Below are 57671 nucleotides of genomic sequence, written 5' to 3' on the forward strand. Positions count from 1 at the left end.
AGCAAAAACTATAGACGCCGAACTTCGTGCTCTTTTAGATGCTGCTTATCAAAGGGCTTTAGGAGTCATTCAAGACCATCGTCAAGAAGTAGAACTTATGACGCAAATGCTTATCGAATTTGAAACTCTAGATGCTAAGGATGTGAAAGAAATCATGGACCATTCTTGGGATCCTGAAAAGAAAAGAGCCCGCCTTAAAGAAGAAGGTATGCTGTTTAAGAAGTCTTCTGATGATCTCCCTCCTCCACCCCCACCACAAGAAGACTCATTGAAGAATTCTGGATTGGGGCTTAACATGACACAACGTAGTTCGGATTGAACGATGTTATGCAAAAAAAAAAGCTAATTTCTACTGTTAGAAACTAGCTTTTATTCTTAAAAAGATAATTTTATTTAAAAATTATTTTTACTTTCTGTAAAAGTAGCTTTATGGCTTAACTTGAATTGACCTTTTTCATTGATGCTGAGTAGCTTCACATCAATCATAGTCCCCTCTTTGACGACATCATTGATGTCTTCTACTCGTTGTCTGGAGAATTCAGAGATATGGCAAAGCCCTTCTTTTCCGGGAAGGATTTCTACAAAAGCTCCAAACGGGACTACAGAGGTAACGCGACCACGGTAGATTTTACCAACTTCAACTTCCCCAACTAAACCTTCGATAATTTCTTTGGCTTTGTTGATGGCCGATGCTGAAGATGCTGAAATACTAACAACTCCTAAATCGTTAATATCGATTTGTACACCAGTCTCTTCAATGATCTGGCGTATCTGTTTCCCCCCAGGACCAATGACGGCAGCAATTTTTGTTGGTTTAATTTGCATAGTTTCAATACGGGGGGCATATTGTGAAAGATGGGGTTTGGGAATAGCAAGAGTCTTTCGCATTGCCTGTAAGATTTCTTGACGTCCTTGCTTTGCCTGAGCTAAAGCTATTTGCATAATGCTAGAAGTAATTCCTTCTACCTTGATATCCATTTGGAATGCTGTAATGCCTTCCATACTTCCTGCGATCTTAAAATCCATGTCTCCAAGGTAATCTTCTAGACCAGAAATATCGGAAAGAATAATCGCACCTTGATCGTCAAGAATTAATCCCATAGCGATTCCTGCAACAGGAGCTTTGATGGGAACACCTGCATCCATAAGAGCAAGGCAACCTCCACAAATCGAAGCCATAGAAGAAGAGCCATTGGATTCTATAATACTAGATTCTATGCGAATAGTATAGGGAAACGCTGTAATGTCAGGTAATACATAACTTAAAGCTTTTTCAGCAAGTTTTCCATGACCGATTTCTCGTCTTCCCGGAGAACCAATTCTCCCGACTTCTCCTACAGAAAAAGGAGGAAAGAAATACTGTAAATAAAATCTAGAAAGCCCTTCGCCATTCAAATCTTCATAACGCTGGGCCATAGCCTCACTGCCTAGAGTGCATACCGCTAAAGCTTGTGTTTCTCCTCGAGTAAAGAGACAACTTCCATGAGTGCGAGGTAGAAAAGCATCTTCAATAGTGATGGGACGAATTGTTCTTATTGAACGTCCATCTACACGCATCTGACGTTCGCGGATGAGCTTGCGCATCGCATTAGATTTTAAAGTCTTGTATGCGGATTTAATGTTGAACGATGAGAAAAGTTCATTGTCACTTTCTAATTTCTCTAAAACCTCTTTTTCAAGTTGTTGTGAAGCTACCTCATGACTTTTTTTCTCTGTAATATTAAAAAGTGTAGTAAATTTGTCTTGGACACATTCTTCTACGGCTGATAAAACTTCTTTGGGAAAGGGAGAAACAGAAGTGAAGTTTTTAGGTTTTCCTATTTCTCCTTGCCAACTCTTTAATTTTTGACAAATAGTGATAATGTATTGGTGACCGAATTCTATAGCTTCTAAAATTTGTTCTTCAGTAAAGAAGTTGCAATGACCTTCAATCATTAAAATGGCGGTCTCTGTTCCTGCGATTATAAGATCTAAGGTAGAAGCTGCGCTTTCTGTTTTTGTGGGATTAATGATCCAACGATTATTGATCCAACCAACGCGCACACCGGCAACAATATTATTTTGAGGTATATCAGAAATAGCAAAAGCCGCTGAAGCTCCACAAATTGCTAGGGGATCAGGTAAAGTTTGCCCATCATATGACCAGACATAAGATAATACTTGAATATCTTGCATAAGTCGAGGGGGCATAGAGGGGCGTAGAGAACGGTCAATAAAACGAGAAATTAAAATTTCTTTTTCAGTAGGACGTCCTTCTCGTTTTATAAATCCGCCTAAAGTTTTCCCTATAGAAGAAAATTTTTCTTGATAATCTACTCGAAAGGGAAGAAAATCCATGGCTTCATTCAAGTCTGCCGAGCAGACGCTTGTGAAGACACAAGTTTCCTCTGAACGAACAAGAACAGCACCATTCGTTTGACGGGCGATTTTCCCTGTTTCAAATACTAATGTTTTACCCTTTTCAAGAGTAATAGAGATAATTGCAAAGGTCATGAAGGGCTCCTACTCAGTAGTCTGGGGAAAAATAAAATTATTTACGTAAATTTAAGCGAGTGATTAAATTTTTATATCTTTCTGTGTCCGTAGAATTCAAATATTCTAGAAGTTTTCTTCTTTGGCCAACGAGCTTGAGAAGAGCCAAACGAGAATTTTGATCTTTAGGAGATCTTTTAAGATGTTCTTTTAATTCTGCGATATGTTCAGTTAGAATGGCGATTTGAACATCAGCTGATCCTGTATCTTTCTCATGAAGTTGAAACTTCTTAGTGATTTCTTCTTTAGTTCCTTTATCCAAAGACATTGGATGTCTCCTTAAAATAATTACCGCAAAGTTAATTATACTTGAGCACATGGTTAATGTACACCTTTTGGTAAAGGTAGGTTGTTTTTTTATCAGCAAGCAAAAATCCAAGGTTGTTTATCTGGTTCAGATGGCTTTATAAAAGGTTTTTATTGATTTCTTAGTTATTGTAATTTTTTTTATCCTCGAATGGAAAATGTTATTTAAGGCTGTTTAGTACAATGTGTGTAGATGAAAACAAAGATATATTTTTTATGAATCAAGCTTTGAAAGAGGCTCATAAGGCTTATAACGAAGGTGAAATTCCTGTGGGTTGTGTGATTGTTAAAGAAAATAAAATAATTGCTCGTGCGCATAATACTGTAGAGCGGTTAAAAGATCCAACAGCTCATGCTGAAATTTTATGTATAGGGATGGCTGCCGATGCTGTGGATAATTGGCGTTTGGCGCATACTGTTCTTTATTGTACTTTGGAACCGTGTTTAATGTGTGCAGGTGCAATTCAGTTAGCTCGTATTCCTAGGATAGTCTGGGGAGCTCCTGACTTGCGTCTAGGGGCAGGAGGGAGTTGGATGAATGTTTTTATTCAAAATCATCCTTTTCATACAGTCTTGTGTTCTCCTAGTGTATGTGTTGAGGAGGCCGAAGGGCTTATGAAGCAATTTTTTATAGAAAAGCGTAAAGAAAAAAGTGAAAAATAAAATTATAGAATTATTGAATCAGCTTTATGAAGATCAGAAAATCCGACTTCAAAAAATAGGGGAAGAGATTCTCCCTAATTTGACATCGGATGATTTATTACAACCTATGGATTTTTCTGAATTAGAAGAAAATTCTTTTTTTCGTTTTGAAGAGGGAGTCTTGTCTGGAATTGGTGAGGTTCGCGCAGCTATTTTAGCTTTGTTTAAACATCAGAATTAGCTTTACAGAGAAGTGATGTAGGGGTTAGGAATTTTTTCTTTTTTGCAGAAAAATATACTGAGCACAAGAGAAAGAATAGTTGCTAAGAATATGAAATAGGCACCAGAGAAGATAAGAATGCAGAAATAAAAACCTAGGATTAGAAGGAAACCCCATTTTTTTGCAAATGTTAAAGGAGTGGGGCCAAGTTGAATGCGCTTTTCTGCATCGAGAAAAACGTGGACAAGTACGAGAGCACAAATGAGACTTTCAGGACCAAAAAATACTTGTGTGCTATGAAATAATTTCATCAATCCCCATAGAACCGTCCCTATAATTAAGATTTGTCCTACGATGAGTGTGAGCAGACTAAATGCGCCAAGTTTGCGCATAACGTGATTTGTAGCTTTATAGAAAAAAAGAAAATCGAGTGTATTACGTATAAGTAATCTTTGGGTAATTTCCCAACTCTGCTCTTGATGCAAAGATAGGGAATCTGCAGTGATTAGAGGATACGTGATAAATTGCCAGAAATAGTGTTTTTGTATTCCCTTTACGGATAGAGCTAAGGTTTCTAATACGCCTGGAATACAAAAAAATTTATTCATCATGTAGGCAATAAAGGGAGCGCTGCAGGAAGTGACAAAGATTAAGAAAGGCAGTTGCTTCAGAACGCGTCTGAGAAAAGGCAATTTATTATGTTTATCAGGGAAAATCACTCGCATGGGAAAGGCTTTACCTACAATCTAGGAGTAAAACTCTTATAGTAGAGAACAGCTTGTTTTATTAGAAGTCCATTATCCAGAGGATGCCGAGGTGGTTAAGTTTGCTTTAATAGTGAGTTCTGCTAACCCGGAGAGTATGCTATTGGCTGCTTGTAAAAGTTGCATGGATTCTGTGGAGGTGGAGTTCGCGGATTTTTGGTTTGCCTGGGCTCTTTGTTGTGCGGAAGAAAGTTCTTGTTGGATCAATTGACGGTTAGCTGAGACTTGCTGGTTTGCACTTTGGTACGATTGGATTTCTGATTGGTTACTATATTCATCCTCTGTATCGGGTTTTTTTTTGAGGTCAGGGACTTTAAGTAGGGGCAAGTTGAGTAGTTCTTTAGTTTTTTGTTGTTGTACCGTGGTATTATCTTGTAAAACCGCCATGATAGATTTGCCAAACTCGGTTGTAGATATGGAGAGTTGAAGCATAACAGATATGCAGAAGTAGATTGCGGATAGTTTATTGATGTTAAGGGTATCAGAAACTACTTTTGTAGAGGCTGGGATGACTGGAGTCACTTTTTTTATTGTTGAACTAGGTATTGTTGGTAAAATCATAGATGTATTTCTAGTTAAATGTTAGCAATTAAACTGACAATTTGTGAGAAGGTTTGTATTAACGCCTGTCCTACTTGCAATGATTGTTGGATAATGTTGTTGTTGGTATTTAAATTACTGGAGATGACTTGTGCTCCGTTTCCTAATCCAGAAATTTGGTTTTGCAAAGCTTGTCGAGAAGCTCCTACAGCTTGGTTTTCAGACTGCACATTCTGCAAATAGGTAGAAGAGTTATCTCCTAGTTTGTCTTTAGGAATACTAATGTATTGGTATAAGGCCTCTTGGTTGTTCAGGTAAGTTTGAGCAGAGGAATTGGCTTGTAATTCTTGGGCAATGATGGCTAAGTTGTCTTGGGATATTAATACGGACTGATAAACATAATATACAGTGACCACCAGAGGATTGGAGTCTTTCGCAAATTTTGCGATGATTTCATCTGCTGTTGCTGTGTTCGGGCCTCCTGTAATTGGAGTTCCTGGTACGGTAATGGTACTATGTAAGGATTGTCTTTCAGATAGAGGATGAATCCACATAATTTTGACCTAGTGTATTTTTGTTTAAAGGTTTTTAGAGGTTTTTAGGTGATTTTTGTTATCCTAAGGGTTTATTCAATTGGTTTACGGTGCTTCCTATAGTGTTTGTTGTTTTTAGAAAGGCAGAATCTTGAGAGGACAATTGTTGAATAATATTAATGTTTGTAGAGGCGTGGGAAAGAATAATTTGTCCGTTTTGTCTTGTTGTAACCAATTCGTCTTGAATATTAGATCTTTGTGCTGAGTAGTTTTGGTTTTGGTTTTGTACGCGAGTAATTTCGTCTTCTTTTGCTCCAGCACTTACTACAGCAAACGTAATTCGATTAGTTTCTTGGTTTAATTGTTGTTGAATATTAGTATTGTCATTTAATTGTTGTGATTGAGTCAAAACTGTTTGTTGTCGAATTTCAATTGCTTGTAAAAGAAGTTCGTAAATGCTAAAGAGTAAGGCTCCGATAGGGGGTGTATTCAATGGATCCAAGGGAGGAAGAGTAGAATTTGTTACTGTAGTTGCTGGGAGAGGAGTAATTCCTGTTGTTGCTATCGACATAATAATTTTTTTAGTTTTGATTAGTTTTATTTTAACAGGAAAAAAATCGTTTTTAGAATAAAATTTTTTTGTATTTTTATATTAATAGTAATTAAGTGTTTTATTTTTAATAACGAGAAAAAGTAATAATTTGGAATTTCTTAAGGAATAAAAAGGGCTTGTTATCGATCACTAGCGGTAGCTTTTGCGACTTCTCTGGTGTTGTGTAATAAATCTTTGGGTTTAGTGAGGAGAAGAAAGTGTCTGAAAATGAGTGTGACGACCATGTAAAAGCTTTCGAAAATGAAATAAGTGCCTATGTATTGGTGACTTGCGGGAGAGCATCTTCTGATGGCAAAATGCAGGTAGAGATGACTTATGAAGGGGAACCCGCTGTGATCAGTTATTTGTTAACAAAAGCTCAAGACTTTTTAAACGAGCCTTAAAATATTCATTTACTAGAATTTGGGAAGTCAGATGTACGTGCTTAGCAAACGTCTTTATCAGTGGGTAAATCGGCCTACCCAGTTAGCATTTTTGATAAGAAGGTTGCAATCATTTTCTGCAGAGTGGGTAATTGTAGCAGCTTTGTTGTTGATGCTTGGAGGGTTAGGTTGTTCTGTTCTCTCTAATGTTCGGTTAATTCCTATTTTATTATTATTTTCGTCTTTAGCATTGCCTGCGATTTTGTCTTTTCAGCATAGGGGCTATATTGTTGTTTCTGGGATTTTTCTTTCTATTTACTGTCCCAAGTATGTGATTGGGTTATCTTTGTCTTCGGGATTTTGGTCTGCTGGTTTAGGTTCTGCGTTTCTTTTAGCTTGGGGTCTTTGTTTACAAGGAATATTACTGGTTCGGGAAGAAAATGTGGAGAAAGAACAGTTATATATTCGGGTTTGTCAAGAGCTTGATAAGCTGCGCGGTATATATGAACACACAGTGGAGGATAAAGATCATGAGAAGAAGATGTTAGAGACTAAGCTTCAGGAGTACCAAATGCAATTAAGAGAAGCTTGTAAGAAACAAGAACATATTACGATGGATCTAAAAATCTTATCCGATCAGAAGAATAGTTGGTTGGAAGATTATGCCGTATTACACAATAAATATGTTCGTCTAATTTCTGGTGATGAAAGTGTAGTTTTCCCTTGGGTATCGGAGCAATCCGTTTTTCAAGAGCCAGCAGTAAATCTCCAGGATAACGAATTATGGGTACAGGCTTTACAGGAGAAAGAAGAGGGAATGGCTCGTTTACAAAATGAGCTTGCTGTAGAGAAACAAGAGCGTTACCAGTATCAGCAGCGTTGTGAGGAGTTGAGTACATCATTGCCGAACTTGAGTGATCTTCAGGAGCAACTGAAGAACTATCAGGAGCTCCTACAGCAGAAAGAAAGGGAATTGCTAGAACTGCATTGTTTAGTTGATGAGCACATAAAGAAGACTCCAGCTGCTGCCTCTTCTCTTATTGAAGAGGAAAAGCGTTATAAGGGGTTATATTATCAACTGCATCAGCAGTTTGCAGAAAAGAATGCAACTTTATCTTCTGTGAGGAAAGAGCTTTTTATTGTACGTGAGCAGTATTTGACGTTAAAGAAAAAAGAACAAACGGATTTTAAGGACATTACTTTTGAGGATATTTGTGTAATGCAAAAACTTCTTTTCTATATAGAATGTTTGGAAGAAGAAATTAGTTGTCTAGAAGAGTTAGTATCTCATAACCTGTGTCTGAAATAGCTAGGGTATGTTCCCACTGTGCACTAGGCTTATTATCACAGGTTCGTGCTTCCCACAGGTTTTGGGGATGTATAATGCCTTCTTTTCTTCCTACGTTGATCATAGGTTCTATAGTGAATATCATCCCTGGAGCTAAGGGAATCATGGAACGGTTTCTATAATGTGGAATATAAGGATTTTCATGAAACTGCAATCCAACTCCGTGGCCTACAAATTGCTCAACAACAGAGAATCCATAACGGTCGGCACATGTTTCGATTGCTTCACCTATTTCGTGGAGAAGTAGATTGGGTTTAAGAATAGTTATAGAAGCATTTAAGCATTCCAAAGCAGCTTGGCATACTTGTTTTTTTATTTCTGAGACTTCACCAATCATTACCATACGGCTACAGTCGCCATAATACCCATCGACAATGCAAGAAACATCGATGTTCATAATATCTCCGTCTTGTAGAGGAACATCGTTAGGAATACCGTGACAGATCACCTCATTAAGGGAAGTGCAGATCGTTTTTGGAAATGGAGGTGAGCCATAATTTAATGGTGCAGGAATCGCATCATATTTTTTATGTAATTCTCGGGAAAATTGATCGAGTTCTTCGGTAGTTACTCCTTTTACCGCTGCCTTACAGAGTTGGTCGAGAATCTGTGCTGTTATTTGACATGCCTGATGAATTTTTGTTTTTTGTTCCAATGTCTTTAATATAATGTTATATTGCGAGGCATAATGTTGTCGTTGAGCTTCCCAAGATATTTCTGGTACTTTGGGGTAGTGACAATGCTTCCATTTCCATTTGCTTCCACACCAGCAAGGATCATTTCTTTTCATGTGGGATTACCTAATATAAAACCCTATATTGAATGCTGTAGAGATACCTTTCAATATCAGATCTCCAGACATTAAGAATAAGGCTAAGCTAAACAATCTTTCAAGAGCAAGGAGTCCAAAAACGCCGAGAACGCGGTTGAAAAGACTAGAACATAAAAGGGTAACCAGGGAGCAGGTCCATGCAATGACTAGACCTATGAGAAGGACATCTTTAGGATAGGCATCTTCTTCCATATAACTTAAAATTGCAATGATAATTGCAGGTCCAGTAATGATCGGAAAAGCTAGGGGAAAGAAGATGGGTTCAGAATCTCTATTTTCTGGACTTGTCTTTAGAGTTAGTGATGCGTTCATCATTCGTAAAGCAACAATGAGGAGAAGAATGCCGCCTATGATTTGAAAAGAATATAGGGAGATATCTAAAAATTGAAAAAATTTTCTTCCAAAAGTTATGAAGAGAAGAAGGATGGCAAGAGCAAAAAGGCATTCTCTGAGGATGATAGATTGCTGTTTTTTATGAGAGTAATTTTTTAATAAAGAAACGAAAACAGGAATAGATCCTGGAGCATCAAACAATATATAAAATAATAAACTGAGATTGAGGATAGTTAGCATTAACATGTTTCTTTTATAAAAAAGCTTTTTGCAATCCTGAAATTAGTAATTGAGTTCCTACAATGGTAACAAAAAGTCCCAATATTGTTTGTGCGGCAAGGAGAATTTTATCTTTTCTTTTGCCTTTGAGAGAATGGAGTATCAAAGTAGCTGCGGAGATGAATATCCAGCTTAAAATGAGGATTTGAGCATTTGTGATGAACGCCTGCTTTTTTGCAATTAGAGCACAACAAGCTGCTAGCCATGAGGGCCCAATCATAAGAGGTATAGCGATAGGAGTTACACAGGGAAAGGAGTTTGGGGTTTTAGATAAGTAAAGTTTCCAATTGTCTTCTTTCGCAAGACGTAAAACTGCTCTGACTCCGGATAGGGTAACGGCGATACCTGCAACTACTTGTATGGCACAAACAGGAGTGTTGAGTACTCTAAGTCCTCCAAATGCTGCTTGATAGAGTACGAAAATTATGATAAGAGCGAAGCCACTCTCTCTTAAGAGAAGGAGAAGACGTTGTTTTTGAGAATAGTGATCAATTAGGCGGTGCAACACAAGAGTATTAGTTAGGGAATCTGCTGCTAATGCTAGAATGCATGCTTGAGGTAATAAAAAAAAAAACGGTATCATAGCAAAGCTTTTATCTCTAAGCACTATTATTTTTCAAGGTAATCTACTAATGTAGTGTTGAAAATTCTTTGAGTTTGGGAGAGAAATACCCGTGGTAAGTGAAGAAATCTCGAAAACCATACACCTTTATACTCAGCCATTTTCGTCAATTCTTTTATTTGGCCCACCTGGAGCTGGTAAAGATTTTTTAGGCCACTTCATTGCTAATGCTGGCCACCAGGTATATGTTTCTTTGGGGGACATTTTTCGACGCTATCCTTTAGAATCTCCAATTCGCAAGCTTTTTCATAAGTATGCCGTATTAGGAACGTTAATTCCTGATCGCGATGTTATCGCTATTTGGCATTATTATATTCAGGGAATGATAGCTACAGGACAGTATCTTCCTAATAAGCAAGATTTGTTAGTCAGTGGGGTTCCAAGGACATTAAAACAAGCTAGGTTATTGGATGCTTATCTCCATGTGCGTCATGTTATCCTTCTAGAGGTTGCTGATGAGACTAAACTTTTGGAGAGAACGCAACGTTCTTTGCATAAAAAAGGCCGTCTTGATGAAGTATCTGTTGAAGTGTTACAGAAGCGCTTGCAGACGTATAAAAAGGAAATAAAAGAGATAGTTCAGTACTATCCTAGACATAAAATTTCCCGTATCAATGCAGAACAAAAGTCTTTAGAAGTTCTTAGGGATATTTTATCACGTCTTGCTCATGTACTATCTCATCCATGTAATCTAGGAGATTAAAGTCCTTGAATACTTTTAGAAGAAAACGTTCTAGCTTGAGTTAGAAGCTCAGGATAACGCTCGATAATGGCTTGTAAGAGGCTAACGATTAGTTCTTCATCTAGTGGGCATTGTGATTGTGCGAGCAACGGTAGTGTTTTTTGCCATTGAAGATATTCACTATCGATGGGTTTGAGAGTATGTGCTGTCGCTTTGGTATAAAGATCGAAGGCATCTTTAGGGTGCTCTCGAGAAAAAACTATGCTTTTTTCAAGAGCTTTTTGGAAGGCAAGGGCAATTTCAGGTTCTGTTGCTTTTGTTCCCTTTTTAGCACAGACAAGAAGTTGGGGGCCTGTGGGCATACCGTAAGTATCCGAGAGAAAACATTTCATTGGCATACCAAGTGTAGCGAGCTTTACTCCTTCAATATTGTAAAAAGCACCGTAGAGAAAATCGATTTTTTTTAATAATATGGGGGAAATGAGGTCAGCACTCACATTTTTTACTTCTGAAGGTACGACACCACGGATTCGTAATGTTTCAAGAAGAGCAGAGAGGTTTCTGGAATTATTGAGGCAGACGCCCAGAACTTTATTATTCAAATCTTCGAATTTTGTAATAGAATCTCCCGCTCTATAAAGAAATCCCTGTAAAGAGGAGTCAACTAACCTACCTATGATTTGTATGGGCATGCCTTTTATTGAAGTTTTTAGTATACCAAAAGCATGGTAGAGTGCCATATCGACTTGTTCAAAGAGGATATGGGGAACTACTGAGCTTGAATCAGTATTTTTTTGAATGCGTAAATCAATGCCCTGATCTTGAAAAAAGCCTTGAGCTAAGCCTACGTAAAGGGGAATATGATTTGGGTTGGGCGTCCAATCAAGTAGAAGAGATAGCGAGGTTAGATTCTTTTGTTTAGGGCCTGGCTTTGTCTTTTTCCATAAAGGTAGCAGGGCTAGAGGAAAAAGGACGAGGAGAATACAAGTTTTATATTGTTTGAGAAAGGATTTTCGTTGGCGAGCTATTTTTTTTATGCGAAATAGGGAAAAAACAAGTTTTTCAGTTAACAAAGTGATTTGAAAAAGCATTAAGGTAAGAAATGTTAAAGTAGCAAGCCCTGCAAAGGCAAGCTCCATATCGTAGTTTCTACGGCTTTCAAGAATCAAAATTCCCAGACCTGTTTGCGAGGCTACCCATTCTCCTGCAATAGCAGCAAGTCCTGCAGATCCTATAGCAATTTTTAGTCCAGAGAATATATGGGGCAATGCATAGGGCAGGCGTAGTTTAATTAAGATTTGACTTTTTGTGGTTCCAAGGAGAATAAATTGTTCGACGAGTTCATTTGGGGTGGATGTAATTCCTTGGTAGATTGTGAGTGTTAAGGGAAAGAATATGGTAAGTGCTGTGGGAATAATAACTGCATTGATTCCCCATCCGACCCAGAGAACAATTAGAGGGGCTAAAGTAAACATTGGGGTGCATTGTAGAAGGACAAGGAGTGGTTGCAGCAGGTCTTTTGCTGATTTATAGGATAACATAATTGTTGCTAGGCTTGCAGAGAGGATAATGGCTAGAAAAACTCCCCCCAGGATGCCTTGTAGTGTTCTCCAGGAAGAAAAAAGTAATAGTGGCAACGATTGTAATGTGGTTGAAGCTATGCGTGTCGGAGGGGGACAAAGGAATGAAAAGGTGGGATGATGGCGTGACACTATCTCCCAGACAACGAGTAAAGAAAAAGTTATGGTAAAGTAGTAGAAGCCCTTTCTTTTCATTTAATTATTAGTATAAAAGAAAAATGCTAGATCATAAGGAAAAAAGAGATATGCGACAAGAAAATGATAGCTTGGGAATGGTGGAAGTTCCTGAAGATAAGTTATATGGCGCTCAGACAGCACGTTCTCTAAAATTTTTTTCCTGGGGATCGGAAGTCATGCCTTATGAAATGATTCGGGCGCTTGTATGGATTAAGAAGTGTGCTGCCAAAGCGAATCGAGACCTGGGATTTTTGGATTCTAAGCATTGTGATATGATAGTTTCTGCTGCGGATGAAATTTTGCAAGGCGGTTTTGATGAACATTTTCCTTTAAAGGTTTGGCAAACAGGAAGTGGCACCCAGTCGAATATGAATGTGAATGAGGTGATTGCTAATCTTGCTATACAACGTCATGGAGGGAAATTAGGGAGTAAGAATCCTATCCACCCCAATGATCATGTGAATAAATCGCAATCTTCTAATGATGTTTTCCCAACAGCGATGCATATTGCTAGTGTGATAAGTTTAAAAATGAAGCTTATTCCCGCACTGAATCATCTTTTGAAAGTTTTGGATGCGAAAACCGAGACATTCCGACATGATGTAAAGATTGGTCGTACACATCTTATGGATGCTGTTCCTATGACTTTGGGACAGGAGTTTTCCGGTTATAGTGCTCAGATTCGTCATTGCTTGGAAAGAATTGGATTTTCTTTAACGCATTTATATGAGTTAGCAATAGGAGCGACTGCTGTAGGGACAGGATTGAATGTTCCAGAGGGGTTTGTGAAGAAAGTGATTTATTATTTGCGTCAGGAAACGAAGGAACCCTTCACCCCTGTCTTAAATTATTTTTCTGCATTATCGTGTCACGATACTTTGGTTTATGCTCACGGTGCTTTAGCAACGTTAGCATGTGCTTTAACAAAGATTGCGACGGATTTGAGTTTTTTAGGTTCAGGTCCTCGCTGTGGGCTTGGAGAGGTATTTTTCCCGGAGAATGAACCAGGGTCTTCCATAATGCCGGGAAAGATCAATCCTACGCAATGTGAAGCTTTACAAATGGTTTGTGCTCAGGTTTTGGGAAATCATCAAACAATAATTATTGGAGGCAGTCGTGGCAATTTTGAGCTTAATGTTATGAAGCCAGTAATTATTTATAATTTTTTACAATCTGTAAATTTACTTTCTCATGGAATGCAAGCTTTCGCAGACTTTTTTGTATTGGGATTACAAGTAAATAAGATATGTTTACAGAAATACTTAAATAATTCTTTGATGTTAGTAACAGCACTAGCCCCTACTTTGGGTTATGACAAGTGTTCCAAAATAGCTTTAAAAGCTTTTCATGAAAATTTGTCATTGAAAGAAGCGTGTGTTCTTTTAGGTTATCTTTCTGAGGAAAAATTTGACCATCTTGTAGTTCCTGAAGCTATGGTAGGCAATCATTGACATGAAGACTTACTTTCCAAATTAGTGAGGGCTTGAGCAAAAAGTAGAGCACCTTTAGTTTTAGAGAAGATATGATCCACTCCAATCAATTCGTCTAGATGGTAACGTTTGAGATCTGCTAAAGGGGTTTTTTTCACTCCTGCTAATAGTAGAAGAGTTCCCTGACGATCACATTCTAAGAAGAATTCTTCTAATGCATGCATGGCAGAAGCATCTATGGTGGGGACTCGCGTCATGCAGAGGATAAAAATTTTTGGAGAGACTTCTATATCGTTGAGGAGATTCTTCAAGCGATCAGCAATTCCGAAGAAAAAAGGACCGTTAATTTCGTAGATTTCTGTATCTGGAGGGATCTCATCTTTACTTACAAAGTCTGTGTCTTTTTGTTGGTTGTCATCGTCGAAATATTTAGCTGTTGAAATTACATCAGATAAATCGCTCATTTGCTTCATGAATAAGAATGCTGCTAGCATCATTCCTACTTGTACTGCTGAAGTAATTGTTGTCATTACGGTGAGAATAAAAACAGTAAGAAGCACAATAACGTCTTTTTTAGGAGCTGTGAATAAATGGATAAAATGGTGGATGTCACTCATATTCCAAGCAATTAAAATTAAAACGGCAGCAAGACAAGTGAGAGGAATTTTCACTGTAAGCGGAGCAAGCAGTAGAAGAATAAAGCAAATGGAAATAGAATGGATAAGTCCTGCTATTGGGGTGGTTGCTCCTGATTTTATACTTGCCGCTGTTCGTGATAAGGACCCTGTTACGGGCATTCCGGAAAAGAATGATGTACCGAGATTGGCTATTCCTTGGGCAACAAGCTGACAATTAGATTGGTGTCGCCAACCGGTCATTCCATCAGCAACAACAGCCGCGAGTAAAGTTTCTAATCCCGACAAAACAGCAATGGTTAAGCCATCCGGTGTTAATTGAAGAATTTTAGTGAAGCTAAGATGGGGAAAGGAGGGTAGGGGGAAAGATGCTGGTAAAGTTCCATAGCGACTGCCAATAGTCGGGATATCTATCTTTAGTAGCCAAACGAGAGTAGTTGCGGTAATAATTGCAATCATGACTCCTGGATAACGAGGCTTATAATTACGGAAGTAGATCATAATGAGTAGGGTGAAGAGTCCTACGGCAAAAGATTTACTATCCCAGGTCCATAAGTGATCCCAATAAGCAATCCATTTTGCGATAAATTCTGTGGGGACGTTTGCTCCCATTTGTAGGCCTAGAAAATCTTTGATTTGAGAGGAAAAGATAATCACAGCGAGGCCTGTTGTGAGTCCTGTAACGACTGGGTAGGGCATGTATTTAATAAAGGTTCCTAGTCCTGCAAGTCCAAAGCCTATAAGGAAAATGCCTGCTATTAATGTTACAGTAAAAAGTCCTTCAATGTCATATTTTGCCGCTATACAATAGAGAATAGAGATAAAAGCACTTGAGGGTCCTGAGATAAGGACTCTACTCCCGCCTAAGGCTGAGGCTAAAAATCCTCCGATAATCGAAGCGAGGAGACCTTGGATTGGCGATATGCCTATGCCAATGGCTATGGCAATAGCGAAGGGAAAGGCTAAGATACCTACAGTAATCCCCGCTAAGAAATCTTTTTTAAAAGTATTGAAAGAGTAGCCTTCCTTAATGCTGGTATAAAGCTTAGGAATGAAATTTTTAAATAGAAATGGGGAAGCCCTCACTGCACAATAACCGAAAATTAAAATCCAGGAATGCTACTATTTTTCGATTCTTTTTTATCTTTGTCAAATGGTTCCTGAAATTTCTTTTACTCTTCTTCCGTGTTATCTTTGTTATCTTTTAAAAATAGTGTTTGCTGGTTGGATCAGAAGACTTTTTCCTTCTTTACCTGTGTTGGCGTTAGGAGTAAACTAATCGGCAGAATTATTTTAGAGGTTATCATGTTGAAATTCCAATTGTGTGCTTTGTTTCTGTTTGGATATGTCGCGATTGTTTTTGAACACATTGTTAGGGTGAATAAGTCTGCTATTGCTTTAGTCATGGGAGGGTTAATGTGGTTAGTTTGCTTTTCCCATATACAGGGTGCGGCAGATCATATGATCTTGGCGGAAGAAATCGCTGATATGGCTCAGGTAATCTTTTTTTTATTTTCTGCTATGGCAATCGTGGAACTCATTGATGCTCACAAAGGGTTTTTAATTATTGTTAAGTTTTGTCGCATACAATCACGGACATTGCTTCTTTGGGTGCTTATCATTTTGTCATTTTTCTTATCTGCAGCTTTAGATAATCTGACTTCAATCATTGTTATTATTTCTATTTTAAAACGTTTGGTTAAGTCCCGAGAGGATCGTTTATTATTAGGAGCTCTTTGTGTGATTGCTGTTAATGCTGGAGGGGCATGGACTCCTCTAGGAGATGTGACCACTACAATGCTGTGGATTAATAATAAGGTTACTTCTTGGGGAATTATACGATCTTTATTTTTCCCAAGTCTTGTTTGTGTAATAGTTGCTGGAACTTGTGGTCAGTTGGTCATGCGTAAGAACCGAGCTTCTTTGGTCCCTAAGGAAATAGAACTTCAATCTGCTCCTCCTAAGAGTATTTGGATTATTTGTATAGGTTTGGGTTCCCTACTTATGGTGCCTATATGGAAAGCTTGCTTAGGAGTTCCTCCATTTATTGGAGCTTTATTAGGTCTTGGTCTTGTTTGGCTAGCAAGTGATTGGGTTCATTCTCCTCATGGTGAAGATCGTTATCATTTACGTGTTCCTCATATTCTGACGCAAATTGATATTTCTTCTATTACTTTTTTTATAGGGATTTTATTGGCTGTGAATGCGTTAACTTTTTCCCATATACTTTCTACTTTCTCTTCGTGGATGGATAATTTATTTTCAAAGCATATCGTTGCTGTTTTCATTGGTCTTATCTCCAGTGTTTTGGATAATGTTCCTCTCGTAGCTGCTACTATGGGAATGTACCAAGTTCCTTTAGACGATAGTTTATGGAAATTAATTGCGTATACTGCGGGCACTGGGGGAAGTATTCTGGTTATAGGATCTGCTGCAGGTGTAGCGTTTATGGGGTTGGAAAAGGTTGATTTTTTGTGGTATTTTAAGAAAATTTCTTGGATTGCGTTGGCTAGTTATTTTGGAGGCTTACTTTCTTATTTTTTATTGGAGAGTATTTATCTTGGATGATTTTTAAATTTTTATTTTTAAGCTTTTTAGGATAATGTTTTTTAAAAAATTATTATAACCCGTATCATGCCATTTCTCTATTAGCATTCGCAGAGAAAAAGAGGGAGGTAAATATGAAAAAAGGAAAAATAGGGGCCTTACTATGTAGTTTGAGTGTGATGAGCGTTGTTACGGTTTTTTCTAAGGACTTAACAAAAGAAAATGCATTTCAAGATTTAGGCTTTATACAGCATTTAATTGAAGTAAAGTATGCGCCTTTGCCTTGGAAGCAGGTGTTATTTAATTGGAATTTAGAAGAACAAACCCAACATGCTCGTCGTCAATTGTTACTAGAAGAAAAACCTACAACAGCTTATTGCCAAAGGGTTTTTTCGAATTATGTACAATCTTTAAATGACTATCATGCTGGAATAGTTTTTTACCGAAATGAGAATGCATATCTTCCTTATATTTTAAAGCTTACAGATGATGGGCATGTGTATGTTGTAGATGTAAATACAACACATGGTGATATTAGCTTAGGGGATGAGTTATTGGAATTTAATGGTATGTTAGTAGAGGAAGCTATTGAGAGTGTTCGTTTTGGGCGGGGAAGTCTTGCTGATTATGCTGCAGCTACACGTTCGCTATTTTCTCGTTCTGCAGCTTTAGGGGAACAGGTTCCTTCAGGCATTGCAATGATGAAAGTCCGTCGTCCGAGTGGTTTAATACGTAATTCAACGACACGCTGGCGTTATACCCCTGAGCATATCGGAGATTTTTCTTTAGTAGCACCTTTAATGCCTAACCACAAAACGGACCTGCCTCTACAAGGTTGTGCGTTGTTTCGTCATAACCAACAATCATCTGTGCATGGTAGTTCTTTGTTTAGTTCGCATATGCTTCCCTATTTTTGGGAAGAAACCCATGCGCAAAATAAGCAACGCGTGAACAGTGGATACCATTTGGGGAATAAGGATGGTTTCTTCCCTGACTTTGGTAATATACTTTGGGAGCAAATTTCGGGTCCTTATCGAGCAAATATTTTCAAAGCAAGGGATAGCTCTGGGAATTTATACCGCATAGGTTTTTTGCGAATTTCTACTTATATTTGGACGGATTTAGAAAATCGTGAGCCCAATCGTCTTGAAACACCTTGGGAAACTTTTGGAGAGATCATTGATATCTTACAAAAGGAGAGTGATGCTTTAATTATCGACCAAACGAATAATCCTGGAGGAAGTGTTTTCTATCTCTATGGGTTACTTTCTATGCTAACAGATCGTCCTTTGGAGACGCCTAAACATAGAATGATTCTTACTCAGGATGAAGTAGCAACAGCATTGGAGTGGAGGGAAATGCTTGAGGGTGTCTTTACTGATACACAAGCGCGAGCTGTGCTTGGGGAGACTATGGAAGGGTACTGCATGGATATGCATGCTGTAGGAGCTTTGCAAAATTTTTCCAAGGATATACTGGATTGTTGGGCTAGTGGAGATATTTCTCTTTCGAAACCTATACCACTACTTGGATTTACTGAAGTGCAACCTCATCCACGGCATCGTTATACGAAGCCAATATTTGTATTGATTAATGAAGAGGATTATTCTTGTGGAGATTTCTTTCCTGCGATTTTAAAAGACAATGGACGTGCTGTCTTAATAGGCAAGCCGACAGCAGGAGCTGGAGGATTTGTTTTCCGGGTGACCTTCCCTAACCGTTCGGGAGTGAAATCTGTATCTTTAACAGGTTCTTTAGCAGTAAGAACTAGTGGGGAGTTCCTGGAAAATTTAGGAGTCTCTCCTGATATAGATTTGGGCTTTTCTGCAAAAGATTTGCAAACAGGGAAATATTCGGATTATATCTCGACGGTTAGATCTATTGTTACAAAGTCTCTCATGGATACAAGACAAAATTCAAAGCCTGAAGTTGAAGCTGAAGTTGAAGCTGAAGTTGAAGCTGAAGTTGAAGCTGAAGAGCTTGTAGAAACACAACTTCTTGTTCATGTGAATAGCTATGGCAAAATAGATTAGACCATATAAATGTAATTATTATAAACTGGATACGTTTTTAAGATTTTTATTTTGAAAACGTATTTTTTTATGGAAGTTATAAGAATTTTTATGCGCAAACTTATTGTATGCAATCCTCGAGGGTTCTGTTCTGGAGTTATTCGTGCTATTCAAGTTGTGGAATTGGCATTAAAGAGGTGGGGGAGTCCTATTTATGTGCGCCATGAAATTGTTCACAATCGTCATGTTGTCAATGCTTTACATGCTAAGGGTGCAATTTTTGTTGAAGAGTTAGCAGATGTTCCCGAGGGAGCAAAAGTGATTTATTCTGCGCATGGAATTTCTCCCGCTGTCCGTGTAGAAGCAAAAGCACGTAAGCTTATAGATATTGATGCTACGTGTGGTTTGGTTACCAAAGTACATTCTGCAGTAAAATTATATGCGAATAAGGGCTATCAGATAATTTTAATAGGCCATAAGAAGCATGTTGAAGTTATCGGTATTGCAGGAGAAGCCCCTGAGAATGTCATTGTTGTAGAAAATGTAGATGATGTAGAAGCTTTACCTTTTGCTCCTGAAGTCCCTTTATTTTATATTACACAAACTACTTTAAGTTTGGATGATGTTGAAGAGATTGTTGGAGCTTTACAGAAGCGTTATTTGTCGTTGGTTACTCTCCCTAGATCATCAATTTGTTACGCAACAACAAACCGTCAGAAAGCACTACAGTCGGTATTGCCGTGGGTAGGTTTTGCATTCGTCATTGGAGATATCAATAGCTCAAATTCTAATCGTCTTCGTGAGATGATTGAAAAAAGAGGCGTTTCCGCTGCATTAATTAACGGTCCTGAGTATATTTCTGAGGAGATTATGGATTGTTCTGGGAACATTGCTATCACTGCAGGGGCGTCAACTCCTGAGCATATTGTCCAGGCATGTATACGTCGACTAATTAAACTCATCCCTGGTTTAAAAGTAGAAGATGATGTATTTACTATAGAAGATGTCGTATTCCAACTTCCTAAAGAATTACGCTGTTAGCAAGTCTCTACGCAATTTTTTTTTGGTAGTAAGGCAGTTTTTTTCCAGAATTATTTTTTCTTTTCGAGAGTGTATATACCTTTTTTGTTCATTATATGTGAAGTACCCGAGGTTACTTTTATATGATGTAATCAAGTATTTCTATTCTTTATTGCATAATCCCTATGCTAAGCTTCGTATATCTCCGCAATCCTCATTGTTAAAGGAGGGGAATGTTTATGGAGAGACTCCCTGGTCAGCTCTTTATAAAATCAGCAAAGCTTTTGGTATAACTTCTCAGGACGTTATTTATGATTTAGGATCTGGATTAGGAAAAGTTTGTTTTTGGTTTGCCCATGTCATACAATGTCAGGTTTTGGGAGTAGAAAACCAAGAGAATTTTGTTCGCTTTTCTGTAAATATTCACCGCAAACTATCTTCGGGATTTACATTATTCTGCTTACAAGATTTCAAAGACATTTCATTATCGGAAGCATCTTGTGTTTATTTTTATGGTTCATCGTATTCCCGACGTGTACTAAAGGATGTTCTTCAAGCTTTTGTTTCTATGGCTCCGGGGGCAATTGTTATTAGCATTTCTTTTCCTCTAGATTCTTTTCCTTATGGAAAGAAGCTTTTCTTCACAGAAAAAAAATGTGTTGTACGCTTTCCTTGGGGAAGGACTATAGCGTATAAGAATGTTCGTAAACATCTTGATGCTTATTGATAAAGATTACGGATAGTATCATGATCAGTTTGTAGCATGTGTAGGAGAAAGTTATCCATATTTTTCCAATGATCTTTAATTTCTTCAATTGATCGTGTGATGTCATCGTGTTCTATTCTAAAGATTTCCTTATAATGTTCTGCAAATGTTCTTGTTGCAGTCTCTTTAAGTTCATAGATTTTAGACGCGGCTTCAGTAAGCTGAGAGAGTGATGAGAAGATTTTTCCTGTACTTTTAAAAAAAGTTCGTGCAGTCGCTGTTTTCCAGAATCCCGTATTTTTTTGAATGGAACTTAAAAGCTTGTCTCCAGAAATCTCTCCTATAATCGGGGAAAGAGCTCCTAGGATTCCTAGTACTGCTGTAGCGACTCCTAACCACTGAGTGATCTTAGCTTGATATTCATAGCTACTAATTAGCGCTTGAGCTTTTGTAAAGAGGAGTTGCCTTGCTTGAAGTCTTGAGAGGTTGTCTTGCTCTCGGCTATGAATCATCAGTTTCATGATTTCTGCGCATATTCTAAGCACATCAAGATTAGTTACTCTTGAATGAAATAGTGTACTCAGTTGTGCTTCAGAAAGAGCAAATTCTACCACGGGCTTTGGCAACCACTGTGAATAAGGTTTTTTAGAGTCTGAAGATGTGACAACATTAGAAGATTCATCAATTTCTTCAATATCTTTAGGTTGTTTTTCCTGTTCGCTATGGTCATCTTGTTGTTGTTGCCCTTGCTCTCCAAGACCTTCTTCTTTTTCTTGGCTTTTTGTTGTTTGTAAACTTTTGGAAATTTCAGCTCGTAATTGACTGAAAAGTCCCATAGGGCTGAGTATAGTAGATTTTGATAGGGTGCTGTCTTTAGATTTTTGAGATTCTGTATGTTTGCTATCGTGTTCTTTTGTTGTGTGTTCTTTTATTATTTGTTGAGAATATGTTTTTACTTCAAGGGTTATGAATGAAGATTTATGACGAGATTGCTCTTTTACTTCTTTAGATAGGGGGGACTGCAGTATTATGATAATAGTTTTTGTAATAGGGGTTTCTTCATTAGGAGTTGAACAAGAAGAAAATGCTAATTCAGCATTTTCTTTCATTAATTGCTTCTCCATTTTTGATGATTTTATGGTTTGTCCTAGTAAGCTTTGTGTATTTGAAGAGGGACTGCTCTGGTAGGTTGTTGATTTTGATTTTGGTGATAGCAATGCTTTCGTTAGCATACCATTTTTGATTAATAGGCTTTCTTCGGGCTTTGGTTTTAGTTTATTAGAAGTCGATTGTGAAAACATAGCTCCTGCTTGAAAGAGAAGTATCATGCATGTTTCTGATATGCTTCTTAACAGCGCGCACTGCTGTCCCTCAATTAGATTAATGTTCATTGTAGCAAGAGTCGATGCATCCTCTGTGAAAGGGTTGTCTGAAGGAAAGAGGTTCTCCTCGCTTTCAGTAGTAGGAGTAGATGTTGTTGTATAGGATACTGTCATAGATTCCTTCGAGGACTATGCTCTAAGAGCATTAAGATGAGTTTGATCCATTTCGCGTATTAAATCTAATAGACGGAAGAGATTTTCGAAAGAATTCTCTATTTTTTCTAGTAATTCTTGTGAACGGGAGAAATTGTCCTCTCTTTCAAAGTTTGTGAATTCGATGCGTAACTCAATTTCAGTCAACTGTGCTTTTATTTTATATATACCAGATTTTATCCATAACATAACACCTCGTAAGACAGCGAGAGCACTTTCTAAGGCAGGCTGAATTCCTTGGATTGCCCCTTCAATTAGGGGAGAGAAACCGAGATGCTCTATGCGTAATGTTGCTAGCGACAGGACTATGGAGAGTACATAAAGAACAATTTGTAAGATATTAATAATCTTTTGTTTTTTTTCTTTATTTTTTCCAGGCAATAATTTTGCCAGAATTTCCCATCCATTCAAGACGTTCAGTAGCGTTAAGGTTAATGTGATGAGTCCTGCAAATAAAGCAATAAAAGAAAATACTCCTCCTCCTGATGCTATGGCAACAACACCAATCCCTATCGATATCCAGGGCACTAACCATTCGATAACTGTAACTAAGGAACCCCACTTTTTCGCTCTAGCTTCTTTTTCAATACTTTCTTGGATTTGCGCAAGTCTCTGCTCATGTAAAGTATCGAGTTCTTTTTGAGTTGCTTCTATCGTGTCTTTATGACATGCATAAGCAGCAAAATCTGCAAGAATTCCTTGTTTTGTTAAGAGGTAACTCAGAGAAAAAATTCCAATCGTTGGAGGAGGGAGAATGGGAACGATTTGAGCGACTTTTTGTGTTTGTTTTTTATTCTGTTTATTAGAGGAAAGAGATTCTTCTTCATGTTTTTTATTTGAATCTTGGTTTTGTGAGTTGCTTTCTCTTTCATGAGCTTTAGTTGAAAATTTTAGTGTCGAGCGCTCTTCTATTTCTCTCTTTTGGGAAAGAAACTGATAGCTTTCTTTTTTGTCCTCTTTTTGCATTTTGTGATGCAATAAATCTTTAAATTGTATTGGTGACTTATCTGTAAAGAAATTAGGGGATGTGAGTTTTTGATCAGAAAAATCAGAATCTTTAGAGTTTTCTAAACTTCTTGAAACAGGGCCTTTTAGTTCGTTGTTTTCTGAGATTTCTGGTGATGTATTAGTTTCTCGATTTTTTAGCGTAAAGAGAGTTCTCCACAAAACTTTAGTGGCTTCTTTACAGTTTTGGTTGGTAAAAAGACCCCAAGGAGAAGAGGCAGAAGCTTTGGACATTTTAGGAAGTTGAGAGGAAAACGAACTACCAAATACGAGCATTTTTTCTCTTGAGGTAGCTACAGAAATCTCATTAAAAAATTTAGAGTTTCCTCTTGGAGAATGCGTGCATCGCTGCTTGTTGGCAAAGAGCTTTTGTAGAACAGGGCTTATGGTAGAAGAAGAAGTCACCATGGAATACGGAAATGTACCTATGGATTCTTGAGTCTTAGGATCTTCAGGAATGTAAGGAGCTTCGTTGAGAAAGATTTCATTAGTTTGAGATAACCAAGAGGACATACTCAAGTCTCCATTTTTAAATTAGCCACGATTTTTGATTTCCAATATTTCTTCTTTAAGTTCTTTATAAATAGGCGTATCCTTTGCGCGTTTCCATGCCAATTCTAAAGCTTTTTCTGCTTCTTCTTCTTCACTTAGGAGGGTGTAGCATATATATGCGTAGTAGTGAGGATAAGGGTCTTTATCGCGTAATATTGCTGTTACGCCATAAGCATGCAAAGCTTGGGAATACTGTTTATCCATATGCAAAGAAGCTCCCAAAGAAAACCAGAACTTAGAGACAAAAGGATTAAAAAAAACAAGCCAACGAAATATTTGGCAACTTTCTTGGTATTGTTTATTTAAATAGGCGTGATAGCCCTCTTTATATACTCTTTCTAAATCTTCGAAAGAAACTTTGAATATCTTTTGATAAGTATCTAAGGGTAAGTCTTTGTTGGGAACGTAATTTTCTAAATATTTTTCTAAATCGTCAGGAAAAGGAAAATCCTGTTTACATATTGAAGCAATTTTATCTAATAAATAAGTTAAGTATGACATTAAGGACGTAGATTGTAAGTAAAAGTATCCATGAGTTCTTTCAAAAGTTTCAGTACATTGGATCGTGCTTGATGGCACTGAGAAACCTCTTGTAGATGTCTTTGCATGTCAGTTCTTTCCAGCTGCGTGATTTTCTCCATGTTTTCCTTACGCATTTGTATGTTTTCTTTGAAAGCTTTTTTTTCTTCCTCTGACCATGTATAATTATCGTTATTGATAGGAACTCCTAGTATTTTTGCACGATCCACTAGAGCTTTTGTTTCGGGATCATTACTCCAATTGATATCCCCTTTTTCATTGTTAATTTTGGAAATGAGGACTGTAAGTGCATCAACATTATCCGTACGTTCTTTTACTCGTAGATAGAGTTCGTGGGCTTCAGCTTCGGCTTGACCTAAAATTCTCGCCATGAGCTTCATGAATCGTAAAAAGACATTTTCTATTTTTGGCGTTTCTATGGGTATAGAAAGTTTTTCGTTAGGGACTTCGCCAAAAAGTGTCATTGGAGAAGGTGCTTTTCTCTTAAAGCTTGACTCATTGGAAGGCATTTCTCTGGATTGACGTATTTCACAATGATAACGTAAATTCGCCAGGCAAAGAGTTTTTATAGGAACCTTAGCCACCCCCTCCCCCTCTAAGTTGGATGTATCCTTACGTTTTTTATTCTGAGTGTCCTGTTTTTGTTCCTCTTCCTGTTGGTGTTGTCCTTCTTTCTGTTGGTCTTTGTTTTCGCGATTTTCTTTATGTAATTCTTGAAATTTTGTAGTAGTGAGGAACTCTTCTTTTTTCTCTAGAGTATGACCCGCTATGTGAGAAGCTGTAATCTGCTGTTCTTTACTTGAGGTTGCCTTGGACAAGGAATCTATCACAGAGGAAAAACGTGGATTATGATTTTGTCGGTAAGACAAATTGCTGACGACTGAAGTTTCTGATGGTAAGGCCTCACCTTTTTTTCCAAAAGTTGGTGACGCTGTAGATGCCTGCTTCTGGGATTGGGGAAGCAGAGCCTCTTGAGATTTGGAAATTAGAGAACCAGAGTTTTGATATAAAATGTTTTCTTCAGCAGTAGCAGGCTTGTCTGAATGTTGTAATTGTAGATTTTTTGAGGTTTCTTCAGAAATCTCTATAGTTTCAAGAGTTTTCAGTAGATCCGAGATTTGGATTTCTAAAGTTACAATTTCAGGAGATAAAAAGATGAATTGATGAGATAAATCAGAAGATGGGCCACCATTTTGCTGAGTTGCAAAAACTATTTGGGTTAAAATGAGATCAGCAAGAGATTCGGATAAAGAAATTAAGGTTGTCTCTGTTGTTATTGGAGATAAGAAAACATCTCCTGTTAGTGTTTTCAAAACTCCCGAAGATCCTAGAGATGTAGAAGATGATGCTATGGAGGTGTCTTCTTTTAGCATCATGTTTGTCGCAGGAACTGCGGAAGGTTGAGGAGCATTCATTATTTTATGTAATGTAGATTAGGACACATAAGAAAAAGGAAAATTAGCTAAAATTCTATTTTCCTGCAAGTTTGATTATAAGGGGGTTAGAGAGAAAGGAAAAACTTAAGAAGGATCTAGGGGATTTTTGTTTACAAAAAACGACTCGAGCAAGAAAACTAACTCAATCAGTGTTGTAATTTTAATTACAATGTTCTGCCCAGGTGGTGAAATTGGTAGACACGCTGGATTTAGGATCCAGTGCTTTCGAGCATGTAGGTTCAAGTCCTATCCTGGGCATTTCTCCTTTCTGTTTTCCTTAAGTTCACCCTAAAATTAACTTTTCATAGTAAAATGAGGTCTAGAGCTTAGATTTTTTGCGGATCTTTTATGAAGAAAGTCATAACGCTATCAGTGTTATCTTTGATAACATGTTACTTACAAGGATCTTCTATTTTCTGTGGAGAACATCCCTCGGTTGTAGAATCTCCATTTTCTGTCAGAATTCTTCCTGTTGTTGGTATGGAGTTTAAGGATGATGGTAATGCGGTTCCTTATAGTTTTTACTATCCATATGACTATGGGTATTATTACCCAGACACTTATGGATTTACCAAGAGTACTATTCCTGATCGGGAATGCTATATGCGGTTTGAGGATGGTACAATTTTTTATGAATGTGATTAAGACCTTCTTGGATGGTAAGCAAGGAACTTTTCTATCAGAGTGTCTGCGGCTACGTGTGTGTAAACTTCTGTGGAGGCTATGCAGGCATGGCCTAGCATTTCTTGGATGACTCGTAGATCTGCCTTGTTATCGAGTAGGTGTGTAGCGAATGCATGTCGTAATGAATGAGGAGATGTAGGTTTTAGTGTGATTTGCTTTGCATAATTATGGATTTGGCGCCATACACATGAACGGTCGAGTTTGCGCCCTCGAATGGATAGAAAGAGGTGTTCTTCTTTAGGATTTTTTTTCTGATGCTTGTCTCGGAAGGGGAGATAAGCATCAATAGCTTTTTTTGCAAGAGAGCCGAGAGGAATCAACCGTGTTTTAGAACCTTTTCCTGTAACGCGAATGCAGTCATCACTTGCATCACCTAGGCATAATCCACAGAGTTCTGAGACGCGAATGCCTGTAGAGTAAAGAGTATAAAGAATTGCAGTATCTCGAAAAGCGATTTGAGGGGGATTACCGTCTATTTGATGAGGGGTTGCGAGCAAAGCATCGACTTCTTTTAAGGTGAGTACGGAAGGTAGGCGTTTCCAGATTTTAGGATGCTCTATTATTGGAGGGTAGGGTAAGAGCTCATGGTCTTGTAAGAAAAGAAAAAATACTTTTAAAGCGATGAGTCTTCGCGCTATCGTGGTTTCTGCTTCTTTACGTTTATGTAATTCTTCTACGAAGAAATACACACTGTTTTGTGAAATATTCATAGAATCTTGTATTAAGCATACGGAAAGAAAAAGTGAGATGTCTTGGCAATAAGCAGCTACAGATTGTCGAGAGAGGCCTCGATCTACAGAAAGAAAGAGAGAAAATTTTTCCAAAATAGTAGTGTAAAATGAGGATTGAGGCATGAAAAATAGATTCAGTATTTAGAAAATTAACTTTAGTATATAGAGTTAGACAATTTTCAAACTAGCAAGAGGGAAAAAATGAGTGGGAACAGCTTTTTAGATTGTACTTCGACTAAGGTACTACAAGAGCTTGCGTTAAATCCTGTGGACTTAACGACTTCCGGAATTTTGTCTGAGGAAAGAGTAAGGCAATTTTCATTAACTCTTGAGGGTATGACATTAAGTTTTGCTACTGAGCGTTTAGATGAGGCTGTAATCGCTGCTTTGACCTCTTTAGTGAAGGAACGAAGGCTGCACGAGTCTATGTTGGCTATGCAGGGAGGAGAAGTTATAAACTATATTCAAGGGTTTCCTAGTGAATCCCGGCCTGCTTTACATACGGCAACACGTGCTTGGGTAAACGAGACTTCTAGTACAGGGAACGCTGAAGAAATTGTTATAAAAGCTCGTATTGAAGCTCAACGTCTCAAGGATTTTTTAGAAAAAGTCCGTGATAAGTTTTCTACGATAGTACAGATAGGCATTGGGGGTTCAGAGTTAGGTCCTAAGGCTCTTTATTGGGCACTTCGTGGTTGTTGCTCAACAGATAAACACGTACATTTTGTTTCTAATATCGACCCTGACAATGTTGCTGAAGTTTTACAGGTAATCGATTGTGCGAAAACCTTGGTGGTTACAGTATCAAAATCAGGAAGTACGTTAGAAACTACTGTAAATGAAGAGTTTGTTGCTGATCATTTTGCTAAACAGGGTTTACTTTTTAAGGACCATTTTATTGCGGTTACTTGTGAGGATAGCCCTATGGATGATACAAATAAATACCTTGAGGTATTTCATCTTTGGGAGAGTATAGGTGGACGCTTTTCCTCAACTTCGATGGTGGGGGGGGTTGTCTTAGGATTTACTTTTGGTTTTGAGGTTTTTTACCAACTACTACAAGGTTCTGCTGCTATGGATAAGGTTGCTTTGCAACCACAAATGATTGAAAATTTGCCGATGTTATCGGCAATGATTGGTATTTGGAATCGTAATTTTTTAGGATATCCTACTGAAGCTGTGATTCCCTATTCTTCAGGTTTAGAATATTTTCCTGCTCATCTACAACAATGTTGTATGGAGTCTAATGGTAAAAGCATCACAATAGCCGGAGAGCGTGTAGATTTTGCTACAAGTCCAATTCTTTGGGGTCGGACTGGTACAAATAGCCAGCATTCCTTTTTTCAATGTTTCCATCAGGGAACGGATATTGTTCCTATAGAATTTATTGGTTTTTTAAAAAGTCAACGTGGATATGATATCTCTTTTGAAGGAAGTCGTTCCGAACAGAAACTTTTTGCCAATATGATTGCTCAGACAATTGCTTTGGCTCAAGGACGGATGAATGCTAATCCTAATAAAAATTTTGATGGCAACCGGCCGTCCTCTTTATTAGTAGCTCAGCAGCTTACTCCTTATACTTTGGGAGCTCTTCTCGCTTACTATGAACATAAGATTGTTTTTCAAGGATTCTGTTGGGGTATAAATTCTTTCGATCAAGAAGGGGTCTCATTGGGTAAAGAGCTTGCTCATCGTGTATTGGAATTAATGCGTGGGGCTGAAGGATCCGGTTTTCCCGAAGCCGCAAATCTGTTGGCCCTCTTTAATGTTAAATTAACGTAAAGAAAAGTATTTCTATCCCCTGTCTGTTTAATTAGAAGTTTGGATATTTTTTGCGGAGCTTTATCCAGAGATTATAGTATAATAAATATCCGATGTAACGCTTCAACTTAAGGAATAGGATGTTTTTTATTCGCGCGTGCTCCCAAGGATTTCTAGATGTCTATGGCATCTTGTTAACTCGTAAGGGTAAACAAGTAGTGAAATCTTCTTCTCACATGTGGGTTGGAACACGAAGTGTAGTTTTCTATCGCCTTGTCTCTTAGTTTATTATTATTTTTTTACCGCAGCCTTTTTCTTCGACATCTTTAAGCTATTTGTATTGTTTTAACATGTTTAAGTGTAGATCAAGGAAGATTATAGCAGAGTGTAATCGGCTATTCTTATATTTACTTGTCAACTGACGTGTAGGTGTTTGATGACAAGGGACATTGTATTTCATAAAGGTTTTTCCTTTCCTCCAAATAATTTTATTGCTTCTCTTCCTAACAAAAGTGGGAATTCCGCTTAGCGATAACTTTAATTAGAAAATTGTATTAGGCTTCTGGAAAAAAATTATAGAATTGCCTAAGTTGTTTTTCAGAGTTATGTAATTTTTTGAAAATGGCTTAAATTTAGGGATTATCCAAGATGTATTTTTTATAGAAGGCGTTAGAGAATGTCCTTATGACAAACTATTGAATCTTTTTCAAAATCTTGTTTTGTTTACGTCCAAGGATTATAGTGATTTTTTTTAAAGGGGGTGCGTATGGCATTCGCACGTACAGTTCGTGTCGCGGTTACGGGAGGTACAGGGCAAATTTCCTATAATTTTTTGTTTGCATTAGCTCACGGCGATGTTTTTGGCGAAGATTGTGGTATAGATCTACGTATTTATGATCTTCCTGGTATGGAGCGTGCCCTTTCAGGAGTGCGTATGGAACTTGATGACGGGGCGTATCCTTTACTGGAGCATCTACGTTTGACGACATCATTAAATGATGCTTTTGATGGTATAGATGCGGCTTTTCTTATCGGTTCAGTTCCTCGTGGTCCTGGCATGGAGAGAGGAGATCTGTTAAAAGAAAATGGAAAAATATTTTCGATACAAGGTGCTGCATTGAATACTGCGGCCAAGGCTGACGCCAAAGTATTTGTCGTTGGCAATCCCGTAAATACCAATTGTTGGATTGCGATGAAGCATGCTCCTAGATTACATAGAAAGAACTTTCATGCAATGTTACGTCTAGATCAAAATCGTACGCACAGTATGCTTGCTCATCGTGCTCAAGTTGCTTTGCAAGATATTTCTCGTGTTGTTATCTGGGGAAATCATTCAGAAAAACAGGTTCCTGATTTTACTCAAGCCTACATTTTAGGAAAACCCGCTACCGAAGTTATCGGAGATCGTGATTGGTTAGAGAACATCATGGTCCCCTCTGTACAGAATCGTGGTAGAGCTGTTATTGAAGCTCGTGGAAAGTCTTCAGCAGCGTCAGCATCGCGTGCTTTAGCAGAGGCAGCTAGAGCTATTTTCAATCCTAAAGAAGGAGAGTTATTCTCGTCAGGAGTATGTTCTGATTACAATCCTTATGGAATCCCTGAGGACTTGATTTTTGGTTTCCCATGTCGTATGTTGCTTTCTGGAGATTATGAAATTGTCTCTGGGCTACCTTGGGATGCCTTTATAAGGAAAAAAATCCAAATGTCTTTGGATGAAATTTTGCAAGAAAAAGCTAGCGTGTCTTTATTGTAAGCACAAGGTGTAGGGAGTAAGTATGACACAGTCGTTCGATGTATTAAGTCAAAATGCTTTGAAAAAGATTTTTAATAAGCAGAGGTTTTTATTTGTTTTTTCTAGTTTGTGTTGCTTTGGTTTTGTTTTTGCTTTATTTTTACAATTATGTTTTCAACTAGCACCGAATATTTCTTTATCAATGTTAGGTTTAGGAGCTTTTTTTTGCGCGTTTAACATTATTTGTGCTTCTGCAATTATTGCTCAATTTTTATTAAAGCAAGAATCTCGAAATGAGAAGAGTAGTTTTTCCCTAGCCTTGAAAACAAATTGGAAGTCATTATGGCTATCGCTACTCATCTCAATGCCTTTCTTCGTTGCTGCTGTCACTGTAGTGACGGTCCTTGTATTATCAACATTTCTTAGTGCCCTACCTTGTATAGGCAAGCTTTTGTATACCCTATTAATCTTTATACCTTACTTATCAGCAACTGCTTTAATCTTACTGTTTTTAGGTGCTTTTGCTAGTTTATTTTTCTGTATTCCTGCTCTTAATGAACATGAAGATATGGATTATATGAAGCTTTTAAAGTGCTTCGAAGGCAATATTCTCCAGCAGTTTATTGGCGTTGTTATTGCTGTGTTACCTTTAGCATTATGTAGTTGGTTAGCTTTAGATTCTTTTTATCTAATGACACATCTTGTTGGAATAGCAGACACACATACGTGGTCTTTCTTAATGCAAATATTAATATTGACAATACCGATAGCTCTCATTCTAACACCAGCGGTTGCTTTTTTCTTTAATTTTTCGTTTGCTTTTTACCAGGCTAAACAAGGTGAACAGGAAGTTTTAGTTAAGAAGTGAACAGGAATTCCTTAGCAATATAACTTGTAGATGTACGTAGCACTGCTTGTGCAAGCATATCTCCTGTAATTCCGTGGTAGAGAAGACCTTTGGATCCAAGTCCTCCTAGGAACCAGAGTTTTTCCTTAAGCTTAGCAATTATAGGAAGATGAGAAGCACTTGATGAGCGCATGCCAGCATAGCAATGTAAAATCTCTGCGTTTTTGAGACCGGGAAATAGGGAGAGTATGGGAGGTAAAATTTCTTGGGAAGCTAATTCTAAATTTGGCGTAGGATTGGGCTGGTTATGTTCGAAGGTAGATCCTAAAATGCATGTTCCTTTTTGTGTATTGGTAACCATGTATTTTTTAGCATTAATGCTGAAGGGGGGCATAGCAAGATCTTTAGGCCAATTGATTTCTAATAATTGTCCTTTTACTTTATTTAGAGGAAGACTTTGAAGTTCGGGAAGGAGATCGGCGTTAGCCCCAGGTGTAACAATGATATGGTCATAAAATTCTTCTATGTCAGAGATGTTTTCAATAAGTTCGTCATAAAATTGTGTGCCTAAACTCGCGCAGGCATTCCATAATCCATCAATATAACGGTTGTTATTTATAGTGACGCCACGTTTTATAAATAACGCTCCTAAATTTGCAGGGATTATCATGCTGGGAATAGTGATTTCGCAGCGAGCCTTTTCCCACCACTCGAGTTCATTGGGGAATTCTTCAACGCGCTTCATGAATAATGCCGCTTGCTCGTCGTCTGTGGCAGGTCTTACGATTCCTCGGGATAAAACAATAGGAAGATTTAAGGCTTTACTTGCTTCGGTAATGAGGCTATGAGTTGTGATCATCCCAAGGTCTGCGTAAAGAGGTTTTAGTGCTTCTTGTCCATGAAAGGCATGAAGCAATCCTGAAGACATTCCTGAAGCGCCCTCTCCAAGAGGAATAGGATCAAAAAGATCTACAGTTGCCATGCCTTGGGTATGGAGAAGAAAGTGCCAGGTTACAGAAAGCCCTGCATATCCTGCCCCTAAGACTGCTATTCGCATGACGCTACCTTGAACTCTTTGTTGCTCACAAATAAGTTTACAATATCCTTGTTTTGAGAATAAGAGAATAAGAGATTAAAGAACAGAGAGGAATATATTAGAGGATAGAGGGAATAAGGCTTCCTCTTTCCCCTCTCTGTGTTGGTTAAAACGTGATTTTTCCTGAAGAAAAAAGGAAAATAGCTATGAAAGCAAGAATGGTAATCATTGACATTTTGATGATTTCTTTTTTTGTAAAGAAAATTTTAGCATTTTTCCTTTTTTTTCCCGCGTCTATATAGAAGGGAATCCCTAAAGCAAGAAGAATAATGGCCATGAACATATAGCGTAGGCCTCCAGCGTAAATGAGCCATAGTGAATAAATAGCACCCAAGAGTCCTGTTCCCATTGCTAAAAAAGGTTTCACAGGGCTTTTTTTAGGATAGTTTTTACTTTTGCTAAATTTAAAGAGGAAGGCCGTACTTGCAAGATAGGCAGGGAGGATCATCACTCCTGTGATGCTGAGCATAGTATTCCAAGCATTTGAGGAGAAATAGACAAGGAACATCACAAGCTGCATGAGAGTACTGGTTATATATAATGAGGCACTTGGAGATTGTGCAGCATTTTCCATAGTGAAAATTTCTGGGAAAGTACCATTTTTTGCTGCAAAATAAGGAATTTCTGCAACAATTATTGTCCAGGATAACCAACTTGACAATACCGCAATCAGTAGACCAACGTTCATAAGAACGGAGCCCCAATTTCCGACGAGGCTCTGAAGTACTCCTGCTGTGGAAGGATTGGGAATAGTGTTGAGTTGGTATTGAAACATCGAACCGAAAGGAAGTATAGATAAAAGTATATAAGTAGTTAGGCAACCGAGAAATCCTAAAATTGTAGCTCTTCCTACTGCAGAAGCACTTTTTGCTCTTCCCGACATGACTACAGCACCTTCAATACCAATGAAGGCCCATAGAGTAACGAGCATAGTTCCTTTAATTTGTGAACTTATAGAGCCTAAGGGAAGTTGTGTATTTGTTATAGTTGTTCCCCAAATATCTGTTTTGAAGATAGTTAATTTAAAAAAGAATGCTGTAATTACAATAAAAATGAGTAGAGGGACTAACTTACCTATAGTGCCAATAATATTAATCACAGAGGCTTGTCGGATGCCTTTGAGAACAACAAAGTTAAAAATCCAAATGAGGAGAGAACCTCCAATAATGGCGGGAATTGTATTCCCACCTTTGAAGTAAGGGGGAAAGAAATAATTGAGGGCATCCATAGTGATTACCGCATACCCTACATTTCCGAAAATTTGACATAGCCAATACCCCCAGCCAATTGTAAAGCCTATATAAGGACCGAAACCTTCTCGGCTATACATATAGATTCCTGCCTTGAGATCTGGACGTACTTGAGAAAGAATTTTAAAAGTGTTGGCAATAAAAAATATCCCGATGCCTGTCAGTAACCAGGAACAAAAGACAGCTCCTACTCCTGCGGTTGCTGCCATATTCTGGGGGAGGCTGAAAATTCCTCCTCCAAGCATAGAGCTGATTACCATACCCGCAAGAGCAATTGTGCCAAGAGGCTTTTTGGTTTTAGTCTCTCTAATCGTCATAGAGTCTCCCTGATTAACTCACTGTTGCTGGGTCAGCATTTTCAAAATTTAGAAATCCTAGTGCTGTTAAACAAAACCCGAATTTTTGCTGGATATTGATGTAGTTATGAAAAAATTGGAATTCACTATGTTTTGCTACAGAACGCAAATCTAACTCGTGCTGAAGTGATTTTTTCAGCCACATCTTCGCATGAGTTTCTGCGATTTCATCGTTGATCCATGTGGGAAAGAATTCTACATATTCTGCTGCCCATCCGCCGATAAGTTCACCGCTTTTATTTTTTCCCCAACAGATACCGATTCCTGTAGCTATAGCATGCGTACCTTCCATAGTTGTTGCTCCACGACCTGCTATAATGGTTTCGAGGACAGCACCATGTTTGAAGGATTTAACGCAAGTATCTATAGGGACAATGTTCCCAAACAGTTCTTTAGGTAATACCGAAGTGTAAGGAACAATATTAAAATTTTCGATCTTTGCTTGAAGGAGCGCAGAATCGTAGCAAAAAGTTTCAAAAGGTTGTGGTGGCATACCATCATTAGATTCTCCAGTACCTCCAGTATAGAATGCTAACGTAGGATAACGAGTTCCATAAGCCATAATTAAGCTCCTAAAATTGAGATCGATGAGATTTTCTTATAAAGATAAATTTGTTCGTATACCGTAAACTCGAGCAGTTCTTTTCTCTTTACATAAGGCAGGGTGAATATAAATTTGCATGTCTGGTGTGAGTGAGATATGAGGACCAAAGCCTAGAGTTGCAAAAGTTTCTATTACAGTTTCATAACGGCGTGTTTTTTCTTTGGTAGAAATGGCTTTTGGATTTACCTTATTAATCGCACCGCCAAGACCGAAAAGATCCTGAGAATTACGATTGAAAGGGTTTGCTAACACCAATCCTCCGACAAAAGAACGGTTTACAGGCATTGCTTTTCCTGTGGCTCCGTTCCATCTTCCGAAGATATAGAGTTTTTCCCCTAAGTATTGTCCTGCATTTAGCGACCATCCAGTAGTTTGCGATTCTTGTTGAGGAACGCGACGTGTACTGTAGATCAACGCAGAATATTGGCCATTTCCACATTTAGATTGGGGAGCCCAAGAAACATAGCCGTAAAAGTTGTATTTGTTTCTTGTTAGATTATAGATCGCAAAGTTTACACCATTGATGTTGAAGGCATCTTGGAACCCTAATTGAATATTGATTTGGGGATGTGGAGTGCATTGCATGTAAGTACCAACACTTCCTAGAGAGTAGGTGGCACTAGCATTTTGTGAGAGGGCATAGCTAATAAACCCTGATTGTTGATCGTTGTCGTATAAGGTACCATCGATGGCATAAAGACTGTACTGCCCTAGCACAAGAGTCCAAAGGCCTCTAGGAAAGGTTTGAGAGAAAGTAAGTTGGTTTATGTTATCTTCTCGTGATGTATAGTCGTTGATACCACTGGCAATTCCCGAGGCTTTGCCAGCATTTATACCCGTATTTTTCCAGTAGCGCACAATAGTGTAAGTGAAGTCTATGCTGCCAGTCCCTGCTGTTAGAGAATTATACAGTTGCCAAGAGACGTTAGGACTAAAGTAAAATTGCCATGAAGGCATTTCTTCTGTTGCTGTTCTTGGAATAGTCACAGGATAGGACCATTGGGGAAGAATAGTGGCATCCAAGGAAATCTTTGTATTCGTGGCTTCTTCTGCGGCTTTAGTTAGCTTGGAGAAAGATAAGCCGTTATCCCAAGGGCGTACAGTAAAGAACTTATTGATAGGTGAAAGCAAAGAATGGGAATGTGTCTTGAGGATGTCTTCAGAAGGTTGAGGAGACTGTGGTAGAGGTTTAGGATGTTTTTTTTTGAGTCTATCCGCATAACGGTGGTGATGGTATTCTGGATGTTGAGGAGCCACTCCGTAACAGAACAGGGTAAATGTGCTGGAAGTACAGAGAATGGTAAATGTAAGAGAACGAAGGAATATCACGAACTACCTGTAGAAGAGCTCATTTTGCTTTGTTTGTGACTCTAAAAAAAGTAGTTGTTTTTATTCCATCATTTTTAGGTCTCTTTACTTTTAGATTCTATAGATTATTCTTCCATCTGGTGGCGAAGGAGAAGAGCAGCGGCATCATTACTAAGCAGTTTCTTGGAATATGTGTATTGGATTTTTGCAATTTCTGGTAGATAAATTGGGGAGGAAAACTGCTGTGCTTTATAGATAATACCGAAATAGACAATGCCATAATTTCGGCAGAGCTCACCAATACGCATGACGTTTTCTTTGTTGTTGTCGATATAGATGATTTTCTTCGGCAGGAGGATTAAGCCTTCTAAAAAGCATTGTAATCCTGGGCCTTTATGGAGTTCTTCCGAGAATAAAACGCCACTATGATAAAGGAGTTGGTCAGGGAGGCTAAGTTTTAGTTGGGGAGCAGTTGCTTCTAATGAGACACTCACAGCTTGCAATTGTTTTAGGGTAAGATCTTTGGTTGTTTTAGGACGTTCTGTATAGGCGAAGATTGCCTTCCCCTGATCTTGTAATTTACTGATAAGCAGGGACATTGTAGGCTCTATAGGTTTTACAGATCCCATGTGTTGGATCTCGATCCAATAAGGGGTAACAGTTTCCCATGCCTCTCGTTCCGTGAGGCCAAGTTTTTGAAACTGCTCTATGGTTTTTTGTTGCCATAAAGAATGAGATAAAGCTTCTCCTCCTTGCAATAGTGTATCGTCAAGATCTAAGATAAGGCAGAAATCTGCTTTGTCGTGGAGGATGTCTCCGGCAACTTGATGAATCGATTTTACCTCAATGTAGTGGACGTCTATTCCGAATAGAAAAGAGGGACATCCCAACACAAAAAAAATACAAAATTTCATTGTAGCCTCATAAAATGTTGGTTCAGGATAGGGTAAAAAACGTATTTTTTATACGGTGATTAGGAGATTTTTTACAAAATTACGAAAAAGATCACAGTCTTTTTTTGTTAAGGTATCCGGAAACCAAAGTGCGAATTGTAATAGAGCTTGTTCGATAAACATTTCATAACCATGAAGAACAGAAACTCCTCGTTTTCTCGCTTCTTGAAGGTAGGGAGGGAAATAAGGGAGTGTGTTAATATCCATAATTGTCGAGGGGAAGATCCAGGGAAAAGGCACTTGTGAAGGAAGACTATTGATTAGGATATCCGCTCTATTCAAAGTCGGTAGTGAGTCTAAGGTATAGGCTTTACCATGGCAAAGCCTAGCCAGTTGTTGCGCATTGGAGAGTGTACGGTTAAAAATATGAATATGGGCACCTTGAGTAGCAAGAGCTGTAGCGATCCCGCTTGCCGCACCTCCTGCACCAAGAATGGCAACATGCTGATGTTCTATAGGAATGCAATGAGATTGTAAAAGATGCACAACTGCTAAGCCATCTGTGTTGTAGCCAAGGATGTTTCTTTTATCTAAAACTAATGTGTTTATAGAGTTACAGTGTGTTGCTGATTTATCGAGAATATCAACATAATTAAGAACTGCGGTTTTCAATGGCATAGTTACACTAAGTCCATGAAAGGGCAAACTTCGTATCATTGAAAACAATGGTGTAAGTTCGTCTTTAGAGACGGGGAGTTTGATATAGATTGCATTGAAGCCAAGTTTTGTAAATAGGAAATTATGAGTAAGGTGACTGAGACTATTGTTTAGAGGATTTCCTATGAGACCGTAAATTTTGAGTTCTTTTGTTAGACGGGTGTAATTGTAATTAAGTAGCTCATTGATGGAGGGTTGTCCTAGTACGGCTCTTGGAGATTGGATACCTGCGGCATAGTTCATGGCGTTTCCTATGAATGGGGATAACAATCGTGAAGGTAAGCCATAGGGACCTGTACAGAGCAGGGTTGTATTTGAAGGCAGACAGCAAGCCTCTTGTATGTATTTAAGAGTTTGACTTGTGTTTGTTGGAGATAGGACGATTTTGTAGTAGTCTGCAGGAGTTAAAAGCATTTCGCGATGTAGAGTATGTAGATCTTCCTCGGTATCCGTATGATAGGAGAGGATAATTTTTAATTTAGGGTGACGTACTTGAATTTTTTTTAATGTTGCTTTAGGAAAGTTTTTATCAATGTCGAGATAAGTAGGAGCAAGAGCTGCTAAAGATTTTATTTTTTTTATCCATGATGTTAGAGAAAAAGCTGAACTTGTTTTGAATGTAAGAATTGATTGTTTTGCTATGGTGATGAGCATAGAGAGCTCTTCATCACTTAGAGAGGATAGAGCATCTACACGTATTTCTATAATATCTGAGAGTGAGAGAGAATCTAAAATTTGTTGTTGAGCTTCGGAAAATGTTGGTCCGCTAATGGTTGCACATAGCATAGCTTTCGTTCTCTAAAATTTCATAAAGAATGTCCATATCGGGAGGAGCACAGTAAGCCCCGTTGAATGATGCTGCGCGGCCTAGATGTTCTACCATGACCATCCTTATAGTATGTTTAGATAGGTTCTTCTTGTCGTATCCTAGAGTATGGATAATAAGTTCAGGATTGTAAAAGTTTTTATGAAGATGTTCAGGAATGGTGTTTTTTAAGTCTTCAAATGAGGAAGGGAGTTGGAAACGCTTAAGTAGTTTTTGAAGTTGCTCAAGGAGTTGAGGATTTTGCATAACTTGTGAAGCTAAGGAAATTTTTGCTTCTACCATCATGCCGACGCTTACGGCTTGACCATGATTGATAGAACCTTTAGATAAAGTTTCTATTGCATGAGCTATAGAGTGACCGAAGTTCAGAATTGTTCGCAAATTTAAGTTATTGAGATCTTCTGCAACAATAGTAGCTTTAACTTGACAATTACGTTTGATAAACTCATTGAGAATTTGTGACGAAGAGAAGAGCATGCTACTGTGGTTGTCTAAGAATTCCCAGAGGTAGGCATCAGCGATGCAGCCATGTTTTATGGCTTCAGCGATTCCATAGTTCCATTCTTGCCTAGGGAGTGTAGATAAAAATTCGGGACACATCCAAACATCTTTAGGTAAGTAAAAGGTTCCTAAGCGATTTTTTATTCCCCGAAGATTGATGCCATTTTTCCCTCCAATGCCAGCATCAATCATAGCAGTGATTGTCGTGGGGATGAGATAGAGTTGCATGCCTCTACAGTAAGTAGAAGCAAGGAACCCCGCCATGTCCAACACAGTGCCTCCGCCAATCCCGAGGATAGAGGAACCTAAGGAGACTCCCAAATCTACGAGTTGGTGTTGTAGGGAAATAAAGATTTCCCATGTTTTATTTTGTTCTCCAGGGGGAAAGGTAAGCATGATGACTTCGTAACCAAGCTCCTCCATGTAGTTGAGAATCGGAGGTAGGATATGGCGCTCTAAAGATAAATCCGTAATGATAACTATAGGATAAGCTGTAGATAAAGAAGAAAAGAGCTTTTTTTGGAAAAAGTTATCTACAAGTTTTATGTTATGTGGTGTAGTCGTTATTGTTTCTATCATAGCTTAGAACATCGTTGATGTAATAGTAGATCTGCGAGGACAAGGTTTATCATAGCTTCAACAACAGCAACCGCACGTATAGCAACACAAGGATCATGACGTCCTGTTTCAGGTGTAGCATAAGTAGCTGGTTTTCCTGTTTTTGTAATTGTAAGACAAGGTGTCCCTATAGAAGATGTAGGTTTAAAGGCCACACGCCCTTCTAGTGGTTGTCCTATAGTAATGCCTCCTAATATCCCTCCACAACGATTGGATTGAAGAGAGACCTGACCTTCTTGCATAATAAAGGAATCAGTATATTCAGATCCGCGCATTTGTGTAGAGCTAAAACCTAATCCTATTTCGAATCCCTTAGTTGCTGGGATGCTCATAAGTCCACCGGCGAGTAAGGCGTGTACTTTGCCAAAAAGGGGTTCACCAAGAGATTCGTGAATAGGGGATGTGATAAAGGAAACAACACCTCCTACAGAATCACGATCTTGAATTAAGGAGGAAAGAACATTTTGAATAGATTCTTTAGGTAGGGGAGAATAAAATGGCGAAGAGTAGATTTCTTTGCGAAATTCTTCCGATAACAAGGGATAAGATGTTAAATTTAAAGGTCCTAGGCTTGAAAGATAGGCTAGTGTAAATATATCGTAGTAAGCAAGGAATTTGCCTGCAATCACGCCTGCAGCTACCCGACAAGCAGTTTCGCGAGCCGAAGCTCGACCTCCTCCAAGAGGATCTACCGAGCCAAATTTTTGTTCATAAGCAAATTGTGCGTGTCCGGGGCGATATAACATGTGTTGCGCTTGATAAGGAGCGCTGTCCACATCAGTATTAAAGATTTGCAGAGCAATAGGAGTGCCTGTGGTTTTTCCTTTGTAGACCCCAGAAAGAATATGGACAAAATCAGACTCTTGGCGTGGCGAGGTTCCCCATTGCCCTGGACAACGTCGTGCCATAGGAGATAAAAAATCTTTTGTAGCAAGATCAAGGCCTGCAGGACAGCCATCGATAACTACACCAATAGAAGGACCATGGGATTCTCCCCATGTAGTAAAAGAAAATAAAGAGCCAAAACGATTTTTCATTTGCTTAATAAGAGAACATGGAGAGTGTGACATGCCCGTTGTACGGAATTCTTATCCGATAAGTTTATGGTATCTACAGGAAAAGTATAATGTGCAATCTCTGTCATGCGCTGAATGCGCTGGATTAAAGTTTCTTCTAAAGTTCCTTGTATTGCAGATTTCTTAAGACTTTTTGGAAGTCCTCTTTTATGCAATCTTGCATACACTGAGGATAAAGCAAGGGATAAGAACACAATGCAACCTTTGTTCTTAATTACCTGGTAAGCTTTTTTATTCATAAGAGTACCTCCTCCTAAGGCAAAGACGTAGCTTTCTTCAGAGCATGAGAGAATTGACAAGAAGGACAATTGTTCAGTTTCCCACTCGCGGAAACGCTCCTCTCCATAAACTGTATAAAGTTCATCACATGTAGAATATAATTCACAACCGTAGTTGCTTACAATTAAATCATCAAGATCATAGAAGAAAGCGGATAAGTAATTCGCTAGTGCTTTACCTAACAAGGTTTTTCCGCTTGTAGGTAGACCACATAGGTATATCTGCATAGCACTCCTTGATATTGGCGTTCATAGTATTTAAGGTCTGAATGAAATTGGGAAAAGTTTTTTTCACACACATAGTATTATAGATTGTGCTCTCCCCAGTAGCATGTAGGGCTGCTATTGTTAATGCCATGGCAATTCTATGGTCGTTGTGGGAATCCATAGTAGCTCCATAGAGTGGGCTAGGATTAATCAAGAGTCCGTCATGAGTGGGCTGTATACAGGCTCCCATTTTTTGTAGTTCTTCTGTAATGGCGAGAATGCGATCACTTTCTTTGTTTTTTGCACTTGATGCATTGTAAAGTTGCGAAGGGGAATTTGCAAAGCAACAGAGTACCGTAAGGATGGGGAGAGCATCGATAAAAGTATCCATATCTACAGAATCTCCAGAAAATTTTGAGGGATAAATAGTGATATTAGAATTGTCAAATTCTAAAGAAGCCCCAAGCTTTTTCATTAAGAGAAACAAGGCTTTATCTCCTTGTATATCTTGCATGTCCAGGTTAAGGAGATGAGTGGGGAGTGAACATTTAGAAAGTAATGCAGCAGCAGCAATGAATGCTGCACTACTGAAGTCTCCACTTACGGTATAGGAGAATCCTGTAGGACGGAAGAATCCTGGAAAAGAGTACGTGTCATCGGAATATGAATAGGGAATGGCGAGTTGTTCAAGCCACCATAAGCTTAAGGCGAACCACGGAGTCTCTTTGGGGTTAATGATCTTGAAAGAGAAAGGACCTTCTGCTAGTGAGCATGCTGTTGCTAAGGAGGAGGCATATTGAGAATCGCTACCTTCGATATCTGTGTATCCTGAGCGCAAAGGACCTGATAACGAAAAGGGAAGCATGTGATTTGTCGAAGAGAAAGTGAAGGAAGCTCCGAAATTTTCCAAGGCATAGATCAGAGGGGTCATAGGACGGCGTTGTAAGAGATAAGAACCTGTGATGGTGATTTCTTTCGAAAACATACAAGCTAAAGATGTGATGAAACGTAAAACAATTCCTGAATTCCCTGCGTCTATAATTGTTTTATTTGGAAAATGAGCACAGGGATTTCCTCTAATTTCTAGTGATGTCGGAAATTTTTTTATTGCAGCTCCCATTTGCTTACAAGCGTGAATCATTGTTGCTGTATCAGGAGAATCTAGGTAGTTATGGATAGTGGAAAATCCATTAGCTACGGATGCCCATAAAATGGCACGTAGGGTATGGGACTTAGATGCAGGAGTAATAACGTTCCCATGTACTGAAGAGGGAGAGACTTTATAAATAAGCATTATAGAACAAACTTATTCATTGTGTTGAAGATAACTTGCCTGAATTCTTTATTTGTCGTCTAAGGAAAATTCTATAAATTTATGTCTATAGAGTGTTTTTTAAGGAGCCTATCTTCAAGTGCATTCACAAGCCGTAGGCAAAGTTCTGCTTCGAATTTACAGGAATAGCCTAGGAGTTTTTTGCCATGGGGAATAGTAGAAAGTTTGTGTTCCATTTCTGCGAGATGTTCTTGCTCTTCCATAATGATAGGCTTAATTGTGATTTTACTTTTCATAGCTGATAAAATTTCATGGTAGATGGTATAGAGTTCCGATGCACGGAGTTCTATGGCATAAGTCACTAAGACATAGGCTGTAGTTTTTAAGGCTTGCCCGGATAAGTGATAGTTGTTTTTTAGCACAGAACATGTTTTTAAATCCAAGAGATGAAGATAGTATTTTGTAATAAGACCTCCAATGAGACTTTGCGGTGTATAGTTAGGAAAAGGTATGTTAGTGATTCTTGGAATTTGTGATTTTAAATAGTAGGCGTGACGGAATTCTTCAGCTGCATGTTTTAACACTTCTTGTTTGACTTCGGTAGGGTGTTGGCTTGATGAAATTTTTTTCGCCCCATTGTTTTCTAAAAAGGATAAGGTATTAATCCATTGAGCATGACGATAACAGTCATTTGAGCTCGCAATCTGTTCGAGGATGGGCCTCCAGCGTGAGGCGTAAGGTATAAAATGTTTTATTGTGTTTGTAGACATAGTACCTCTTGTAAAAGTGCGTAAATGATGAGGAGTTCTTCTTTTTGAATACAGTAAGGAGGGAGAATGTATAATGTATTGCCTAAGGGACGGAGAATCACACCACGGTCTAAGAAAAAGGCATTGAGATGATCTCTGAGGTGAGAGAAATAACCCGTAGCTTCTGTAGGGTAGTCTATGGCAAGCAAGGTTCCCAGTACATCGCATCTTTGCCACGATGAACCATAGCGTTCTTGAAAGTTTCGATGACAACACTCTATCATTTGTCTTTGTGCAAGACATTCAGAAGATAGGGTGAGGTCTAGGGAGGCAAGAGCCACGCTACAGGCTAAGGGATTTCCTGCAAAGGTATGACCATGGAGAAGGGCTTTATGGCGATCTTTGGAAATAAAGGCTTGATGAATTTTTTCTGTGGTAACTGTCAAAGCGAGAGGAATGTACCCTCCTGTTAATCCCTTGGAGAGACACATAATATCAGGAGTGAAGTCTAGGTACTCAGAAGCAAAAAGAGGTCCTGTACGTCCAAATCCTGTGAGGATTTCATCAGCAATGCAAAGAACCCCGTAATGTTTGGCGATTTTAAGAATCTCACAAAGCGCTTCTGGATTGTGGATAAGCATACCCCCTGTACCTTGTAATATTGGCTCATAAACAAAGGCTATAATATCTTCTTGTGAAAAGGCCTTTTGTGCTTGTGCGATAGCGAGCTCTTCTTTCCCGTAATAAGGAGGGAGAATCGTATCACAGGGGAAGAAAAAATTATGAAAAGGCGCTGTTCCTGGGCTACGCTCTGCTACTGCCATAGCTCCGAAGGTATCCCCGTGATAGCTATTAGCAAATGAAATGAAGCGGGACTTCGTTTTTCCTTGGTTGTAGTAATATTGTATTGCGATTTTTAAAGCGATTTCTATAGAAGTTGCTCCATTATCAGAGAAAAAGAAATGCTCTAATCCTTTTGGCAATACTGCTGCTAACTTTGAGACAAGTTCAAGAGCTGGGGTATGCGTGAAATTTGCAAAGATAACATGCTCCAACGTATGTGCTTGCTCACAGAGCTTTTTTGTGATGTAGGGATGATTATGGCCATGGAGATTACACCACCATGAAGATATGGCATCGAGATATTTCTCCCCTGATGCACTATAAAGGTAGGCTCCTTCTCCTCGCGTAATAAGAATAGGATCGGGGTCTAGCGCAGCTTGGGTAAAGGGGTACCAGATGAACCCCTGATTGTTTTCTCTATGTTTTTCCATATAGGCCTCCATATATTTGCGTAATGATTTAGAGTGGTTTGTGTGATTATTTTTTCTTGAATTAGGGTGCCCAGAAGTGGTAAGTCTAAGATTTGCATTAGCCATTGTTCTTCATCTTTGGGATAATTATTTAATATGATTCCCAAAATATTTAAGTTTCGAGCTCGCATTGCCTCTACTGTTAAACATGTATGATTAATACTTCCGAGATAAGCTTTGCTAATAAGAAGCCAATAGCAAGGCCAAGATGAAAAAAAATCACCTTGAAGTTGATTTTGTGAACAAGGAGATAAAAATCCACCTGCAGTTTCAATAATCAGCGGAGCTGTAGTTTTGGGTAAGCAGATACGGTGTTCTTCTATTGGCATGTTTTCTAGAGCTGCTGCTTTATGGGGAGATAGGGCATGACGTAGTCTATAGGTTTCAGGGTGACATAGAGCACCAGAAAGCTTCTGAACAACCTTACTGTCAGAGTTATCCAAATTTCCTGCTTGTATCGGTTTCCAATACTCTGCTTTGAGCATTATCGTTAAGATGGAGCTAACGAAAGTTTTCCCCACGTTTGTGTCTATTCCTGCAATGATGATGCGCATAACTTTCTAAAGGACCTGAGTGAGTATGTTGAACAATTGTTGGATTTCTGTTTCTGTATTAAAAGTGTGCAAGCAAATACGTAGAAGCTCTTGCTTTTGCTTGACTGTAGGGCTAACAATAGGCCGTACATTATAACCTTCCTGTTGCAGTTTGTTGGCAATGTTCCGAACGCGAGCGCTCCCACAGACGCAAATCGATTGTATGGGAGTAGCAGCGTTGTCCTTCAGTAACTGGATATGTTGATCACAGGCCTGTTTGCGGAAATAATCAATGAGGTGAGTAAGGTATTTACGGTGGGAAGAAGCTCGTTTATTGTGTGTATAGGCAATATCTATAGCTGTAAGTGCATGTGCAGGTTGGGCAGTGGTATAGATGAAAGGTCTGCAGAAGTTAATCAGGTATTCTTTTAATAGGGCACTACCTGCAATTGCCGCGCCGTGAGTCCCCAGGGCTTTACTGAAGGTATACAAAGTTGCGAGTACACGGTCTTGGAGACCTAAGGAAGAAACAAGACCCTCACCTTGTTCTCCAAAAACACCAACGGCATGGGCTTCATCTACAATTAGGGCTGCAGAATAGGTTTCACAGAGTTCACAAATAGTGTCTAGAGGTGCTAACGAACCGTGCAAGGAATATACAGACTCAACACAAACAAATGTTCGGCCGGAATAAGGGACGGCTAAGCGTTGTTGTAGATGTTGCATGTTGTTGTGTTTGAATGGAAAACTTTTTGCTTTGCTAAGTCGGATGCCATCATAGATTGAGGCATGAATATGAATATCATGAAGAACACGGTCTTGAGGAGTCGCAAGTGCGTAGAGCAACCCTAGGTTTGCTGTATAGCCTGTATTGAAGATGAGTGAACTTTCCATCCCATGATAATCAGCAATTTTCTGTTCAAGATCTTCATATTGTTGAGAATGGCCTGTAAGTAAACGCGATCCCGTAGCTCCTACGGTTGTTCTTGTACTCATGAATGCGTTTAGGATATCTGTTTGTAGTGCTGGAGAAGAGGCAAAGCCAAGATAGTCATTGGAAGTAAAATCTATAAGATGGTGAGTTGTTGTAAGAGAGCGCAAAGTATTCAGAGTTCTGCGTTTTTCTAGAGCGTCGATTAAGAAGGATTGGAATTGCATCGTTTACCTCTGGGTATCGAAAACGATGGGCGAGGGATCATACCTAATAATTTAATCATTGCGGCGTCATCACTTACATCGTTATTCTCTACTGTTAAAAGCTTATCACCATAAAATATAGAATTTGCTCCACAAAGAAAACATAGTGTTTGTTGTTCTACGGAAAGAAAAGCGCGACCTGCAGAAAGACGTACCATAGATTTGGGAAAAACAATCCGCGCTGTCGCTATCGTACGTAACATGTCCCAAAAGGAAAGAGGAGGTTGGTCTTGTAAAGGAGTACCATCAATAGGCCTAAGTAGGTTTATAGGTAGAGATTCAGGAGGATGTTTTCTATTGGCCAAAATATAAAAAAGCTTGATACGATCTTCTGGAGTTTCTCCCATGCCTATGATGCCACCACAGCAGGAGTTGATTCCTGAATTGTTAACGACATCTAAAGTTTTTAAACGATCTGCATAAGTACGTGTGGAGATAATTGTCTTATAAAATTCTGGAGAAGAATCTAAGTTATGATTGTATGCATAAAGCCCTGCGTCGTATAATTTTTGCGCTTGTTCAGACGAGAGCAGCCCCAAAGAACAGCACACTTCTACTCCGAGATTCGTAAGACTCTTTACCATGGCTAAAATGCGATCAAAATGATGGTTATCTTTTACATTACGCCAAGCAGCTCCTAAGCAAATTCGGGTTGCTCCAGAAGCAATCGCGCGTTTTGCTTCTTCAAGTACATCAACGATTTTCATCATAGGTTCTGGTTTGACGTGGGTATTATAACGTGAAGATTGCGCACAATATGCGCAATCTTCAACGCATCCACCTGTTTTTACTGAGATGAGACAACAAGTTTGTAACTCTGAATGGGGAAAATTTTTACGTAGAATCGTATTTGCTTTATGGATAAGCTCAAAAACAGGGGTAGCGTAAGTTTCGCGTAGAGCATCTAATGTCCAAGATAGAGTGTCTTCTGTCATATAAGGTATCTCAAGATAATAGATTCAAAGATTGACCTTAAAATTTTACATGGAACCGCGTGAAAGTCAACATGAACCAATTTTTTCAATGTGTTTATAGCTATATTATTTGGATAAATCTCTAGTGGGTGCTTGGATATACATGTGTATGCTGCTCACGCGTGTGCGATTTTAACCCAGTATGTGGAGCAAAGTTTTAAATTTTTCAGTACATGAAAAATCCTTATTCATAGGAAATTAAGGATTTTTTCACTTTTGGAAAAAATAGGGTTTCTTACACTTATATAGCTATAAAGTGGGGACAGAGAAGTATCTTCTGTGAGGAATTATACTTATTTCTTTTTTTATAATACAAGAACAAGAGAAAATTCTCGTGACGATTCCTGCTCCAAAGGTTTGAATGACACGTAATAGCATTCTGGGTGTTGTAATGTTTTATCAGTACGACTCTTTATTGACTGAGGTATAGGTTATAGGTATTGAGTCAATAATTCCTTAGGTTAAACATGTGAATCTACCCTGAGGAGGATTTCGATATTGTATATTTTTTAGTTCATTTCTGATTCTTACAGTAATAAAGCCTCAATACGTGGGTTAGGGTAAAAAATTAAAAAAAACTTCTATGGAATTCTAGATTACGGGACTTTTTTTATTTGAAATGTGCACTCTTCATATAATTGCTATTTTATTGTTTAAACTAAGTTAAATAGTCTCCTAGAGTTATCTAGCAAATTGTTTTAATAAAAAATGGGATATCAATATTTACTTACTAGTGGTTAACTGAGAATGTCGATTTTATTGTGGTAGCTATAGGAATTCCTAGAGTTTTTTGAATTTTCCCAACAATCCAACAGAAAACAGGTGTGGTGAGTACGCAAAAAGTGATTTTATAAATATAGGAGTAGCTCATAATTTGTAGAGTTTGTGTAAAAGGAAGTCGTAGTCCAAAGTACAAAATGCATGTATCGACAATAAACGTATCAGGAATTTGTGATAACCATGTAGATCCGTTACTGCGTAGCCAAAGTAAGGTTGTAGGAGTACGGCGTTTTAAAAAATTGTAAAGAGCAATATCGATATGTTGCGAAACAATAAAAGCTAATAACGAAGCAAAAAATCGGAGAGGACTTAAATCAAAAAGACAATGCCAAGCAGTTTGTATTTCAGGAGAAGTTGCAGGGAAAAACATGAAGATTTGTACTATCGAGGAGACAACAAGATTCGCAATAAATGCAGAGTAAATCATAATTCGGGCTTGTTTTGGCCCAAAGATTTCATTCACAACATCTGATATAACGAAAGTTAAAGGATAGAGAATGAGACCTCCAGGAATAGTAAATCCAAAGAAATTTGTCGGGATTAACTTAGAAGAGAGAACAAGATTTGAGAGAATAAGAATAAGATGAAATGCAAGGGAAAGATATGAGAATACAAGAGTTTTCCTGTAGGTAACATTTATGAGCACAGTACCTCCAATTCGGGAAAGTAGAGTGCATCATAGTCTGCATCAATAGATTCCAATTCTCCATGATCGAGCCTAGCTTCTATTTCTATAGTTATCTCAATGAGTTGATCAAAATGACTTAAAGTAAACAAAGTGGTTTGCAAGGTTTGAGAGTCAAAGGGACGATGAATAATGTGATCGAGGCACCAAGGGAAAACAAGAACACGTTTGCTAAAGGCGTGAGTGAGTTCTTGTGGTGAACCTAACAATACGGCGCCGTAAGCTTGTCTTTTGCCCTGATTTTCAATAAGTCCACTCTCTACGGTGAACCAAAAGCAACGTATAAGGGCAACTAAATTACTTTTTAGCACTTGTTGACGTTTCTCCTTAGTAAAGAGATCCCGTGCTCTTGTTACGGCTTTTTGAAAAATTCTTCCCATGTGAGAAAAGAAGTAAGTAAACGCGGGGTGAAGAAGCCAAGGGACATGACCCACCAGGTCGTGCAGCATATCTGGAGCATGCGCAAACTGATCATCTTTCATATCACGAAGTTGTGTAACTATAGGGAAATTCTTGTTTGCCAATAGAGCTAAGTAATTGTGAGGAGGTTCAAAACCTTCAATAGGAAAACAAGAGAACCCTGTTTTTGATTGGAGAATTGTTGCGATGTCATGGCCGTTAACAGGATGAGAAAGTAAACCTAACGTTTCCAAATAATCAAAAAAAAGCTTAGGACAATGACGACGCCAGAGAGAGTATCGCGAGGAAATAAGTTGACTCCATAAGGTTTGTTGCTTGTCAGAGGGTCCAGAAAAAACAAAAATCATAGAAACACAGACAATTACCCCACTGCCCGTAATAAAATTCGGGATGCGACAAAAGAGAGAAAAAGGTTAAAGACTTGTAACTTTTGAAAAAGAAGTTAAATCAGAAAGGTGTTTTTGTCAATCTAAAGCTTGATGCTCTTTACCGGTCTACTGTACAGTATGTTTCTCATGGTGTTGCAAAAAATTAGGAAGGGAAAATATGCAAGTAGGAGTTATCGGGTGTTCAGGAAGGACAGGAAGTCGCATTGTAACTTGCTTAGAACAAAATTCTAAATACAAGGTAGGACCGGGATTTTCGCGTAAAAGTTCGTTTTCGCTTTCTCATATTGTGCAAAGTAATGACGTACTTGTGGATTTTTCCACTCCTCATGTTACTGAAGAATTAATTGATCAGCTGCAGTATTTCCCTAAGCCTGTGATTATTGGAACTTCAGCATTTCCTGGAAATTTTGATAGAAGGAGAGAAAAATTGCAAACATTGGTGTGTAAGGTTCCTGTAGTGCTTTGCCCTAATGTGAGCATGGGAGCTTATGTACAAAAGCGTCTTGTTACGCTATTGGCACAGTTATGCAATGAATGTTATGACATTCGCATTACGGAAACTCATCATCGGAATAAACAGGATCGTATATCAGGAACTGCTCAAGATTTAGTCACCACTGTATGTAGAACAAAGCTAGACTGTTGGGGACAGGAATATTCTTTAGGATCTTTTGGCAAAACAGGGAGAAAAATTGAGTTGCATTCTTCTCGAGTAGGAGATGTCCCTGGAGAGCATGAGGTTGCTTTTGTCAGTAATGGAGAGCAAATTATCGTACGTCACACAGTATTTTCCCGTGAAGTATTTGCCTTAGGAGTGTTACATATTTTAGATTGGCTTTTTACTGTGAACCCTGAACCTTCTCTTTATGGTTTTGAGGATGCACTAAAGGTTGCCTTGTGGGATGAACATTGCTTGCTTAAAAAATAAAACCATTATTAGAATGGGGTCACAGAGGTTCTTAAAACGCCAGATATAAGAAAATTTAAGTAATTTTTAAGACACGTCTTTCTAGACAAATATTCTTATTTGTTAATTTCGAATGAGCACAATATAACAATCGGGAAAGGAAAAAAGTAATGCAAGTCGCTGTTTTAGGGGCTACCGGACTTGTTGGTCAGAAATTCATGGCTTTGCTACACAAATGGTATGACTGGACTGTCGCTGAGATTGTTGCTTCAGAATCTAAATATAGACAACTTTATGGTTCCGTGTGTCTTTGGCAGGAACCGCTTGGTCCAATGCCTAAGAAAGTAAGTTCTCTATTGTTACGTAAGGTGGAAGAACTTGAATCCCCTATTGTTGTCTCTTTTTTACCAACAGCACGTGCTAAATTGATAGAGGCGTATTGTCTTTCCCAAGGCAAAATAATTTTTTCTAATACTTCAGCACATCGTATGTATCCTTGGGTACCCATAATCATTCCTGAATTAAATGCGGATCACATTCAGCTTATTGAAAAGCAACCTTATCCAGGAAAAATCATTACAAATCCTAATTGTTGTGTTTCGGGTATTGCCCTTGCTTTGGCGCCTCTTAGAGTTCTTTGCATTGATCATGTGCACATTGTTACTTTGCAATCTGGAAGTGGCGCAGGTTATCCTGGAGTTCCTTCGTTAGACCTCCTTGCCAATACAATTCCTCATATTGTAGGGGAAGAAGAAAAAATTCTTAGGGAAACACAAAAAATTTTAGGTACAATTCAACAGCCTTTAAATTTTAAGCTCTCAGTTTCAGTACATAGGGTACCTGTAGTTTACGGCCATACCCTAACATTGCATGTTACTTTTGTTCAGCCTATAGACTTGGAAGAAGTTCTTAGCTGTTATCAAAAGAAAAATGAGGAATTTCCGGATACCTATAAGCTTTATAATCACCCTTGGGATCCACAAGCACGAAAACATCTCTCTCATGATGATATGGGCGTTCATATAGGACCGATTACTTATGGCGGAGATGCCTGTACTATAAAAATGAATGTTTTAATACATAATCTCGTCCGTGGTGCTGCAGGTGCTTTGCTTGCGAATATGGCAAATTATTACCAACAGTATCTCGGGAGGAAAGAATGCCTCACGTAGTTTATAAATTCGGTGGAACTAACTTGGCAACGGCAGAAAATATTCAGACAGTCTGTGATATTATTTGCGCGGACAAGCCTAATTTTGTTGTTGTCAGTGCTATTGCTGGTATGACAGATCTTCTAGATCGCTTTTGCTCTGTTTCTCTAGAAGAACGGCCAAGATTACTGCAAGAGTTTAAAGACAAACATGAGCAAATTATCAAAGAGTTAGGGATTCCTTTCTCTTTGCTTTCTTGGATGTCTCGTTTAACTCGTTATTTACAGCAGCCGTGGCTCTCTGCTCTGGACTCTGCGAGTATTCTCGCTTTAGGTGAAGATCTTTCTGCTTCTTTGGTGCATACTGTTTGTCATATTAGAGGCCTAGCTTTAGGATTTTTAGAGGCCCGAAGTATTATTTTGACAGATGATCATTATAATTGCGCAACGCCAGATGTTATACGCATGCAAAAAAAATGGCATCATCTCCGGCTGTATCAAGAGTGTTATATTACTCAAGGGTTTATTGGAGCCAGCCGTTCAGGAGACACTACCTTATTAGGTCGTGGAGGAAGTGATTATACCGCAGCTTTAATTGCAGAGATGTGTGGAGCTTATGAAGTGCGGATCTATACTGATGTCAATGGGATTTATACTATGGATCCTAAAATCATAGAAGATGCTCAGCAAATTCCAGAACTCAGTTTTGAAGAAATGAAAAATCTTGCTACCTTTGGAGCTAAGGTACTCTATCCTCCTATGCTTGCTCCTTGTATCCGCGCGGGAATTCCTATTTTTGTTACCTCAACTTTTGATCCTATAAAAGGAGGAACATGGATTTATGCTATGGATAAAACTATAAGGGACGAGCCCTGTGTAAAAGCATTATCATTGCGCCAGCATCAAAGTTTCTGTTCTATAGATTATAGTTTGCTAGGTCATCGAGGCTTGGATGAGGTATTGCGAATTTTGGAGTCTTATGAAATTCTTCCTGAATTGATGACAGCCCAAGGAAATGTAGTTACATTCATCATAGATGACGCCCTTATTTCTAAAGAAGCCCAGGAACACCTTGTTGCCGTACTATCTTCATTTAGTTTAATAAGACTGTATCATGATTTAGCCTTAGTGACTATGATTGGGGATGGATTATCATCGCCAAAAGTTGTTTCCACTATTACAGAAAAACTGTACAATTTACCCTGGCCTATATTATGTTGTTGTCAAAGTCAGATGTCTTTGAGTTTTGTTGTCTCTGCAGAACTAGCAGAAGATATTGTACAACAGTTTCATAATGATTATGTGAAACAAAATATATTAGTAGTGTAGGAAGACCTAACATGCGCTTACTTACAGCATGCGTCACACCTTTTTTGCTAGATTGTAGTATAGATTTTCTTAGTCTAGAGCAACTGTTGCGTTTTCAGAATGGTATCGCAGATGGCATCCTCCTTTTGGGAACTACAGGTGAAATCCTCTCCTTAACTTTAGAAGAAAAACAAGAAATAGTCAGTTTTGCCTGCAACTTGCAGCTTGACCTCCCTATTTTTGTAGGTGTTCCAGGTATATTGTTAAATCAAGCCTTGCAATGGATAGATTTCTGTAATCATTTGCCAATTTCTGGTTTTTTGATGACTAGTCCTATCTACGCAAGACCGGGCATTCGAGGACAGACCCTTTGGTTCCAAACATTACTTAATGCAGCTGTACATCCTGTAATCTTATATAATATCCCTTTGAGAGCTGCAGCTCCACTTTATGTAGAAACTGTACAGGCATTAGCACATCACCCACAATTCTATGCAATTAAAGATTCTGGTGATTCCATAGAAAGATTCCAGCATTATAGAGAGAGCGCCTCACACATCCGCCTATATTGTGGTAACGATCAACTTTGGCCTAAAATGGCAGCATGCGGGGCCTATGGGATGATTTCTGCTACCGCAAATATTTGGCCTAAGCAAACTCGTGATTATATAAATCATCCTTCTTCTGTAGAATATGATACATTATGGCAAGAAATGTACCGGTGGCTCTATAGAACCACCAATCCTATTGCTGTAAAGGTGGTTCTTAATTACAAAAAACATATCGCGACTTCTATGTTACGTTTACCTTTATCTGTTGAGGATTTTGATCAAGCAGGCTCTTTGCCTTTGATGGTGGATAAGATGAACAACTGCTGGCCACAACCATATCTTTCTAAATAGTTTGTTTCGTGTAATTTACATCCTCACGAGCATTTTCTTATTATCAACAATAAAGAAGGAGTATGTCTAAAAAACACAAATGTTAGTTCTAGATTTTAAATGATAGATAGAGCATTTTCTTTTGCTGTCATGAAGTACGTCACTTGATTTTCTATGCCTTCGAAAAATTACACACCGTCTGCTTCCTTGTTTATACAACCTATAGAGATGGTAGAAAAAATTTCAGCTGTAAAAGTGAAATCAACCGTTTCTTTCAAAAAAAGATATCTTCTTGAATTTTTGGAATTACTCTGGCTGTTTCTGCGTTTTCTTGGTTTTTTACGTTGTAGCTATTTCGTAGCTGTCTTTATCTTTCACAGTGTACTTTTATTTCTCACTTTTTTGTATTTATCTTTAGTGTATTTTTTACATTTTCTTACTTTGCCACTGATCGAATCTGTAATTGGGAAGATAAAATGAATGATGGTGGTCATGACCACAAGACATGCTGAGTCTAGTCCCCATGTGTACAGATAAGTTTGTCATTTAAGACACAGTACAAGCTCCTATCTGAAGTGCCAAAAAAAATTGTTTCGCATGCGAAAAGCTCTTTACCAATTTTTCTGTAATATTGTAGGACTGCTGTGACTCAAGTTGGTGAAACCTGTGAGTTCTATTATGCGCTAGCTACGCATAGCAAATACAAACAATCGAGAAAAAGCTTATCTTTAATGGAAATGTATCTACGGGCTTAGAGATGATTTTCTAGGTTGAGTGGGTTCGTAAGACATCTTACTTATAAGTATAGGGTTGCATGATGAAAAGAAGAGCGGTTGTTTCATTTCCTATTCTATACGACTCGTGTTTAGATATTTTTGTAATTCACTTGATTTATTTGCTCTCCTCTTGTATTTCGTGGGGGAAATTTGCATTTCATATAAGTACGAAAAATGAAGTTTTCCGTGTATCGAGTTATATTTGCTTTTTCTCTAGTAGTCTGTGCTTCTATTTGTTTTAGTATTAGTGCGACTACGGTAAATTTAGGGCCGGGTGATAACTATAAGGGAGGAATAGGGAGTGACTTTAGTAAAACTACGTCTGATAGTAATGGGACAATATACAACTTTATAGGAGACTTCTCTGTTACCTCAGTAGGAGTAACAACAGTAGCGACAACAAGTTGTTTTTCTAATACTGCGGGAGATTTAACGTTTTTAGGCAATGGTTACAAGTTTTCCTTTACTAATTTGCGGAGTTCCAACTCTGGAGCCGCAGTTAACGCTACTAAGCCTGAAAAGAGCGTGACTTTTTCTAGATTTTCTTTGCTTTCTTTTATTATGGCGCCCTTACAGGCTACAAATAAAGGATCTATTTATACAACTGGGTCATTAATTTTTGGAAATAATACAACCATTCTCTTCGAGCAGAATATGTCTGCAGAAGATGGCGGAGCTATTAATGTAGCAAAAACCCTTTCTTTAACAGATACTCGTAAGTCTATTGTCTTTAATCAAAATCAAAGTTCAAAAAAAGGTGGGGCGATTTCAGCTCAAGGAGCTGTAACTATTACATCGAATTTGGGTTTGTTAATGTTTAACAATAACTCTGCTGCCAAGGCTGGTGGAGCCTTGAATGCTGAAGGATCAGTAACAATTTCTGACAATGTTGAAGTCGTGTTTAGTAATAATACAATAACAGGAACAGACGCAACTGATTCAGGGGGAGCAATTTGTTGTAATCATACAACGGGGGATCCTATTTTAACGATTACGGGAAATAAGAAGCTTTCTTTCTTGCAAAACTCGGCCACAACAAGTGGAGGGGCGATTTATGCTAAGAAGCTTATCTTATCTTCTAAGGGACCTGTACGATTTACTGGAAACCTAGTACGTAATGCTACTCCTAAAGGTGGGGCGATTTCTATTGCTGCAGATGGTGAAATCAGTTTATCTGCAGATACGGGAAGTATTATTTTTGATAACAATTCTGTTATTACATCTGGTGATAGTCCAACGACAACACGTAACGCTATTGATGTTGGTAGTAATGGGAAGTTTTTAAAACTACGGGCAAGTGCAGGAAACTCGATAATTTTTTACGATCCTGTTACTTGTGCAGGAACCGGCACTCCTGCCTTAAATATTAATCAAGCGGATTCTGGTAAAGATTATACAGGCTCAATAGTCTTTTCTGGAGAAACGCTCTCTCAGGAGAGCTCCGCGGTAGATCGCACTTCCACATTCACCCAGGATTTGAATTTAGCTGCGGGTTCGCTTGTTTTAAAAAGTGGCGTAACTCTGAAAGGGAAAAGTATTAAGCAAACGCAAGGCTCTCGAGTTATTATGGATGCCGGAACGACATTGGAAGCAACTGCAGAAAATGTCACTTTAACGAATCTCACCATTAACTTAGCTTCCTTAAAAGCTACACAACCTGCGATTATTAAAGCTTCAGGAACAAACAAACCTGTTTCATTAACAGGTCCTGTTCTTCTTGCTGATGAAAAAGGGAACTTTTATGAAAACCATGAGTTAGTCAGTTCTCATGCATTTTCAGCAATACAATTGATTCCTTCGGGAACAGGCGTTGTTACCCTTAATCAAGTGAATGTGCCGGAGCCAGAGGCTCATTATGGATATCAAGGAAACTGGTCATTGACTTGGGCAGACGCTACAGAAAAAAGTAAAGTAGCAACTCTTACTTGGAGTAAAACTGGATATCGTCCGAACCCTGAAAGACAAGGATCTTTAGTTCTTAATAGTTTATGGAGTGCCCATATAGACACACGTTCTTTGATGCAGCTTTTGGAGACAAGTGCGGACAGCTTGCGATCTTCTCGAGGCTTCTGGATAGGAGGATTGGCTAATTTTTTCCATAAAGATAGAACAGGAACACAACGTGGATTCCGACATATCAGTGGGGGGTATGTACTTGGAGCTAGTGCAGAAACTTTTTCTGATGAGCTCTTTACAGTAGCCTTCTCTCAGCTCTTTGGTAAGGACAAAGATTATTTAGTGGCTAAGAATAATGAGCGTTTCTACGCTGGATCTTTTTTTTATCAACGTACAGCATTTTTAAATCGTGGTTTATTCATAAAGACGGACAAAGGAAATACACGCCTAAGATTCTTCCCCCATCTTTCTGGAAACGCTCCCGTAATTTTAGAAGCCCAGTGTACCTATAGTCACGTTAATAATAACATGAAAACTCGTTATACAGAGTATCCTGGAGTCTCCAGCCGTTGGGGAAATAATTGCTTCGCATTGGAATGTGGTGGTAGTTTACCAATTTATCTTTTTGAAAATGGCAGGTTATTTCAAGGGATAACACCCTTTATTAAGACACAGTTTATTTACGCACATCAGGGGAGCTTCAGAGAAAAAGGTTCTGAAGGTCGCGCTTTTACTCCCAGCAACTTAACCTGTGTCTCTCTTCCTGTGGGAATGAAATTCGAAAAACTTTCTAAAACAGAAGCTTCAGCTTATGATGTAAGTGTAATCTATACTCCGGATATTATCCGCAGCACTCCCTCTTGTGAGACATCCTTAATAATAAGCCAGGAGTCTTGGAAAACATATGCAACAAATTTAGCGCATCAAGCTCTAACATTGCGGGGGACAAGTTATTATGTCTTCAATCATTATGCAGATATCTTTGGTCAAGCAGCTTTTGAATGGCGTAGTTCGTCAAGAAATTATAGCTTTAGTCTAGGAAGCAAAATGCAGTTCTAGCCTATCTTTTTAGATTGGCCTATTATAGACTTGCTTTCTCAAGAGAGCAAGTCACATTCTCCCCTAGGCTTGTTTTCTTTTTTTAATTGCTGTATGGATACCCTAAGGTTCTT

The 57671-nt window shown here is 38.5% G+C and carries 54 protein-coding genes and 1 tRNA gene (1 of these 55 only partly in view); 22 read left to right on the forward strand and 33 right to left on the reverse strand.

All coding sequences use genetic code 11. The features are described from left to right. Window positions 1-319, forward strand: partial view of an ATP-dependent zinc metalloprotease FtsH gene (gene ftsH / locus Cs308_RS02990; RefSeq protein ID WP_066482400.1) — the final stretch only. It extends 2435 nt beyond the left edge of the window; only the last 319 of its 2754 coding nucleotides appear in the window; the start codon falls outside the window, past its left edge; the stop codon is at window positions 317-319. A 74-nt stretch (window positions 320-393) separates the two neighbouring features. On the opposite strand, the gene pnp is transcribed toward ftsH, so the two are convergent. Beyond that, window positions 394-2493 carry a polyribonucleotide nucleotidyltransferase gene (gene pnp, locus Cs308_RS02995; protein WP_066482402.1) on the reverse strand — a complete coding sequence of 700 codons (2100 nt, stop codon included), beginning with the start codon at window positions 2491-2493 and terminating at the stop codon, window positions 394-396. Between the two features lie 37 nt (window positions 2494-2530). Next, on the reverse strand, window positions 2531-2800 hold the full coding sequence (rpsO, locus tag Cs308_RS03000; RefSeq protein ID WP_010883633.1) for a 30S ribosomal protein S15: 270 nt from the start codon (window positions 2798-2800) through the stop codon (window positions 2531-2533). Window positions 2801-3021: 221 nt separating this feature from the next. On the opposite strand from rpsO, the gene Cs308_RS03005 reads away from it, so the two are divergent. Further along, window positions 3022-3501, forward strand: coding sequence for a nucleoside deaminase (locus Cs308_RS03005; protein ID WP_066482404.1), 480 nt, complete (start codon window positions 3022-3024; stop codon window positions 3499-3501). Next, window positions 3491-3721, forward strand: coding sequence for a hypothetical protein (locus Cs308_RS03010; protein WP_066482405.1), 231 nt, complete (start codon window positions 3491-3493; stop codon window positions 3719-3721). The genes Cs308_RS03005 and Cs308_RS03010 overlap by 11 nt, the downstream gene beginning before the upstream one ends. A 2-nt stretch (window positions 3722-3723) precedes the next feature. On the opposite strand, the gene Cs308_RS03015 is transcribed toward Cs308_RS03010, so the two are convergent. The 4 genes from Cs308_RS03015 to Cs308_RS03030 form a co-directional block, all read right to left on the reverse strand. Continuing rightward, window positions 3724-4425: a hypothetical protein gene (locus tag Cs308_RS03015; protein WP_066482406.1), complete on the reverse strand. Its 702-nt coding sequence runs from the start codon at window positions 4423-4425 to the stop codon at window positions 3724-3726. Window positions 4426-4497: 72 nt separating this feature from the next. Further along, window positions 4498-5025 carry a CT847 family type III secretion system effector protein gene (locus tag Cs308_RS03020; protein WP_066482409.1) on the reverse strand — a complete coding sequence of 176 codons (528 nt, stop codon included), beginning with the start codon at window positions 5023-5025 and terminating at the stop codon, window positions 4498-4500. A 14-nt stretch (window positions 5026-5039) separates the two neighbouring features. Continuing rightward, window positions 5040-5558 (reverse strand): DUF720 domain-containing protein, encoded by a 519-nt coding sequence (locus tag Cs308_RS03025; protein ID WP_066482411.1) that lies wholly within the window; start codon window positions 5556-5558, stop codon window positions 5040-5042. Between the two features lie 58 nt (window positions 5559-5616). Continuing rightward, on the reverse strand, window positions 5617-6108 hold the full coding sequence (locus Cs308_RS03030) for a DUF720 domain-containing protein (protein ID WP_066482413.1): 492 nt from the start codon (window positions 6106-6108) through the stop codon (window positions 5617-5619). A 239-nt stretch (window positions 6109-6347) separates the two neighbouring features. Here Cs308_RS03030 and Cs308_RS03035 point away from each other — a divergent pair, with 239 nt between their 5' ends. Beyond that, window positions 6348-6533 (forward strand): hypothetical protein, encoded by a 186-nt coding sequence (locus tag Cs308_RS03035; protein WP_066482414.1) that lies wholly within the window; start codon window positions 6348-6350, stop codon window positions 6531-6533. 31 nt (window positions 6534-6564) lie between these two features. Beyond that, complete coding sequence (locus Cs308_RS03040) at window positions 6565-7821, forward strand: hypothetical protein (protein ID WP_082905010.1); 1257 nt, start codon at window positions 6565-6567, stop codon at window positions 7819-7821. Here Cs308_RS03040 and Cs308_RS03045 read toward each other — a convergent pair. From Cs308_RS03045 to Cs308_RS03055, 3 genes are read right to left on the reverse strand one after another with little or no spacing between them, the layout of a single operon-like run. Next, window positions 7775-8650, reverse strand: a complete 876-nt coding sequence (locus Cs308_RS03045; protein WP_066482418.1) for a methionyl aminopeptidase — start codon at window positions 8648-8650, stop codon at window positions 7775-7777. The genes Cs308_RS03040 and Cs308_RS03045 overlap by 47 nt on opposite strands. Before the next feature lie 6 nt (window positions 8651-8656). After that, on the reverse strand, window positions 8657-9265 hold the full coding sequence (locus tag Cs308_RS03050) for a MarC family protein (protein WP_066482421.1): 609 nt from the start codon (window positions 9263-9265) through the stop codon (window positions 8657-8659). Between the two features lie 13 nt (window positions 9266-9278). Next, window positions 9279-9887 carry a MarC family protein gene (locus Cs308_RS03055; RefSeq protein ID WP_066483410.1) on the reverse strand — a complete coding sequence of 203 codons (609 nt, stop codon included), beginning with the start codon at window positions 9885-9887 and terminating at the stop codon, window positions 9279-9281. A 91-nt stretch (window positions 9888-9978) separates the two neighbouring features. Here Cs308_RS03055 and Cs308_RS03060 point away from each other — a divergent pair, with 91 nt between their 5' ends. Then, window positions 9979-10629 (forward strand): adenylate kinase family protein, encoded by a 651-nt coding sequence (locus Cs308_RS03060; protein WP_066482423.1) that lies wholly within the window; start codon window positions 9979-9981, stop codon window positions 10627-10629. Here the strand turns inward: Cs308_RS03060 and Cs308_RS03065 are convergent. Next, on the reverse strand, window positions 10626-12383 hold the full coding sequence (locus Cs308_RS03065) for an ABC transporter substrate-binding protein (RefSeq protein ID WP_066482424.1): 1758 nt from the start codon (window positions 12381-12383) through the stop codon (window positions 10626-10628). The genes Cs308_RS03060 and Cs308_RS03065 overlap by 4 nt on opposite strands. 50 nt (window positions 12384-12433) lie before the next feature. Between Cs308_RS03065 and fumC the strand changes: the two genes are divergently transcribed. Next, window positions 12434-13816: a class II fumarate hydratase gene (gene fumC, locus Cs308_RS03070; protein ID WP_066483412.1), complete on the forward strand. Its 1383-nt coding sequence runs from the start codon at window positions 12434-12436 to the stop codon at window positions 13814-13816. Here the strand turns inward: fumC and Cs308_RS03075 are convergent. Then, the gene (locus tag Cs308_RS03075; RefSeq protein WP_066482426.1) at window positions 13810-15516 is read right to left on the reverse strand and encodes an SLC26/SulP family anion transporter; all 1707 of its coding nucleotides are present in this window, start codon (window positions 15514-15516) and stop codon (window positions 13810-13812) included. The two genes, fumC and Cs308_RS03075, sit on opposite strands and share 7 nt — an antisense overlap. 219 nt (window positions 15517-15735) lie before the next feature. On the opposite strand from Cs308_RS03075, the gene Cs308_RS03080 reads away from it, so the two are divergent. From Cs308_RS03080 to Cs308_RS03095, 4 genes are all read left to right on the forward strand, one after another. Then, window positions 15736-16998 carry an NhaD family Na+:H+ antiporter gene (locus Cs308_RS03080; RefSeq protein WP_066482428.1) on the forward strand — a complete coding sequence of 421 codons (1263 nt, stop codon included), beginning with the start codon at window positions 15736-15738 and terminating at the stop codon, window positions 16996-16998. A 113-nt stretch (window positions 16999-17111) separates the two neighbouring features. Continuing rightward, the gene (locus tag Cs308_RS03085; protein ID WP_066482430.1) at window positions 17112-19010 is read left to right on the forward strand and encodes a protease-like activity factor CPAF; all 1899 of its coding nucleotides are present in this window, start codon (window positions 17112-17114) and stop codon (window positions 19008-19010) included. Window positions 19011-19100: 90 nt separating this feature from the next. After that, window positions 19101-20030, forward strand: coding sequence for a 4-hydroxy-3-methylbut-2-enyl diphosphate reductase (ispH, locus tag Cs308_RS03090; RefSeq protein ID WP_066482433.1), 930 nt, complete (start codon window positions 19101-19103; stop codon window positions 20028-20030). Continuing rightward, window positions 19993-20736 (forward strand): class I SAM-dependent methyltransferase, encoded by a 744-nt coding sequence (locus Cs308_RS03095; RefSeq protein ID WP_066482435.1) that lies wholly within the window; start codon window positions 19993-19995, stop codon window positions 20734-20736. Before ispH ends, Cs308_RS03095 begins: the two co-directional genes overlap by 38 nt. On the opposite strand, the gene Cs308_RS03100 is transcribed toward Cs308_RS03095, so the two are convergent. From Cs308_RS03100 to Cs308_RS03115, 4 genes are read right to left on the reverse strand one after another with little or no spacing between them, the layout of a single operon-like run. Beyond that, entirely contained in the window at window positions 20730-22211 is a 1482-nt protein-coding gene (locus Cs308_RS03100; RefSeq protein WP_066482436.1) for a hypothetical protein, read from the reverse strand. The two genes, Cs308_RS03095 and Cs308_RS03100, sit on opposite strands and share 7 nt — an antisense overlap. A gap of 15 nt (window positions 22212-22226) precedes the next feature. After that, window positions 22227-23768 carry a hypothetical protein gene (locus tag Cs308_RS05095; RefSeq protein WP_066482437.1) on the reverse strand — a complete coding sequence of 514 codons (1542 nt, stop codon included), beginning with the start codon at window positions 23766-23768 and terminating at the stop codon, window positions 22227-22229. 21 nt (window positions 23769-23789) lie between these two features. Further along, window positions 23790-24308, reverse strand: a complete 519-nt coding sequence (locus Cs308_RS03110; RefSeq protein ID WP_066482441.1) for a SycD/LcrH family type III secretion system chaperone — start codon at window positions 24306-24308, stop codon at window positions 23790-23792. Next, window positions 24308-25762, reverse strand: a complete 1455-nt coding sequence (locus tag Cs308_RS03115) for a hypothetical protein (RefSeq protein ID WP_066482444.1) — start codon at window positions 25760-25762, stop codon at window positions 24308-24310. Before Cs308_RS03115 ends, Cs308_RS03110 begins: the two co-directional genes overlap by 1 nt. 197 nt (window positions 25763-25959) lie before the next feature. Here Cs308_RS03115 and Cs308_RS03120 point away from each other — a divergent pair. Next, a tRNA-Leu gene (locus tag Cs308_RS03120) sits at window positions 25960-26041 on the forward strand. Window positions 26042-26131: 90 nt separating this feature from the next. Further along, window positions 26132-26428, forward strand: coding sequence for a hypothetical protein (locus Cs308_RS03125; RefSeq protein ID WP_066482446.1), 297 nt, complete (start codon window positions 26132-26134; stop codon window positions 26426-26428). Here the strand turns inward: Cs308_RS03125 and Cs308_RS03130 are convergent. Next, on the reverse strand, window positions 26425-27321 hold the full coding sequence (locus tag Cs308_RS03130) for a site-specific tyrosine recombinase XerD (protein ID WP_066482449.1): 897 nt from the start codon (window positions 27319-27321) through the stop codon (window positions 26425-26427). The genes Cs308_RS03125 and Cs308_RS03130 overlap by 4 nt on opposite strands. 78 nt (window positions 27322-27399) lie before the next feature. On the opposite strand from Cs308_RS03130, the gene Cs308_RS03135 reads away from it, so the two are divergent. The 4 genes from Cs308_RS03135 to Cs308_RS03145 all read left to right on the forward strand — a co-directional run bounded on the left by Cs308_RS03135 (window position 27400) and on the right by Cs308_RS03145 (window position 31559). Beyond that, entirely contained in the window at window positions 27400-28980 is a 1581-nt protein-coding gene (locus Cs308_RS03135; RefSeq protein WP_066482452.1) for a glucose-6-phosphate isomerase, read from the forward strand. A gap of 119 nt (window positions 28981-29099) precedes the next feature. Further along, window positions 29100-29243 carry a protein LtuA gene (ltuA, locus tag Cs308_RS05070; RefSeq protein ID WP_197481281.1) on the forward strand — a complete coding sequence of 48 codons (144 nt, stop codon included), beginning with the start codon at window positions 29100-29102 and terminating at the stop codon, window positions 29241-29243. A gap of 482 nt (window positions 29244-29725) precedes the next feature. After that, entirely contained in the window at window positions 29726-30712 is a 987-nt protein-coding gene (locus Cs308_RS03140; RefSeq protein ID WP_066482455.1) for a malate dehydrogenase, read from the forward strand. Window positions 30713-30734: 22 nt separating this feature from the next. Beyond that, complete coding sequence (locus tag Cs308_RS03145; RefSeq protein WP_066482457.1) at window positions 30735-31559, forward strand: hypothetical protein; 825 nt, start codon at window positions 30735-30737, stop codon at window positions 31557-31559. Here the strand turns inward: Cs308_RS03145 and Cs308_RS03150 are convergent. The 17 genes from Cs308_RS03150 to Cs308_RS03230 all read right to left on the reverse strand — a co-directional run bounded on the left by Cs308_RS03150 (window position 31549) and on the right by Cs308_RS03230 (window position 49539). Next, entirely contained in the window at window positions 31549-32595 is a 1047-nt protein-coding gene (locus Cs308_RS03150; RefSeq protein WP_066482459.1) for an NAD(P)/FAD-dependent oxidoreductase, read from the reverse strand. The genes Cs308_RS03145 and Cs308_RS03150 overlap by 11 nt on opposite strands. Before the next feature lie 145 nt (window positions 32596-32740). Next, a complete protein-coding gene (aaxC, locus tag Cs308_RS03155) occupies window positions 32741-34201 on the reverse strand; it encodes an arginine/agmatine antiporter AaxC (RefSeq protein ID WP_066482466.1) in 1461 nt (486 codons plus the stop codon). A 13-nt stretch (window positions 34202-34214) separates the two neighbouring features. Further along, the gene (aaxB, locus tag Cs308_RS03160; protein ID WP_066482468.1) at window positions 34215-34802 is read right to left on the reverse strand and encodes a pyruvoyl-dependent arginine decarboxylase AaxB; all 588 of its coding nucleotides are present in this window, start codon (window positions 34800-34802) and stop codon (window positions 34215-34217) included. Between the two features lie 36 nt (window positions 34803-34838). Beyond that, window positions 34839-36173: a porin AaxA gene (gene aaxA, locus Cs308_RS03165; protein ID WP_420834794.1), complete on the reverse strand. Its 1335-nt coding sequence runs from the start codon at window positions 36171-36173 to the stop codon at window positions 34839-34841. Between the two features lie 104 nt (window positions 36174-36277). Further along, window positions 36278-37066 carry a DUF2608 domain-containing protein gene (locus Cs308_RS03170; protein WP_066482470.1) on the reverse strand — a complete coding sequence of 263 codons (789 nt, stop codon included), beginning with the start codon at window positions 37064-37066 and terminating at the stop codon, window positions 36278-36280. A 48-nt stretch (window positions 37067-37114) separates the two neighbouring features. Continuing rightward, window positions 37115-38548: a bifunctional 3-dehydroquinate dehydratase/shikimate dehydrogenase gene (locus tag Cs308_RS03175; protein ID WP_066482472.1), complete on the reverse strand. Its 1434-nt coding sequence runs from the start codon at window positions 38546-38548 to the stop codon at window positions 37115-37117. Then, window positions 38529-39668: a 3-dehydroquinate synthase gene (gene aroB / locus Cs308_RS03180; RefSeq protein WP_066482476.1), complete on the reverse strand. Its 1140-nt coding sequence runs from the start codon at window positions 39666-39668 to the stop codon at window positions 38529-38531. The genes Cs308_RS03175 and aroB overlap by 20 nt, the downstream gene beginning before the upstream one ends. Next, window positions 39665-40744 (reverse strand): chorismate synthase, encoded by a 1080-nt coding sequence (gene aroC, locus Cs308_RS03185; RefSeq protein ID WP_066483420.1) that lies wholly within the window; start codon window positions 40742-40744, stop codon window positions 39665-39667. The genes aroB and aroC overlap by 4 nt, the downstream gene beginning before the upstream one ends. Then, window positions 40741-41289 (reverse strand): shikimate kinase, encoded by a 549-nt coding sequence (locus tag Cs308_RS03190; RefSeq protein ID WP_066482478.1) that lies wholly within the window; start codon window positions 41287-41289, stop codon window positions 40741-40743. Before Cs308_RS03190 ends, aroC begins: the two co-directional genes overlap by 4 nt. Then, window positions 41237-42562, reverse strand: a complete 1326-nt coding sequence (gene aroA / locus Cs308_RS03195; protein ID WP_066482481.1) for a 3-phosphoshikimate 1-carboxyvinyltransferase — start codon at window positions 42560-42562, stop codon at window positions 41237-41239. The genes Cs308_RS03190 and aroA overlap by 53 nt, the downstream gene beginning before the upstream one ends. A gap of 71 nt (window positions 42563-42633) precedes the next feature. Next, a complete protein-coding gene (locus tag Cs308_RS03200) occupies window positions 42634-43311 on the reverse strand; it encodes a hypothetical protein (RefSeq protein ID WP_066482483.1) in 678 nt (225 codons plus the stop codon). Next, window positions 43293-44564 (reverse strand): adenosylmethionine--8-amino-7-oxononanoate transaminase, encoded by a 1272-nt coding sequence (gene bioA, locus Cs308_RS03205; RefSeq protein ID WP_066482485.1) that lies wholly within the window; start codon window positions 44562-44564, stop codon window positions 43293-43295. The genes Cs308_RS03200 and bioA overlap by 19 nt, the downstream gene beginning before the upstream one ends. Continuing rightward, window positions 44501-45157 carry a dethiobiotin synthase gene (gene bioD, locus Cs308_RS03210; protein ID WP_066482489.1) on the reverse strand — a complete coding sequence of 219 codons (657 nt, stop codon included), beginning with the start codon at window positions 45155-45157 and terminating at the stop codon, window positions 44501-44503. The genes bioA and bioD overlap by 64 nt, the downstream gene beginning before the upstream one ends. 6 nt (window positions 45158-45163) lie before the next feature. Beyond that, window positions 45164-46294, reverse strand: coding sequence for an aminotransferase class I/II-fold pyridoxal phosphate-dependent enzyme (locus Cs308_RS03215; RefSeq protein WP_066482491.1), 1131 nt, complete (start codon window positions 46292-46294; stop codon window positions 45164-45166). Then, complete coding sequence (gene bioB, locus Cs308_RS03220) at window positions 46273-47268, reverse strand: biotin synthase BioB (RefSeq protein ID WP_066482493.1); 996 nt, start codon at window positions 47266-47268, stop codon at window positions 46273-46275. The genes Cs308_RS03215 and bioB overlap by 22 nt, the downstream gene beginning before the upstream one ends. A gap of 769 nt (window positions 47269-48037) precedes the next feature. Next, complete coding sequence (locus tag Cs308_RS03225) at window positions 48038-48727, reverse strand: queuosine precursor transporter (protein WP_066483423.1); 690 nt, start codon at window positions 48725-48727, stop codon at window positions 48038-48040. Beyond that, on the reverse strand, window positions 48724-49539 hold the full coding sequence (locus Cs308_RS03230; protein ID WP_066482496.1) for a hypothetical protein: 816 nt from the start codon (window positions 49537-49539) through the stop codon (window positions 48724-48726). The genes Cs308_RS03225 and Cs308_RS03230 overlap by 4 nt, the downstream gene beginning before the upstream one ends. A gap of 199 nt (window positions 49540-49738) precedes the next feature. Between Cs308_RS03230 and Cs308_RS03235 the strand changes: the two genes are divergently transcribed. The 5 genes from Cs308_RS03235 to Cs308_RS03260 all read left to right on the forward strand — a co-directional run bounded on the left by Cs308_RS03235 (window position 49739) and on the right by Cs308_RS03260 (window position 57558). Next, the gene (locus Cs308_RS03235) at window positions 49739-50509 is read left to right on the forward strand and encodes a 4-hydroxy-tetrahydrodipicolinate reductase (RefSeq protein WP_066482497.1); all 771 of its coding nucleotides are present in this window, start codon (window positions 49739-49741) and stop codon (window positions 50507-50509) included. A gap of 149 nt (window positions 50510-50658) precedes the next feature. Next, on the forward strand, window positions 50659-51660 hold the full coding sequence (gene asd, locus Cs308_RS03240; protein WP_066482499.1) for an aspartate-semialdehyde dehydrogenase: 1002 nt from the start codon (window positions 50659-50661) through the stop codon (window positions 51658-51660). Next, on the forward strand, window positions 51648-52967 hold the full coding sequence (locus Cs308_RS03245; RefSeq protein ID WP_066482501.1) for an aspartate kinase: 1320 nt from the start codon (window positions 51648-51650) through the stop codon (window positions 52965-52967). Before asd ends, Cs308_RS03245 begins: the two co-directional genes overlap by 13 nt. A gap of 11 nt (window positions 52968-52978) precedes the next feature. After that, window positions 52979-53848, forward strand: a complete 870-nt coding sequence (gene dapA, locus Cs308_RS03250; protein WP_066482508.1) for a 4-hydroxy-tetrahydrodipicolinate synthase — start codon at window positions 52979-52981, stop codon at window positions 53846-53848. Window positions 53849-54777: 929 nt separating this feature from the next. After that, window positions 54778-57558 carry a polymorphic outer membrane protein middle domain-containing protein gene (locus tag Cs308_RS03260; RefSeq protein WP_066482512.1) on the forward strand — a complete coding sequence of 927 codons (2781 nt, stop codon included), beginning with the start codon at window positions 54778-54780 and terminating at the stop codon, window positions 57556-57558. Window positions 57559-57671: the final 113 nt, after the last annotated feature.

The organism is Candidatus Chlamydia sanziniae, assembly GCF_001653975.1.
Lineage (GTDB): Bacteria > Chlamydiota > Chlamydiia > Chlamydiales > Chlamydiaceae > Chlamydia > Chlamydia sanziniae.

Coding starts and splice junctions, on each gene's coding strand:
- Cs308_RS03050 (WP_066482421.1), bottom strand. CDS start 9,265: ATGCTAACTATCCTCAATCTCAGTTTATTATTTTATATATTGTTTGAT.
- rpsO (WP_010883633.1), bottom strand. CDS start 2,800: ATGTCTTTGGATAAAGGAACTAAAGAAGAAATCACTAAGAAGTTTCAA.
- Cs308_RS03125 (WP_066482446.1), top strand. CDS start 26,132: ATGAAGAAAGTCATAACGCTATCAGTGTTATCTTTGATAACATGTTAC.
- Cs308_RS03025 (WP_066482411.1), bottom strand. CDS start 5,558: ATGTGGATTCATCCTCTATCTGAAAGACAATCCTTACATAGTACCATT.
- aaxC (WP_066482466.1), bottom strand. CDS start 34,201: ATGACGATTAGAGAGACTAAAACCAAAAAGCCTCTTGGCACAATTGCT.
- Cs308_RS03055 (WP_066483410.1), bottom strand. CDS start 9,887: ATGATACCGTTTTTTTTTTTATTACCTCAAGCATGCATTCTAGCATTA.
- Cs308_RS03080 (WP_066482428.1), top strand. CDS start 15,736: ATGTTGAAATTCCAATTGTGTGCTTTGTTTCTGTTTGGATATGTCGCG.
- Cs308_RS03245 (WP_066482501.1), top strand. CDS start 51,648: ATGCCTCACGTAGTTTATAAATTCGGTGGAACTAACTTGGCAACGGCA.
- Cs308_RS03015 (WP_066482406.1), bottom strand. CDS start 4,425: ATGCGAGTGATTTTCCCTGATAAACATAATAAATTGCCTTTTCTCAGA.
- Cs308_RS03115 (WP_066482444.1), bottom strand. CDS start 25,762: ATGAATGCTCCTCAACCTTCCGCAGTTCCTGCGACAAACATGATGCTA.
- Cs308_RS03215 (WP_066482491.1), bottom strand. CDS start 46,294: ATGCAATTCCAATCCTTCTTAATCGACGCTCTAGAAAAACGCAGAACT.
- Cs308_RS03140 (WP_066482455.1), top strand. CDS start 29,726: ATGGCATTCGCACGTACAGTTCGTGTCGCGGTTACGGGAGGTACAGGG.
- aroB (WP_066482476.1), bottom strand. CDS start 39,668: ATGATAGAAACAATAACGACTACACCACATAACATAAAACTTGTAGAT.
- pnp (WP_066482402.1), bottom strand. CDS start 2,493: ATGACCTTTGCAATTATCTCTATTACTCTTGAAAAGGGTAAAACATTA.
- Cs308_RS03135 (WP_066482452.1), top strand. CDS start 27,400: ATGAGTGGGAACAGCTTTTTAGATTGTACTTCGACTAAGGTACTACAA.
- ispH (WP_066482433.1), top strand. CDS start 19,101: ATGCGCAAACTTATTGTATGCAATCCTCGAGGGTTCTGTTCTGGAGTT.
- Cs308_RS03145 (WP_066482457.1), top strand. CDS start 30,735: ATGACACAGTCGTTCGATGTATTAAGTCAAAATGCTTTGAAAAAGATT.
- Cs308_RS03190 (WP_066482478.1), bottom strand. CDS start 41,289: ATGCAGATATACCTATGTGGTCTACCTACAAGCGGAAAAACCTTGTTA.
- aaxB (WP_066482468.1), bottom strand. CDS start 34,802: ATGGCTTATGGAACTCGTTATCCTACGTTAGCATTCTATACTGGAGGT.
- Cs308_RS03040 (WP_082905010.1), top strand. CDS start 6,565: ATGTACGTGCTTAGCAAACGTCTTTATCAGTGGGTAAATCGGCCTACC.
- bioA (WP_066482485.1), bottom strand. CDS start 44,564: ATGGAAAAACATAGAGAAAACAATCAGGGGTTCATCTGGTACCCCTTT.
- dapA (WP_066482508.1), top strand. CDS start 52,979: ATGCGCTTACTTACAGCATGCGTCACACCTTTTTTGCTAGATTGTAGT.
- aroC (WP_066483420.1), bottom strand. CDS start 40,744: ATGAAAAATCGTTTTGGCTCTTTATTTTCTTTTACTACATGGGGAGAA.
- Cs308_RS03085 (WP_066482430.1), top strand. CDS start 17,112: ATGAAAAAAGGAAAAATAGGGGCCTTACTATGTAGTTTGAGTGTGATG.
- bioD (WP_066482489.1), bottom strand. CDS start 45,157: ATGCGCATCATCATTGCAGGAATAGACACAAACGTGGGGAAAACTTTC.
- Cs308_RS03095 (WP_066482435.1), top strand. CDS start 19,993: ATGTCGTATTCCAACTTCCTAAAGAATTACGCTGTTAGCAAGTCTCTA.
- Cs308_RS03235 (WP_066482497.1), top strand. CDS start 49,739: ATGCAAGTAGGAGTTATCGGGTGTTCAGGAAGGACAGGAAGTCGCATT.
- Cs308_RS03020 (WP_066482409.1), bottom strand. CDS start 5,025: ATGATTTTACCAACAATACCTAGTTCAACAATAAAAAAAGTGACTCCA.
- Cs308_RS03100 (WP_066482436.1), bottom strand. CDS start 22,211: ATGACAGTATCCTATACAACAACATCTACTCCTACTACTGAAAGCGAG.
- aroA (WP_066482481.1), bottom strand. CDS start 42,562: ATGCTTATTTATAAAGTCTCTCCCTCTTCAGTACATGGGAACGTTATT.
- Cs308_RS03130 (WP_066482449.1), bottom strand. CDS start 27,321: ATGCCTCAATCCTCATTTTACACTACTATTTTGGAAAAATTTTCTCTC.
- Cs308_RS03110 (WP_066482441.1), bottom strand. CDS start 24,308: ATGTCATACTTAACTTATTTATTAGATAAAATTGCTTCAATATGTAAA.
- fumC (WP_066483412.1), top strand. CDS start 12,434: ATGCGACAAGAAAATGATAGCTTGGGAATGGTGGAAGTTCCTGAAGAT.
- Cs308_RS03200 (WP_066482483.1), bottom strand. CDS start 43,311: ATGTCTACAAACACAATAAAACATTTTATACCTTACGCCTCACGCTGG.
- Cs308_RS03260 (WP_066482512.1), top strand. CDS start 54,778: ATGAAGTTTTCCGTGTATCGAGTTATATTTGCTTTTTCTCTAGTAGTC.
- Cs308_RS03170 (WP_066482470.1), bottom strand. CDS start 37,066: ATGAAATTTTGTATTTTTTTTGTGTTGGGATGTCCCTCTTTTCTATTC.
- Cs308_RS03045 (WP_066482418.1), bottom strand. CDS start 8,650: ATGAAAAGAAATGATCCTTGCTGGTGTGGAAGCAAATGGAAATGGAAG.
- bioB (WP_066482493.1), bottom strand. CDS start 47,268: ATGACAGAAGACACTCTATCTTGGACATTAGATGCTCTACGCGAAACT.
- Cs308_RS03230 (WP_066482496.1), bottom strand. CDS start 49,539: ATGATTTTTGTTTTTTCTGGACCCTCTGACAAGCAACAAACCTTATGG.
- Cs308_RS03005 (WP_066482404.1), top strand. CDS start 3,022: ATGTGTGTAGATGAAAACAAAGATATATTTTTTATGAATCAAGCTTTG.
- Cs308_RS03150 (WP_066482459.1), bottom strand. CDS start 32,595: ATGCGAATAGCAGTCTTAGGGGCAGGATATGCAGGGCTTTCTGTAACC.
- asd (WP_066482499.1), top strand. CDS start 50,659: ATGCAAGTCGCTGTTTTAGGGGCTACCGGACTTGTTGGTCAGAAATTC.
- Cs308_RS03065 (WP_066482424.1), bottom strand. CDS start 12,383: ATGAAAAGAAAGGGCTTCTACTACTTTACCATAACTTTTTCTTTACTC.
- Cs308_RS05095 (WP_066482437.1), bottom strand. CDS start 23,768: ATGTCCTCTTGGTTATCTCAAACTAATGAAATCTTTCTCAACGAAGCT.
- Cs308_RS03030 (WP_066482413.1), bottom strand. CDS start 6,108: ATGTCGATAGCAACAACAGGAATTACTCCTCTCCCAGCAACTACAGTA.
- Cs308_RS03175 (WP_066482472.1), bottom strand. CDS start 38,548: ATGCTATGTGCAACCATTAGCGGACCAACATTTTCCGAAGCTCAACAA.
- ltuA (WP_197481281.1), top strand. CDS start 29,100: ATGTTTTTTATTCGCGCGTGCTCCCAAGGATTTCTAGATGTCTATGGC.